Source organism: Haemophilus sp. THUN1692, assembly GCF_059704395.1.
Genome location: NZ_AP046579.1, coordinates 1 through 57,671, shown reverse-complemented (window position 1 = coordinate 57,671; position 57,671 = coordinate 1). Strand labels below are relative to the sequence as shown.

General features: G+C 37.7%; 59 protein-coding genes and 2 pseudogenes (1 of these 61 running past the window's edge). 20 read left to right on the top strand and 41 right to left on the bottom strand.

The genetic code is table 11. From position 1 onward, the window contains the following. From AC6H0A_RS00305 to AC6H0A_RS00275, 7 genes are all read right to left on the bottom strand, one after another. A protein-coding gene (locus tag AC6H0A_RS00305; RefSeq protein WP_005639884.1) for a class I SAM-dependent methyltransferase crosses the window boundary here: on the bottom strand, window positions 1-643 show its 5' portion. Its footprint begins 113 nt before the window's first position; only the first 643 of its 756 coding nucleotides appear in the window; it begins with the start codon at window positions 641-643; its stop codon lies off the left edge, out of view. A gap of 132 nt (window positions 644-775) precedes the next feature. After that, the gene (nagA, locus tag AC6H0A_RS00300; protein ID WP_005639886.1) at window positions 776-1,921 is read right to left on the bottom strand and encodes an N-acetylglucosamine-6-phosphate deacetylase; all 1,146 of its coding nucleotides are present in this window, start codon (window positions 1,919-1,921) and stop codon (window positions 776-778) included. A gap of 57 nt (window positions 1,922-1,978) precedes the next feature. Beyond that, window positions 1,979-2,782: a glucosamine-6-phosphate deaminase gene (gene nagB, locus AC6H0A_RS00295; RefSeq protein WP_005639888.1), complete on the bottom strand. Its 804-nt coding sequence runs from the start codon at window positions 2,780-2,782 to the stop codon at window positions 1,979-1,981. 178 nt (window positions 2,783-2,960) lie between these two features. Beyond that, window positions 2,961-3,839 carry an N-acetylneuraminate lyase gene (gene nanA / locus AC6H0A_RS00290; RefSeq protein WP_005639890.1) on the bottom strand — a complete coding sequence of 293 codons (879 nt, stop codon included), beginning with the start codon at window positions 3,837-3,839 and terminating at the stop codon, window positions 2,961-2,963. 10 nt (window positions 3,840-3,849) lie between these two features. Further along, on the bottom strand, window positions 3,850-4,716 hold the full coding sequence (locus AC6H0A_RS00285; RefSeq protein WP_005625613.1) for a MurR/RpiR family transcriptional regulator: 867 nt from the start codon (window positions 4,714-4,716) through the stop codon (window positions 3,850-3,852). Continuing rightward, window positions 4,709-5,611, bottom strand: coding sequence for an N-acetylmannosamine kinase (locus AC6H0A_RS00280; protein ID WP_005639893.1), 903 nt, complete (start codon window positions 5,609-5,611; stop codon window positions 4,709-4,711). Before AC6H0A_RS00280 ends, AC6H0A_RS00285 begins: the two co-directional genes overlap by 8 nt. Window positions 5,612-5,655: 44 nt before the next feature. After that, window positions 5,656-6,342, bottom strand: coding sequence for a putative N-acetylmannosamine-6-phosphate 2-epimerase (locus AC6H0A_RS00275; protein WP_005639895.1), 687 nt, complete (start codon window positions 6,340-6,342; stop codon window positions 5,656-5,658). 359 nt (window positions 6,343-6,701) lie between these two features. Here AC6H0A_RS00275 and AC6H0A_RS00270 point away from each other — a divergent pair, with 359 nt between their 5' ends. The 5 genes and pseudogenes from AC6H0A_RS00270 to AC6H0A_RS00250 all read left to right on the top strand — a co-directional run bounded on the left by AC6H0A_RS00270 (window position 6,702) and on the right by AC6H0A_RS00250 (window position 12,834). After that, window positions 6,702-7,688, top strand: coding sequence for a sialic acid TRAP transporter substrate-binding protein SiaP (locus tag AC6H0A_RS00270; protein WP_080567374.1), 987 nt, complete (start codon window positions 6,702-6,704; stop codon window positions 7,686-7,688). 69 nt (window positions 7,689-7,757) lie between these two features. Then, window positions 7,758-9,608 (top strand): TRAP transporter large permease subunit, encoded by a 1,851-nt coding sequence (locus AC6H0A_RS00265; RefSeq protein WP_005639899.1) that lies wholly within the window; start codon window positions 7,758-7,760, stop codon window positions 9,606-9,608. A gap of 123 nt (window positions 9,609-9,731) precedes the next feature. Next, window positions 9,732-10,859, top strand: a complete 1,128-nt coding sequence (locus AC6H0A_RS00260) for an N-acetylneuraminate epimerase (protein ID WP_044232141.1) — start codon at window positions 9,732-9,734, stop codon at window positions 10,857-10,859. Window positions 10,860-10,912: 53 nt separating this feature from the next. Then, a pseudogene (gene nagE / locus AC6H0A_RS00255) lies at window positions 10,913-12,336 on the top strand (N-acetylglucosamine-specific PTS transporter subunit IIBC). A gap of 63 nt (window positions 12,337-12,399) precedes the next feature. After that, window positions 12,400-12,834, top strand: a complete 435-nt coding sequence (locus tag AC6H0A_RS00250) for a methyltransferase family protein (RefSeq protein ID WP_005639907.1) — start codon at window positions 12,400-12,402, stop codon at window positions 12,832-12,834. 42 nt (window positions 12,835-12,876) lie between these two features. On the opposite strand, the gene hflC is transcribed toward AC6H0A_RS00250, so the two are convergent. From hflC to yceD, 14 genes are all read right to left on the bottom strand, one after another. Further along, window positions 12,877-13,764: a protease modulator HflC gene (gene hflC / locus AC6H0A_RS00245; protein ID WP_005639909.1), complete on the bottom strand. Its 888-nt coding sequence runs from the start codon at window positions 13,762-13,764 to the stop codon at window positions 12,877-12,879. Beyond that, window positions 13,764-14,999, bottom strand: coding sequence for an FtsH protease activity modulator HflK (gene hflK, locus AC6H0A_RS00240; protein ID WP_044232142.1), 1,236 nt, complete (start codon window positions 14,997-14,999; stop codon window positions 13,764-13,766). The genes hflC and hflK overlap by 1 nt, the downstream gene beginning before the upstream one ends. Before the next feature lie 567 nt (window positions 15,000-15,566). Next, window positions 15,567-16,067, bottom strand: a complete 501-nt coding sequence (locus tag AC6H0A_RS00235) for an SMI1/KNR4 family protein (protein ID WP_005639913.1) — start codon at window positions 16,065-16,067, stop codon at window positions 15,567-15,569. A 409-nt stretch (window positions 16,068-16,476) separates the two neighbouring features. After that, window positions 16,477-16,851 carry a hypothetical protein gene (locus tag AC6H0A_RS00230; RefSeq protein WP_044232145.1) on the bottom strand — a complete coding sequence of 125 codons (375 nt, stop codon included), beginning with the start codon at window positions 16,849-16,851 and terminating at the stop codon, window positions 16,477-16,479. An 88-nt stretch (window positions 16,852-16,939) separates the two neighbouring features. Beyond that, window positions 16,940-17,323 (bottom strand): hypothetical protein, encoded by a 384-nt coding sequence (locus tag AC6H0A_RS00225; protein ID WP_005639915.1) that lies wholly within the window; start codon window positions 17,321-17,323, stop codon window positions 16,940-16,942. 84 nt (window positions 17,324-17,407) lie between these two features. Then, complete coding sequence (locus AC6H0A_RS00220; protein WP_005639917.1) at window positions 17,408-18,115, bottom strand: 4'-phosphopantetheinyl transferase family protein; 708 nt, start codon at window positions 18,113-18,115, stop codon at window positions 17,408-17,410. 60 nt (window positions 18,116-18,175) lie between these two features. After that, complete coding sequence (locus AC6H0A_RS00215; RefSeq protein ID WP_005631480.1) at window positions 18,176-19,507, bottom strand: anaerobic C4-dicarboxylate transporter; 1,332 nt, start codon at window positions 19,505-19,507, stop codon at window positions 18,176-18,178. 203 nt (window positions 19,508-19,710) lie between these two features. Continuing rightward, window positions 19,711-19,941, bottom strand: coding sequence for an acyl carrier protein (gene acpP, locus AC6H0A_RS00210; protein ID WP_005627318.1), 231 nt, complete (start codon window positions 19,939-19,941; stop codon window positions 19,711-19,713). A gap of 272 nt (window positions 19,942-20,213) precedes the next feature. Then, on the bottom strand, window positions 20,214-20,942 hold the full coding sequence (gene fabG, locus AC6H0A_RS00205; RefSeq protein WP_179230809.1) for a 3-oxoacyl-ACP reductase FabG: 729 nt from the start codon (window positions 20,940-20,942) through the stop codon (window positions 20,214-20,216). A gap of 12 nt (window positions 20,943-20,954) precedes the next feature. After that, window positions 20,955-21,893 (bottom strand): ACP S-malonyltransferase, encoded by a 939-nt coding sequence (gene fabD, locus AC6H0A_RS00200; RefSeq protein ID WP_005639922.1) that lies wholly within the window; start codon window positions 21,891-21,893, stop codon window positions 20,955-20,957. A 366-nt stretch (window positions 21,894-22,259) separates the two neighbouring features. After that, the gene (locus tag AC6H0A_RS00195; protein WP_497512206.1) at window positions 22,260-23,210 is read right to left on the bottom strand and encodes a beta-ketoacyl-ACP synthase III; all 951 of its coding nucleotides are present in this window, start codon (window positions 23,208-23,210) and stop codon (window positions 22,260-22,262) included. A 20-nt stretch (window positions 23,211-23,230) separates the two neighbouring features. Further along, window positions 23,231-24,250, bottom strand: coding sequence for a phosphate acyltransferase PlsX (gene plsX / locus AC6H0A_RS00190; RefSeq protein WP_005639926.1), 1,020 nt, complete (start codon window positions 24,248-24,250; stop codon window positions 23,231-23,233). Window positions 24,251-24,271: 21 nt separating this feature from the next. Further along, window positions 24,272-24,442, bottom strand: coding sequence for a 50S ribosomal protein L32 (rpmF, locus tag AC6H0A_RS00185; RefSeq protein ID WP_005544470.1), 171 nt, complete (start codon window positions 24,440-24,442; stop codon window positions 24,272-24,274). Window positions 24,443-24,464: 22 nt separating this feature from the next. Further along, window positions 24,465-24,989: a 23S rRNA accumulation protein YceD gene (gene yceD / locus AC6H0A_RS00180; RefSeq protein WP_005639928.1), complete on the bottom strand. Its 525-nt coding sequence runs from the start codon at window positions 24,987-24,989 to the stop codon at window positions 24,465-24,467. A 159-nt stretch (window positions 24,990-25,148) separates the two neighbouring features. On the opposite strand from yceD, the gene asd reads away from it, so the two are divergent. After that, entirely contained in the window at window positions 25,149-26,018 is an 870-nt protein-coding gene (asd, locus tag AC6H0A_RS00175) for an archaetidylserine decarboxylase (RefSeq protein ID WP_179230811.1), read from the top strand. Between the two features lie 24 nt (window positions 26,019-26,042). Beyond that, on the top strand, window positions 26,043-26,666 hold the full coding sequence (gene bamJ / locus AC6H0A_RS00170; protein WP_005639932.1) for a BamJ family beta-barrel-assembly machinery protein: 624 nt from the start codon (window positions 26,043-26,045) through the stop codon (window positions 26,664-26,666). Between the two features lie 63 nt (window positions 26,667-26,729). Here bamJ and AC6H0A_RS00165 read toward each other — a convergent pair whose 3' ends face one another. The 5 genes from AC6H0A_RS00165 to suhB form a co-directional block, all read right to left on the bottom strand. Further along, entirely contained in the window at window positions 26,730-27,932 is a 1,203-nt protein-coding gene (locus AC6H0A_RS00165; RefSeq protein ID WP_497512203.1) for a BaiN/RdsA family NAD(P)/FAD-dependent oxidoreductase, read from the bottom strand. After that, on the bottom strand, window positions 27,929-29,086 hold the full coding sequence (gene nrfF, locus AC6H0A_RS00160) for a heme lyase NrfEFG subunit NrfF (RefSeq protein ID WP_005639937.1): 1,158 nt from the start codon (window positions 29,084-29,086) through the stop codon (window positions 27,929-27,931). The genes AC6H0A_RS00165 and nrfF overlap by 4 nt, the downstream gene beginning before the upstream one ends. Further along, window positions 29,083-29,613 carry a DsbE family thiol:disulfide interchange protein gene (locus AC6H0A_RS00155; RefSeq protein ID WP_005639938.1) on the bottom strand — a complete coding sequence of 177 codons (531 nt, stop codon included), beginning with the start codon at window positions 29,611-29,613 and terminating at the stop codon, window positions 29,083-29,085. Before AC6H0A_RS00155 ends, nrfF begins: the two co-directional genes overlap by 4 nt. After that, window positions 29,613-31,520, bottom strand: a complete 1,908-nt coding sequence (gene nrfE, locus AC6H0A_RS00150) for a heme lyase NrfEFG subunit NrfE (RefSeq protein ID WP_005639940.1) — start codon at window positions 31,518-31,520, stop codon at window positions 29,613-29,615. The genes AC6H0A_RS00155 and nrfE overlap by 1 nt, the downstream gene beginning before the upstream one ends. Before the next feature lie 243 nt (window positions 31,521-31,763). Then, window positions 31,764-32,567 (bottom strand): inositol-1-monophosphatase, encoded by an 804-nt coding sequence (suhB, locus tag AC6H0A_RS00145; protein ID WP_005633301.1) that lies wholly within the window; start codon window positions 32,565-32,567, stop codon window positions 31,764-31,766. Between the two features lie 199 nt (window positions 32,568-32,766). Between suhB and AC6H0A_RS00140 the strand changes: the two genes are divergently transcribed. The 8 genes from AC6H0A_RS00140 (at window position 32,767) to degS (ending at window position 41,022) form a co-directional block, all read left to right on the top strand. After that, window positions 32,767-33,285: a type II secretion system protein gene (locus AC6H0A_RS00140; RefSeq protein ID WP_005639942.1), complete on the top strand. Its 519-nt coding sequence runs from the start codon at window positions 32,767-32,769 to the stop codon at window positions 33,283-33,285. After that, on the top strand, window positions 33,279-33,995 hold the full coding sequence (locus AC6H0A_RS00135) for a PulJ/GspJ family protein (RefSeq protein WP_044232203.1): 717 nt from the start codon (window positions 33,279-33,281) through the stop codon (window positions 33,993-33,995). The genes AC6H0A_RS00140 and AC6H0A_RS00135 overlap by 7 nt, the downstream gene beginning before the upstream one ends. Continuing rightward, window positions 33,995-34,678: a DUF2572 family protein gene (locus tag AC6H0A_RS00130; RefSeq protein ID WP_005639946.1), complete on the top strand. Its 684-nt coding sequence runs from the start codon at window positions 33,995-33,997 to the stop codon at window positions 34,676-34,678. Before AC6H0A_RS00135 ends, AC6H0A_RS00130 begins: the two co-directional genes overlap by 1 nt. Further along, entirely contained in the window at window positions 34,671-34,958 is a 288-nt protein-coding gene (locus tag AC6H0A_RS00125) for a DUF5374 domain-containing protein (protein ID WP_044232206.1), read from the top strand. Before AC6H0A_RS00130 ends, AC6H0A_RS00125 begins: the two co-directional genes overlap by 8 nt. Before the next feature lie 48 nt (window positions 34,959-35,006). Continuing rightward, on the top strand, window positions 35,007-38,366 hold the full coding sequence (recC, locus tag AC6H0A_RS00120; protein ID WP_005639949.1) for an exodeoxyribonuclease V subunit gamma: 3,360 nt from the start codon (window positions 35,007-35,009) through the stop codon (window positions 38,364-38,366). Between the two features lie 62 nt (window positions 38,367-38,428). Then, window positions 38,429-38,878 (top strand): transcriptional regulator NrdR, encoded by a 450-nt coding sequence (nrdR, locus tag AC6H0A_RS00115; RefSeq protein WP_005639953.1) that lies wholly within the window; start codon window positions 38,429-38,431, stop codon window positions 38,876-38,878. A gap of 2 nt (window positions 38,879-38,880) precedes the next feature. Next, window positions 38,881-39,999, top strand: coding sequence for a bifunctional diaminohydroxyphosphoribosylaminopyrimidine deaminase/5-amino-6-(5-phosphoribosylamino)uracil reductase RibD (ribD, locus tag AC6H0A_RS00110; protein ID WP_005639955.1), 1,119 nt, complete (start codon window positions 38,881-38,883; stop codon window positions 39,997-39,999). Next, on the top strand, window positions 40,000-41,022 hold the full coding sequence (gene degS, locus AC6H0A_RS00105) for an outer membrane-stress sensor serine endopeptidase DegS (protein ID WP_497512199.1): 1,023 nt from the start codon (window positions 40,000-40,002) through the stop codon (window positions 41,020-41,022). A gap of 60 nt (window positions 41,023-41,082) precedes the next feature. Here degS and mutM read toward each other — a convergent pair whose 3' ends face one another. From mutM to radC, 4 genes are all read right to left on the bottom strand, one after another. Beyond that, the gene (gene mutM, locus AC6H0A_RS00100) at window positions 41,083-41,898 is read right to left on the bottom strand and encodes a DNA-formamidopyrimidine glycosylase (protein ID WP_005639959.1); all 816 of its coding nucleotides are present in this window, start codon (window positions 41,896-41,898) and stop codon (window positions 41,083-41,085) included. Window positions 41,899-41,969: 71 nt separating this feature from the next. Continuing rightward, window positions 41,970-42,140: a 50S ribosomal protein L33 gene (gene rpmG, locus AC6H0A_RS00095; RefSeq protein WP_005613503.1), complete on the bottom strand. Its 171-nt coding sequence runs from the start codon at window positions 42,138-42,140 to the stop codon at window positions 41,970-41,972. Between the two features lie 11 nt (window positions 42,141-42,151). After that, window positions 42,152-42,388: a 50S ribosomal protein L28 gene (gene rpmB / locus AC6H0A_RS00090; protein ID WP_005639961.1), complete on the bottom strand. Its 237-nt coding sequence runs from the start codon at window positions 42,386-42,388 to the stop codon at window positions 42,152-42,154. Window positions 42,389-42,601: 213 nt separating this feature from the next. Then, window positions 42,602-43,267 (bottom strand): RadC family protein, encoded by a 666-nt coding sequence (gene radC, locus AC6H0A_RS00085; protein WP_005639963.1) that lies wholly within the window; start codon window positions 43,265-43,267, stop codon window positions 42,602-42,604. 163 nt (window positions 43,268-43,430) lie between these two features. Between radC and coaBC the strand changes: the two genes are divergently transcribed. The 5 genes from coaBC to crp are packed head-to-tail and all read left to right on the top strand — an operon-like array spanning window position 43,431 to window position 46,731. Beyond that, complete coding sequence (coaBC, locus tag AC6H0A_RS00080) at window positions 43,431-44,633, top strand: bifunctional phosphopantothenoylcysteine decarboxylase/phosphopantothenate--cysteine ligase CoaBC (RefSeq protein WP_005639965.1); 1,203 nt, start codon at window positions 43,431-43,433, stop codon at window positions 44,631-44,633. Between the two features lie 47 nt (window positions 44,634-44,680). Continuing rightward, on the top strand, window positions 44,681-45,136 hold the full coding sequence (gene dut, locus AC6H0A_RS00075; RefSeq protein WP_005639967.1) for a dUTP diphosphatase: 456 nt from the start codon (window positions 44,681-44,683) through the stop codon (window positions 45,134-45,136). Window positions 45,137-45,139: 3 nt separating this feature from the next. Continuing rightward, window positions 45,140-45,796, top strand: coding sequence for a nucleoid occlusion factor SlmA (gene slmA / locus AC6H0A_RS00070; protein WP_005639969.1), 657 nt, complete (start codon window positions 45,140-45,142; stop codon window positions 45,794-45,796). 21 nt (window positions 45,797-45,817) lie between these two features. Next, on the top strand, window positions 45,818-46,030 hold the full coding sequence (locus AC6H0A_RS00065) for a YheU family protein (protein ID WP_070046986.1): 213 nt from the start codon (window positions 45,818-45,820) through the stop codon (window positions 46,028-46,030). Between the two features lie 23 nt (window positions 46,031-46,053). Further along, window positions 46,054-46,731 carry a cAMP-activated global transcriptional regulator CRP gene (gene crp, locus AC6H0A_RS00060; protein ID WP_005639971.1) on the top strand — a complete coding sequence of 226 codons (678 nt, stop codon included), beginning with the start codon at window positions 46,054-46,056 and terminating at the stop codon, window positions 46,729-46,731. A gap of 370 nt (window positions 46,732-47,101) precedes the next feature. Here the strand turns inward: crp and rlmC are convergent. From rlmC to AC6H0A_RS00005, 11 genes and pseudogenes are all read right to left on the bottom strand, one after another. Next, window positions 47,102-48,275 (bottom strand): annotated as a pseudogene (rlmC, locus tag AC6H0A_RS00055) (23S rRNA (uracil(747)-C(5))-methyltransferase RlmC). Further along, complete coding sequence (gene nagZ, locus AC6H0A_RS00050; protein WP_005639977.1) at window positions 48,272-49,324, bottom strand: beta-N-acetylhexosaminidase; 1,053 nt, start codon at window positions 49,322-49,324, stop codon at window positions 48,272-48,274. The pseudogene rlmC and the gene nagZ overlap by 4 nt, the downstream one beginning before the upstream one ends. Window positions 49,325-49,327: 3 nt before the next feature. Continuing rightward, on the bottom strand, window positions 49,328-49,678 hold the full coding sequence (locus tag AC6H0A_RS00045; protein WP_005639979.1) for a YcfL family putative periplasmic lipoprotein: 351 nt from the start codon (window positions 49,676-49,678) through the stop codon (window positions 49,328-49,330). Then, window positions 49,678-50,028: a purine nucleoside phosphoramidase gene (gene hinT / locus AC6H0A_RS00040; RefSeq protein WP_005639981.1), complete on the bottom strand. Its 351-nt coding sequence runs from the start codon at window positions 50,026-50,028 to the stop codon at window positions 49,678-49,680. Before hinT ends, AC6H0A_RS00045 begins: the two co-directional genes overlap by 1 nt. Window positions 50,029-50,106: 78 nt before the next feature. Beyond that, entirely contained in the window at window positions 50,107-51,975 is a 1,869-nt protein-coding gene (ppiD, locus tag AC6H0A_RS00035; protein WP_005639983.1) for a peptidylprolyl isomerase, read from the bottom strand. Between the two features lie 191 nt (window positions 51,976-52,166). After that, the gene (mnmE, locus tag AC6H0A_RS00030; protein ID WP_044232155.1) at window positions 52,167-53,525 is read right to left on the bottom strand and encodes a tRNA uridine-5-carboxymethylaminomethyl(34) synthesis GTPase MnmE; all 1,359 of its coding nucleotides are present in this window, start codon (window positions 53,523-53,525) and stop codon (window positions 52,167-52,169) included. 160 nt (window positions 53,526-53,685) lie between these two features. Next, window positions 53,686-55,314 carry a membrane protein insertase YidC gene (yidC, locus tag AC6H0A_RS00025; RefSeq protein WP_005639989.1) on the bottom strand — a complete coding sequence of 543 codons (1,629 nt, stop codon included), beginning with the start codon at window positions 55,312-55,314 and terminating at the stop codon, window positions 53,686-53,688. After that, window positions 55,314-55,574 carry a membrane protein insertion efficiency factor YidD gene (gene yidD / locus AC6H0A_RS00020; protein ID WP_005639992.1) on the bottom strand — a complete coding sequence of 87 codons (261 nt, stop codon included), beginning with the start codon at window positions 55,572-55,574 and terminating at the stop codon, window positions 55,314-55,316. The genes yidC and yidD overlap by 1 nt, the downstream gene beginning before the upstream one ends. Further along, entirely contained in the window at window positions 55,538-55,897 is a 360-nt protein-coding gene (gene rnpA, locus AC6H0A_RS00015) for a ribonuclease P protein component (protein ID WP_044232159.1), read from the bottom strand. The genes yidD and rnpA overlap by 37 nt, the downstream gene beginning before the upstream one ends. A gap of 12 nt (window positions 55,898-55,909) precedes the next feature. Continuing rightward, window positions 55,910-56,044 carry a 50S ribosomal protein L34 gene (gene rpmH / locus AC6H0A_RS00010; protein WP_005539760.1) on the bottom strand — a complete coding sequence of 45 codons (135 nt, stop codon included), beginning with the start codon at window positions 56,042-56,044 and terminating at the stop codon, window positions 55,910-55,912. A gap of 181 nt (window positions 56,045-56,225) precedes the next feature. Then, on the bottom strand, window positions 56,226-57,671 hold a 1,446-nt coding region (locus AC6H0A_RS00005), incomplete at its 5' end, for a surface lipoprotein assembly modifier (RefSeq protein WP_005639998.1).

Below are 57,671 nucleotides of genomic sequence, written 5' to 3'. Positions count from 1 at the left end.
TTTTTAACGTCCCGAGAATGCCCTCATCATAAATCATTCCTTTTGGTGAAAGTAAGGTCATCTCACCAGAGAAAGTATCAACATTTCTAAAGCCACTTTCTTGGAATATGCCTTTCCAGCCATCTTTCGTTAACGGTGTGACCGTCACGTTAATCGCTTTGCGCATATTTTCTAGAATAGTTTGATGATCATTCCTCACCAACATAACATCGTGAGTAAGCAATAAGCCATTCGGTTTTAACACTCGAAAATATTCTGTAATGGCTTTTTTCTTAGCCTCCACGGGTAACATCGTCAGCATCGCTTCATTAATGACAATATCAAAACTTTCATTCTCGAAAGGCAACTTCATCGCATTCGTTCGCTGCACATGAATTTTTTCTTGCAAGCCATTTGCTTCGATATTTGCTTGTGCTTTTTCTAATGCATGTTCGTCTAAATCAACACCTTCAATATGGCAACCAAATTGTTTCGCCAATCCAATTGCTGTCGTTCCCATATTACAGGCAACCTCTAACACTTTTTTATCTTGGCTAAAATCGCCATTGGCTATCAACCAGTCTGTCGCTTTTTTACCGCCTGGACGCAACCGAGTTTTACCTAAACGTGCAAGAAAATTATGCCCTACTTCATCTTTTGCCATATCTATCTCCTAGTAATTAACTTGGTTTTTATATTATAGATGAAAATTATTCTTATTAAAGTGGTAAAGCAAAAAATAACCCAACCGATTGGTTGGGTTATAAAATATCAGGAAAATTTACCGCACTTTAAATCAATTAGGTTTCCATTCACCATTGAGCACGGTTGCTGTCACTTTATAATCTGACGTAAACACGGCTAAATTTGCGATTTTTCCTTTTTCTACCGAACCTAAGCGATCATCCACACCAATTGCTCGTGCAGGATAAAGGTTACTCATTCGAATTGCTTCAGCAAGCGGAATTTCTACAAACTCCACTGCATTCTTAATAGATTCGATCATGGTAATTGATGCGCCAGCGATCGTACCGTTCGCATCAAAACAGCGGCCATCTCGGATATAAATGGTTTTTCCTACGAAAGTGAATGTTTCCAATTCAGGTGGCGCACCTGCTGCAGCAAGAGAGTCAGTCACAATACAAAGTTTGTCACCTTTGATTTTTTTATCAATACGAACATTACCGTAATTGATATGCACACCATCTACGATAATACCCGTATAAACATCTGAATCTAGTACCGCACCTACTACGCCCATTGCACGTCCAGAACTAATTGGCGACATTGCATTATGCAAGTGAGTCGCAAAAGTTGCGCCTTTGTGGAATGCGGCTTTAGCGACTTCATAAGTCGCATTGGAATGACCTACAGAGACAATAATGCCAGCTTTCACAAAATCAGGCGTATAGTTAATGGTTGGGTTTTCTGCGGCAATGGTAATTTTTGTAATGACATCACCATTTTCACAGAGGAAATCCTTCATTTCAGGCGTAATTTCACGAATGTATTCGGGACGGTGCACCCCTTTTTTCTCAACACTGATAAACGGCCCTTCAATATGTAAACCAAGTGCTTGATTTTTATGCTTATTTAAATATTCACGCATAATTTTTACCGCACTTTTTATGTTTTCATCTGGTGCCGTGATAAAAGTCGGAAGAAAACTTGTACAACCTGATTTCAAGTTAGTTTCCTGCATAATTTCCAAGGTTTCAACGCTAGTTTGGTCATTAAACATCACCCCACCACAGCCATTTAATTGAAGATCAATAAAACCAGCGGTTAAATTATTACCTTGTAAATCAATGGTTTTGATACCTGTTTCTAATTCAGCTTGTGGAACTACCGCTTCAATAATTTCACCGTTAATAATTACAGCAAAATCACGTAAAACATCATATTTTGTGTAAATCACACAATTCGTTAGTGCATATTTCATTTTTTGTCCTTAAATAAAATAATCAGAAAAATTACCGCTCTTTTGAGCGGTAGGATCTTATAACACGCTATGAATGGCGCGTTGTTCTAATTCAGTAAAATATTTAACAGTTTTTACTTTCAATTCTTGTTGTGCAGGCTCATCACAAACTAATACAAAATGGCGATGTAGCTGAAGTGCACTCACTGTCCACATATGGTTCACACCACCTTCTACAGCAGCTTGAACTGCAAGCGCCTTATGATGGCCTGTTGCAAGGATCATCACTTCTTCGGCATCTAATAATGTGCCTACACCAATAGTTAAAGCATACTTTGGCACTTTATTCACATCATTATAAAAGAAGCGTGAATTTGCGATCAGCGTGTCTTGAGTTAACGTTTTAATACGAGTACGGGAACTTAATGATGACGCAGGTTCATTAAAGGCAATATGGCCATCATTGCCTACTCCGCCCATAAATAAATTAATTTTGCCGTAAGATTTAATTTTTTCTTCATAACGGCGACATTCCGCATCATGATCATCCGTGTTGCCATTAAGAATATTGATATTTTCTGGCTGAATATCGATATGATTGAAGAAATTGTTATACATAAAACTATGATAACTTTCAGGGTGTTCCTCTGGTAAACCCACATATTCGTCCATATTGAATGTTACCACATGCTTAAAGCTCACCTCCCCTGCTTTACAAAGTGCGATAAGTTCTTGGTAAGTTTTTAATGGCGTGCCACCAGTTGGTAAACCGAGAACGAAAGGACGTTCAGCTGTAGGATTAAAATGATTGATACGATCAACAATATGGCGTGCAGCCCAACGACTCACCTGTTGTTCGTTGTGTAGAGGGATAAGACGCATACTATACTTCCTTTATTTTCAATACCGTGGATAAACAAACCAACGGTTAAACATAATGGTTCCCCACTACGAAATAGAAAAACTGAGAAGCAGGAAACGAGAATTGCTACCCCAATAGGGATAAATTATGAGTGATCTAGGGAAATCACTCCCCTAGGTTCTCACGATATTCCATTAATTATAAAAATTTTGCTTTCAACTCTTTTGCTTTAGCAAGCTGAGCATCTGTTGCTTTTGCTGTCATTGGCTCATGGCAATAACCCGCATCCACACCTTCTAATTTAAGCAATTCTTTGATGGTTAAATATAAACCGTTCGCTAAAATGCCTTCGATTAAATCATTGGTTACGTGTTGAATTTCTAACGCTTCGGCTAATTTACCCGCTTTGGTTAATTCAAAAATTTGACGAGTACGAACGCCGTTTACGTTGAAAGTTGAACCGATTGCACCATCAACACCAAGTGCGGCCGCAGGTAACATCATTTCATCGAAACCAGCCCAAATTAAGTGGTTTGGATAAGCTTTTTTCAAACGTTCTAATAAGTAGAAATCACCTGCTGTGAATTTTACCCCTAATACTTTCGGGTTTTTGTAAAGTTCACCAAATTGTTCAATTCCCATATTCACACCAGTTAAGAACGGAATAGAATACACGATCATATTATTGCCTGTTTCTGCAATAATGGTGTCGTAATAATGTTTGATTTCAGGGAAACTAAATTTATAGTAGAACGGAGTAACTGCAGATAAGCTATCGTAGCCTAATTCTGTTGCATATTTACCTAATTCAACTGCTTCTTTTAAGTTTACGCTACCCACTTGAGCAATTAGCGCGATTTGATCTTTTGCTTCATCTTTTGCAATACGGAAGATTTCTTTTTTCTCTTCAGTTGAAAGCATAAAGTTTTCGCCTGTTGAACCACCTACATATAAACCATCAACTTTCATTTTGTCGATATTATGGCGGATAATTTGACGTAAACCTTTTTCATTAATTGTGCCATCTTCATTAAATGACACTAATAATGCACTGAAAATACCTTTTAAATCACGCATAAGTTTTCTCCTATTTTATACGTTGTTCAAGAATCACATTGAGGGTTTTTTGCTTGGTTTGAGCTGCAAGTTCTTCTTCGCCCTGCACTAACAAAGCATAAATTAAATCTAATACAAAAAGCTGTGCAATTTTGGTACCAATGGAGTCACCTTGTAATTTCCCTTGTTTATTACCATTTACCAAAACATAATCAGCATATTCTGTAACGGGTGAACGCAAACTGTGAGTTAATGCCACTGTCGTTGCACCATTTTGTTTAGCAATTTTGAGTGTGTGCGCTGTTTCTGCGGAATATCCTGAATGACTTAAACCAATTGCCACATCAGAAGACGTAAGTAATGCCGCCTGCATATACATAAAATGATTATTGCCTGTTGCATCCACTTGGAAACCGATACGCATCAACTTATTTTTTGCATCTTCAGCTGTCACACCAGATGATCCCACACCGAATAAAAAGATACGACGTGCTTTTTTAATGGCTTTAACCACTTGCTCAAGCTGTTTTAAATCTAATAAATTAACCGTTTCTTCCATTACATTAGAAACTGCCGCTTGCAACTTTTGTGCAATCGTTAAAGAATCATCGCTCGGCATAATTTCTGTTTCGAGCACAGTTTCATCATTGTTATCTTTCGTGGCAAGCTCAATAGAGAGTTCTAATTTAAAATCGCTGAAACCTTTAAAACCAATGGTTCGACAAAAACGGACGAGCGTAGCTTCTCCAACTTCCAAATGCTTAGCGATTTCTGAAAGAGGGCATTGAGACACCAAATCAGGCGAACGCAAAATCGTATCGGCAATTTTTTTCTCTGATTTGGTTAGACTGTGGTAAAGCGAGCTAATGGTGTTTAACACATTTCCAGATTTAGCCATAAATTGTTCCTTTTGGTTTATCAAGCAGAACATCTTTCATCCAATAAGCTGCGCCGACTAATCCTGCATCTTGACCAAATTTAGCAGATTCAATGTCACAGCTATATACAGCAGGCATATCCTGTAAGAAACGTTTGACTAATGGTAAATAACCTTCAGCCAACCCAACACTACCACCTATAACAACTTTTTGCACATCCAATCCAATCACTAAATCCGCCACTAAATTGGCAATGGCTTGGGCTGAACGTTCTATAAGTGCGGTCGCTTTTTCATCATTTTTTCTAAAACGTTCAAAAACTTCTCTTGGCTCACAAGGATCGTCCCATTGGGAAGACACCGCTTCAATTGCACGACCAGCAGCAACGGCTTCTACACAACCACGACGACCACAACCGCACATTGGACCATTTGGATCCGCTAATGTATGCCCGATATGTCCTGCGATTCCCTTTGGACCAGTTTGTAATTGTTGGTTTAATATGACACCGCCACCCACGCCAGTTGAAACAGTAATAAAAACAAAGTTTGATACTTTTTCTGAATCTTGGAGTTGGTATTCCGCATAGGTTGCGGCTTGCGCATCATTTAATAAGCCAATTGGTTTATCCGTGTGTTTAGCAATACTTTCTTTTAGTGGAAATTGATTCAAACCACCTAAATTTTTAGGATTAAGTGCGGTTAAAACACCATCATTTATAATACCGGTTGAAGCCACCGCCACATAATCAAATTGCCCTGCATAATGAGTAAGAAGTTGTTCTAATGCTTGATGCATTCCTTCTACCACATTTTCACGCGGTGTATGAATTTGTTGGCGTTGTTCAACTTCGCCATTTTTTACGATAGCCGCCGCGATTTTTGTACCGCCAATGTCTAGAGCTAAACAACGCATAACTTATCCTTATAGTATGAAGTATTTTCTCACACGTCTTACGACTATCTTGCAGATTTCACAGAATTAGCAAACCAACTCACGATATGCTCAAGGCGAGTTAAGGCAGAACCAACAGTGACGCAATCTGCGCCAATTTCAATGGCTACTTTTGCCAATTCAGGCGTGTTATAGCGACCTTCTGCCATCACAAAACAACCCGCGGCTTTTAAATCTTTCACTAATTGATAATCAGGTTCTTCGGGAACTGGACCACCTGTATAACCGGACATTGTGCTCCCCACAATATCAAAACCGAGTTTTTGACAATACAAGCCTTCTTCTAAATTAGAGCAATCTGCCATAGCCAAGCAGCCCATTTCATGAATTTTTTTCACCGCACTTTCAATATCAACTGGGCGAGGACGGTTAGTGCCATCTACCGCAATAATATCTGCCCCAGCATTGGCAAGATCTTCAATATCTTGCAGAAATGGCGTAATACGAATCGGACTATCAGGTAAGTCGCGTTTTACAATACCGATAATTGGAATGTTTACAAAAGGACGTGTCACTTTAAGGTTATCTACACCTTCAATACGTAAACCTGATGCGCCACCAGCAACGGAAGCTTGGGCCATAGCAGAAACAATTTCAGGTTTATCCATTGGGCCATCATCAACGGGTTGGCAAGAAGCAATGAGACCGTATTGAATTTGAGAAAGCACATCTTGATGAGATAATTTCGACATAATATCACTCCTAAATATATTGAGGCCGATAATGCTTAAATGCTTTATTACAAGCCATCTAGGCGTTAGCATTATTTAGACTCAATCATCCTCAAAAATATAACTGAGCCCACATTTTCGTCAGTGCTCAGCATTATATAAAAACATAACTCCATTTTAAAAGTTTTTTTGAAGTATTTTTTTGTAAATGTGATCTACCTCTCAATTTTAAAATAAAACTTCAAAGAGCAGTTCAAAAAGTATTTTTTTACTTTAGAATAGCGCCCGAGTAGTTTTTTTGATGTCTAAAACATCAAGCATTCACTTTCAATCCAAGCCAATTATGGCTTATATCAACAGAAGTTCACACAGGAGCGAACATTATGAAATTTACTAAACTTTTCCTTGCAACTGCTATCACATTAGGTGTTTCTTCAGCCGTTTTTGCCGCAGATTATAACTTAAAATTTGGTATGAATGCGGGTACTTCATCTAATGAGTACAAAGCAGCAGAAATGTTTGCGAAAGAAGTAAAAGAAAAATCACATGGTAAAATCGAAGTTTCACTTTATCCAAGTTCACAACTTGGTGATGACCGTGCAATGTTAAAACAATTAAAAGACGGTTCTCTTGACTTCACTTTTGCTGAATCAGCTCGTTTCCAATTATTCTATCCTGAAGCTGCAGTGTTCGCATTACCCTATGTAATCACCGACTACAACGTTGCGCAAAAAGCCTTATTTGACACCGCATTTGGTAAAGATTTAATTAAGAAAATGGATAAAGATCTTGGTGTTACTCTACTTTCTCAAGCCTATAATGGTACTCGCCAAACAACTTCAAATAGAGCAATCAACAGCATTGCAGATATGAAAGGTTTAAAACTTCGTGTACCAAATGCTGCAACTAACTTAGCGTACGCAAAATATGTAGGCGCATCTCCAACACCTATGGCGTTCTCTGAAGTATATCTTGCACTTCAAACTAACTCTGTAGATGGTCAAGAAAACCCATTAGCGACAGTACAAGCACAAAAATTCTATGAAGTGCAAAAATTCTTAGCGATGACTAACCACATTTTGAATGACCAACTTTATTTAGTGAGTAACGAAACTTATAAAGGATTACCTGAAGATCTTCAAAAAGTAGTCAAAGATGCCGCTGAAAATGCAGCAAAATACCATACTAAATTATTCATAGATGGCGAAAAAGATTTAGTGACATTCTTTGAAAAACAAGGGGTGAAAGTAACTCGTCCTGATTTAACGCCATTCAAAGATGCGATGAAACCATTCTATGCTGAGTTTGTAAAACAAACTGGTGAGAAAGGTGAAAAAGCATTAAAAGAAATCCAAGCTATTAAATAATCTCTATCAGGTGTGCCAGCAATTTGGTTGGCGCACCATTTCGTTCTCCACAATCTCTCGGAGTGAAGTATGAAATTTTTTAACAAACTTGAAGAATGGATTGGTGGCGCACTGTTCCTTGTCATCTTCGGTATTCTTGTAGCCCAAATTCTATTCCGTCAAGCTTTCCACTCGCCGTTAATTTGGAGTGAAGAACTCGCTAAACTATTGTTTGTTTATGTAGGAATGCTCGGTATTAGCGTGGCAATTCGCAAACAAGAACACGTTTACATTGATTTCTTAACCAATTTAATGCCACCTTCAGTTAAAAAAGTCGCAAACTCTTTTGTACAGTTAGTGATTTTCCTTGGTATTATTTTCTTTATTCATTTTGGTATCAAAACTTTCCTAGGTTCTAGTTTCCCGATTGATGCATTAGGTGGAATTTCAGAAAAATGGATTTACGCTTCTTTACCGATCATTTCTATTCTAATGTTAGTGCGGTTCTTCCAAGCACAAGCAAACAATTTTAAAGAAGATAAAAGCTATTTACCAGCGACGTTCTTCATTGTAAGTGCGGTCATTTTATTAGGCATTTTATTTACGTTCCCAGAGTGGTACAAAGTATTACGCATTACAGAATATGTGAAATTTGGGTCTAACTCTGTATACGTTGCCCTAATATTCTGGCTAGTTATTATGTTCCTTGGTGTGCCAGTAGGTTGGTCATTATTCATCACCACATTACTCTATTTCTCAATGACCAGATGGAACGTGGTAAACTCTGCAGCTGAAAAACTAACCATGAGTTTAGATAGTTTCTCATTACTTGCTGTGCCGTTCTATATCCTAACGGGTATTTTAATGAATACTGGCGGTATCACAGAACGTATCTTTAATTTCGCGAAAGCCTTACTCGGTCACTACACTGGTGGTATGGGTCATGTAAATATTGGCGCAAGTTTATTGTTCTCAGGTATGTCCGGTTCTGCACTTGCTGATGCAGGTGGCTTAGGTCAGTTAGAAATCAAGGCTATGCGCGATGCTGGTTATGATGATGATATTTGTGGTGGTATCACTGCGGCATCTTGTATCATCGGTCCATTAGTTCCACCAAGTATCGCCATGATTATTTACGGTGTAATCGCCAACGAATCCATTGCGAAACTCTTCGTTGCAGGTTTTGTACCAGGCGTACTCGTTACGATTGCCTTGATGATCATGAACTACTACGTATCCAAAAAACGTGGTTATCCAAGAACACTAAAAGCAACTCGTGAAGAACTTTGCACATCATTCAAAAAAGCATTCTGGGCAATTTTAACCCCATTACTCATCATCGGTGGTATCTTCTCTGGCTTATTTAGCCCAACAGAGTCTGCCGTTGTTGCTGCGACTTATTCCGTAATCATCGGTAAATTCGTTTATAAAGAATTAACCATGAAAATGCTCTTTAATAGCTGCGTTGAAGCAATGGCAATTACTGGTGTGGTTGCATTAATGATTATGACTGTAACTTTCTTCGGAGATATGATCGCGCGTGAACAAGTTGCAATGCGTATTGCAGATGTATTCGTTGCTGTAGCTGATTCTCCACTTATGGTATTAGTCATGATCAATGCGCTCTTACTCTTCTTGAGTATGTTCATTGATGCATTAGCATTGCAATTCTTAGTGTTACCAATGTTAATTCCAATCGCAATGCAATTTAATATCGACTTAGTATTCTTCGGTGTAATGACTACGTTGAATATGATGATCGGTATCTTAACACCGCCAATGGGTATGGCTCTCTTTGTGGTGGCACGTGTGGGTAATATGTCAGTATCCACTGTAACGAAAGGCGTATTGCCGTTCTTAATACCGATATTCTTAACATTAGTATTAATTACGATTTTCCCACAAATCATTACTTTTGTACCAAATCTATTGATGTCTTAACACTAAAGTGCGGTTAAAAAAAGCAAGGCTTTTATAACCGCACTTTTTTTATAAAATAAATCCTATTCAATGCGGTTTTATGAATAGCAAACCATAAACATAACTTAATAAATGAGGTTTATTATGAAATTGACAAAAACAGCATTATGCGCCGCGCTTTTTGCAACTGTTGCATTTTCAGCTAGCGCACAAGCCTATCCAGATTTACCAGTAGGCATCAAAAGCGGAACGGGTGCACTCATCGGCGATACCGTATATGTAGGCTTAGGTTCTGGTGGCAATAAATTCTATTCTTTAGACTTAAAAGATCCTACTGCACAATGGAAAGAAATTGCAGCATTCCCTGGTGGTGAACGTAATCAACCTGTTGCAGCAGCCGTAGATGGAAAACTTTATGTATTCGGTGGGTTGCAAAAAAATGAAAAAGGTGAACTCCAACTTATTAATGACGCTTACAGCTACAATCCAGCTGATAATACGTGGGTGAAACTTCCTACTCGCTCTCCGCGTGGTTTAGTCGGTTCAAGCAGCGCATCTCACGGTGATAAAGTTTATATTTTAGGTGGTTCTAACCTCTCTATATTTAATGGTTTCTTCCAAGACACCGTGGCAGCAGGTGAAGATAAAGCGAAAAAAGATGAAATCGCAGCAGCTTATTTCGATCAACGTCCAGAAGATTATTTCTTCACAACAGAATTATTGAGCTATGAACCATCAACCAATAAATGGCGCAATGAAGGTCGTATTCCATTCTCTGGTCGTGCTGGTGCGGCATTCACTATCCAAGGTAATGACTTAGTGGTTGTCAATGGTGAAGTTAAACCAGGGCTTCGTACCGCAGAAACGCATCAAGGTAAATTCACTACTAAAGGTGTGCAATGGAAAAACTTACCTGACTTACCTGCGCCAAAAGGTAAATCACAAGATGGTTTAGCCGGTGCACTCGCAGGCTATAGCCATGGCCATTATTTAGTCACGGGTGGAGCTAACTTCCCTGGTTCAATTAAACAATTCAAAGAAGGCAAACTTCATGCGCATAAAGGTTTAACCAAAACATGGCATAACGAAGTTTATACTTTAAATAATGGTAAATGGAGTATCGTTGGTGAATTACCAATGAATATTGGCTATGGTTTCTCTGTGTCTTACAACAATAAAGTATTACTCATCGGTGGTGAAACTGACGGTGGTAAAGCGTTAACCAGCGTTAAAGCCATTAGCTACGATGGTAAAAAATTGACCGTTGAATAATTTGGCATAGAATAATGTATAAGGCTTGAGACAAAGAATGGGCTCAAGCCTTAATGGTGCCTGTGGCGGCCTTACCTGCTGCGGCATTATTAATGGGTATTGGCTATTGGATCGACCCAGATGGTTAGGGAGCAAACAGTCAATTAGCGGCATTATTAATTAAATCTGGTGCAGCAATTATTGACAACATGGGCTTACTCTTCGCTGTAGGTGTTGCTTTTGGCCTAGCAAAAGACAAACACGGCTCCGCCGCACTTTCAGGTCTTGTGGGTTTCTACGTAGTAACCACCCTGCTTTCCCCTGCTGGTGTAGCACAATTACAACACATTGATATTAATGAAGTACCTGCAGCATTCAAAAAAATCAATAACCAATTTATCGGGATTTTAATTGGTGTGATTTCAGCTGAACTTTACAACCGTTTCTATCAAGTTGAATTACCAAAAGCACTTTCGTTCTTTAGCGGAAAACGCCTCGTCCCAATTTTGGTTTCTTTCGTGATGATCGCCGTATCATTTGCCTTACTCTATATTTGGCCGCATATTTTTAACGCGCTCGTTTCATTTGGTGAATCCATCAAAGATTTAGATGCAGTCGGTGCGGGGATCTACGGTTTCTTCAATCGCTTATTAATTCCTGTTGGCTTACACCATGCCTTAAACTCTGTATTCTGGTTTGACGTAGCGGGTATCAACGATATTCCAAACTTCTTAGACGGTGCTAAATCCATTGCCGAAGGCACTGCAACTGTGGGGGTAACTGGTATGTATCAAGCTGGTTTCTTCCCTGTCATGATGTTTGGTTTATCAGGTGCTGCTCTTGCGATTTACCACTGTGCAAAACCAAATCAAAAAGTACAAGTGGCCTCAATTATGCTTGCGGGTGCACTGGCTTCTTTCTTTACAGGGATCACTGAACCGCTTGAATTCTCATTCATGTTTGTTGCGCCTGTACTTTATGTATTGCATGCATTATTAAAACGGGTATCTCTGTATTCATTGCAGCCACCATGCACTGGATTGCAGGCTTCGGCTTTAGTGCTGGTTTAGTGGATATGGTACTTTCTAGCCGCAACCCACTTGCCATTAGTTGGTATATGTTACTTGTACAAGGTATTGTATTTTTTGCTATCTATTATTTTGTGTTCCGTTTTGCAATTAATGCCTTTAATCTCAAAACGCTAGGACGTGAAGATAAAGCAGAAACAGCTGCAGTCCCAACACAAAGCAACCAATCTCGCGAAGAAAGAGCGGTGAAATTTATCGCTGCTTTAGGTGGTTCAAAAAACTTCAAAACCGTAGATGCTTGTATCACTCGTTTACGCTTAACTTTAGTTGATCATCACAATATTAATGAAGATCAACTTAAAGCGCTTGGTTCAAAAGGTAATGTAAAATTAGGTAATGATGGATTACAAGTCATTTTAGGGCCTGAAACTGAACTTGTAGCAGAAGCAATTAAAGCAAAATTAAAATAAATTTTGACCGCACTTTACATGCCGTCTATCACTAGGCGGCATTTTTATTAATGAGATTTAGCGATGTTATTTATTCCACCACCACTACTCTGTTTATTAATTGGCACAGCAATGTATTTTTTGCCAAAAGTAGCTAGTTATTCTATCCATTTTGCAGTTATTGCCTTTGTCATTACGCTTTCATTTTTAATTGCTGGGGGCAGTGTGCTTCAATTTTTTATACGCAAAACGACCATCAATCCTCATGACTTTAAACACACAACACAATTAGTTTCTACAGGCATATTTCGATTTAGCCGTAATCCAATGTATTTAAGTTTGCTGTTAATGTTAATTGCGTGGGCTCTTTGGTTGGGTAATAGTTTGGCTTGGTTAGGCGTGATTGTCTTTATACTAGTTATGAACCACTGTCAAATAGCCCGAGAAGAAGCCTATTTGGAAAGTAAATTTGGCAATGAATATCGTCGTTACAAACAAAAAGTAAGATGCTGGCTATAAAAAAACACCTTCACGAGGAAGGTGTTTTTATCAATTTTAAATCTATTTCTTCGGTGCTTGCATAAAGCGGAAGAAATCACTATCTGGTTTCAAAATCATCATATTGTCAGAATTTGCAAAACTTGCTTCATAGGCTTTTAAGCTACGTACAAAAGTAAAGAATTGTGGCTCTTGTGCAAAAGCATCTGAATATAATTTTGCCGCCGCTGCATCGCCTGAACCACGTAATTCTTGTGCAGTTTTATTTGCATTAGCAAGAATCAACGTCACTTTACGATCTACATCTGCTTGGATAAATGCAGCTTTTTCTTTACCTTGAGAACGGTGTTCACGCGCGACTGCATCACGTTCTGCACGCATACGTTGATAAATTGAAGAAGATACTTCGTCCGGTAAATTAATTTGTTTTACACGCACATCAATCACTTCAATACCTAATTCTGCCGTACTATCTTGCCCTGAATTTAAAGCTTTTTTTGCACCTTCCATTAATTCACCACGCGTACCAGAAACGATATCTTTAATGGTTCTTGTACCAATTTCAGAACGCAAACGGTCATTTACTTTACGGCTTAACAAGCTTGAAGCTTGAGTATAATCGCCACCACCAGTAGATGTGTAGAATCGACCAAAATCACTAATCTTCCATTTCACATAAGAATCTACCAGCAAGTCTTTTTTCTCAACAGTAACAAAACGTGTTGCTGATCCATCTAAGGTGCGAATACGTGCATCTAAAACTTTAATGCTATCAATCAAAGGCACTTTAAAATGCAAGCCTGGTTCATATACAACCACTTTGTTATCTGCATCACGTTGTACTTTGTTGAATCGCAACATAATACCGCGAGTACCTTCCGTCACGACCACGACACTGGAATACACCACTGCCGCAATGACAAAAATAGCTGGTAATAAAAATTTACGCATTAGTTAAATCTCCCTTGGCGAATCGGCTCAACAGTGCTTGGTAGTTGGCTTGAAGAATGATTAATACGCTCTGGCTGTGATAAAACAGGCGCAGATTCTACCGCTCTTTCAGTTACGGCTGGCGCTTTAGCTGATAGTTTTTTACCCATAATTTGTTCTAACGGTAACACAGTTAAATTGTTACCATTATTGCCATCAAGCATCACTTTTGGCGTATTTGCCATGACTTTTTCCATGGTTTGAATATATAAACGCTCACGCAGTAAATCTGGTGCAGCTTTAAATTCAGGCAACAAACGCTGCAAACGTTCCACTTCACCTCGTGCATCTAACACGATACGATCTTTATAAGCTGTCGCTTCTTCAATAATACGTTGTGCATCACCACGCGCAATCGGCTCTTTCTCTCGGGCATAGGCTTCCGCTTCACGAATGAAACGTTGTTCATCTTCCTGCGCTTTAATCGCATCATCAAAGGCATCTTTTACTTCTTCAGGTGGGCGTGCAGATTGGAAGTTAACATCAATAACCTCAAGTCCCATATCATAGGATTTGATAATGTCATTTAATGCTTTCCACGTATCTTCACGAACAACCGCACGGCCTGTTGTTAAAATATCATTCATTGACATATGTCCGATCACATAACGCAATGCACTGTCAGTCGCTTGACCTAAACTGTCATCCGCATTCGTCACGCTAAAACGATATTTAGCAGGATCTTGCACACGATATTGCACAGTCATTTCCACACGAACCATATTTTCATCTTTAGTCAGCATGGAACCCTGTGTGCGAAGTTCTTTAACTTGCTCTACATTCACTGGCAATACTTTATCTACAAATGTTGGCTTCCAGTTCAAACCTGGTTGAACAATAGAATGTAATTCACCAAAACGAAGCACTACACCACGCTCAGCCTCTTTAATGGTGTAGAAACCACTTACGCCCCAAATAATCGCACCAATGGCAACAGCAAGCGGCACCACTTTTCCAAAATTAAATGGCGTACTGTTTTGAGAACTACCATTGTTTTGACCGCTCTTTTTATTTCCACCACCTAATTTTTTTAGAAGATTATTAAAAATCTCCTCAATATCTGGCGGAGATTGTTCTTGATTTCCACGATTTTGATTGTTATTCCATCCATTATTATTGGATGAATTTCCCGGCTGTTGGTCGTTGCTTTGCCCTGGTTTACTCCAAGGATCGCGATCTGAACCGTTCTGTGACATTTCATTCTCCATTTGTCAAAAAATTGTTAAGAGTTTAGCTAAATAAATGGGGCGCGTCTATGAAAATGCAAGAGGGGATAACCATTAATTTCGCCTCACTTTCAAGTTATCCCCCTTAGGCGCGGAGATTTTTTCCGTTAGCGTTAGATAGCTTTTGCTGTTTACTATCATAGCAGTTACAGCTTTAACAGGTTTTTAAATTAAGATTGCCTTTAATAGCAATACGCACATTTTCAGAAAAAGAGATGTTAATTCTCATCGCAGCTTAGGTGGCTTGCTCTCTTGTGATATTTCCGTAGAAAAAGTCGGGTTTGCTTACGCGAAGTTGAATGTGAAATTATAAGATTTGCTTAAAGATAAACAGCTCTGAAAATACAAAAGTGCGGTCAGTTTCGAGAAGTTTTAAAACTCTTTGAAAATTGACCGCACTTTCAACTGCGTTAATTAAATCGATGATTAGCGATTTTACATGACTAAATTGCCCGATTTTTAAATCACTTTCTTAATTAGTACAAGCATATACACTTTCGCCATTTATATTTTTTAGAGAAACACTGTTACTCCTTGCTAATCAGGATAGCGCTCATTAAAATCGTAAAGACTATCGAGAAAATCATCAAAATTATTTGCCACAGGTAAAATAAGCCATTTTCCTATTTCATCGTTATATTCATAATGAATAACTAAAGAGATCTTTGGTTCTGATGTTGTGGGGGAATCTCTATCATCAAAGCATAACCAATTTCCTTCAGATGTATGAGCAAATGAATACACATTTTCATATCCATTTTCATCTGAATAAATAAATTGATTATAAATATTCTCATATTGGGAATTAAACCCATCAAATCCAAATGATGCTAAAGATTCTCGTTCATGATAGGGATCATAGAAATCAAAAGTGTCTTGTTCAAACTTAGGATTATTATACCTAGTCATTAATTCTCTATAAGTATTTGGCAGAGTAATGTTGAATATAGATTGAAATTTCAATATGTTATTTATATCGCCTTTTCCATCAAAAGACCAAATATCAATATTTCTAAACTTTTCTTTAACGTCCTTCACTTAATGCTCCAACGATGGCGCACGTTTCCCAACGCGAGCCTAAACATCAATTTCATTTGATTCAGATTTTCACTATTTTTATGAATAATTTCAGTTTGTTTATTTTTTAACTCGATACAAGCACGCGTCAGGAGACGCGCGCTATCTTGGGGAGTAAATAATTATTTAAGTAAATTATCTTGCTACTTTAAATTCCTACCATAGAAAAAAAGAATAAAGTAAAGACTTGATACAAACAATGTCATTTTGATTAAAAATGAAAGTTTTTTATACCAAAAAAATCAATTCTAGCTCAAAAATAGATATTGAATTATCAATATTGTAAATCAATCTACCAACTATCAACGATAATAATGAAAAAGAAACCCCAATAAAAATAGAAAGTAGAATATCCAACATGATTCTTTCATTATTCACTTCCTTTTTGAGACTCATTATAAATATATTGTGCGCTTCTATTTAAACTTTCCCCTCCTAAACTTCCTGAAATACTAGGAACAATACTTATTCTATATGTATAAACATAAGGGAGTTTATCATTCAAAGGCTGAGGATTATATTTAACCCAAGTTAAATCTGGGTATTTTTTATTTAATGGAATATCAATAGCTTTACCTATTCCATAACCTACAACACTACCAATACCACTAGAGATTGCGCCATCGAATACAGGTTGATCAGTGACATAAGAATTAATTACCCTTGCTACTGTATTTCCCCCTACAGTAAGAATAGCTCCTTTTCCTTTTAATAAGTAAGCCGTAGTTAAATTTATTCCTAACATTTTATATCAACAGTGCAAATTGCTTATAGTTAAAATCTTTAGTTATTCTGGACTCTGTTATATTCCACAATACTTGTTTAGGATTTATTTATCCATCTACTGTCTCTTTGCAATAATGATTATCATATGAATACCTTAATAAGGTATTTTTATTCAAATACAATACTTTTATTGAATTACCATCTTTACAAAAAGTTAAATTATCCATTTTTAGATAACCATGCTTAATAATAAAACTCTCATATTTATCTTTTTCTCCAGATAAAGTTATATTAATTTCATAAAACCTAAAATTATCTACATTCAATATATCCCTAGATAAATTTTCTTTATATAAAAAATTTAGTAATCTTTCTCCAGCTTGTGACCTATATGTAACTAACTTCCCCTTATCACTACATGAATAAATAGATGTTATTGTAAAAAATAAAATAAGAAATATCACGACAGCTATACTTTTTACTCTCCCCATCTTTTCATGCCCTCTCCGCCTAAAGAATATCCCCACCTAATCCAAAACCTATCGTTTGGTGAGGTTTTAAATATAATAATCCCTCTAGTTCACACGATAAAAGCTGAATTCTTGTAGTATTTTAAGTTGCAATTGTTCTCCACTCCATTCATAAAAGTGCGGTAATTTTTCTTGATGATTGACAAAAGCAGCTAAATAAACGGGGAGTTCATCAGTAAACCACAACTGCCCCTGCGGACAATAATCTGAAAAAATTTTTTGTTGTTCAGGAAAATGACGAACACTGGATAATTTTACGATCCCAAATCCTTGAGATTTCAATACAGCTTCGCGCAAACACCAACAAAGATAAAAAGCCTTCAAAGAATCCTGCTGATGATGAAACCAATCAATTTCTTCTTTTGGTGCAATATGTTCCATCAACGCCGTAAAATTTCTTATTTTAGGAAATTCAATATCAATTCCCACCGCACTTTTTTCTTCATTTCTAATATCTAATATTACTGCCACCCAATCACCTGAATGGCTGATATTAAAATCTATTCGCTCATCAAGAAAATAGGGTCTGCCACTTTCAGTACGATGAATTTGAGATAAAAGTGCGGTGGATTTTCCAGATATTTTTAGAAGTTGGAAAAGTAATAAATGAGCAAGCCGACGACACTGATGACGCTGAAATACACGCGAGCTATTCATTTCAATTTGATATAGATTTTCTGGAATCAGTTCATCGGGTAAGGATTCCAAAGAAAAAGGTTGATTTATATTGCCGTAGGCGATGTAGGTTGTCATAAAAATAAAAGCACCATTCAAAGGTGCTTTTATATTAAAAGGATTTAGTTTGTGTGTAAATTAGCGAATCACTAATTCCGCCACAGAAACACCAACCAAGCAAGCAACAACAACCCCAATTAAACCTGGCACCATGAAACTGTGGTTAAAATAATATTTACCAATTTTCGTTGTACCCGTTACGTCAAAGTTTACTGTTGCAATGTCTGATGGATAATTTGGAATAAAGAAATAAGCATAAGTTGCTGGCATTAAACCAACCAAGATTGGTGCAGGAATGCCTAAACCAATACCAACAGGTAATAACATGACTGCAGTCGCAGCTTGGCTGTTAATTACGACAGAAACTGCAAATAATGCCAAGGCAAATGTCCAAGGATAAGTTTGAACCATATCAGTAATCGCAGCTTTAAATTCTGGCATTGCATATTGGAAGTAAGTATCGCTCATCCAAGCAATACCATAAATCGCAATCGCTGCCACCATACCGGACTTAAATACCACGCCATTTGGCACGATTTGAGGATTTGTTTTCGTTGCGAGTAAAATCACACCACCGAAACAAAGCATCATCATTTGGATGATTAGCGACATGGAAATCGCTTTTCCGCTACCGATAGTACGAATTTCAGGAATCATCGCAATTGCAACAATCACCACCAATGCTAATAAGAACAAATAAACTGATTTTTTAGCACCTTGTGGAAGGGCTTCATTCAATGTTGTGCTTGTGGTATTTAAAATACGTTCACGCCATACTGGATCTTGTAAGCGACGTTGATATTCAGGATCTTGTTCTAACTCTTTACCACGACGCATACTATATAAAGAAAGCGCTATCGTACCCGCTAAAGTTGCAGGAACTGTTACACAAATAATATCTAACAAACTAATATGCTCAAAACCAGGCATTGCAGTAATTTTACCTAGATAGAAAACAACAGCTGCAGAGAGTGGACTAGATGTGATGGCTAATTGAGACGCTACGGAAGACGCAGCCATTGGGCGCTCTGGACGGATTTTGTTTTTCAATGCAACATCACCGATGATTGGCATAATTGTGTAAACAGAGTGACCTGTACCAAGCATAAACGTTAATAAATACACGACCAATGGGCCTAGTAAAGTTACACGTTTTGGATTTTTACGGAGAATGCGTTCGGCAATTTGTAACATAAATTTCAAACCGCCTGCAGCTTCAAGCACGGATGCACAAGTCACTACTGCAAGAATGATGAGCATTACATCAATCGGTGCTTTCCCCACCGGCATACGGAATACGAAAACTTCGATGGCAAGACCGATACCAGAAACAACACCTAATCCAATACCACCGTAACGGCTTCCCATATAAAGCATTAATAATAAGAATAAGAATTCTAAATAAAGCATAAGTACCTCAAAAATAAAAAAACTGTAAAAATAATACCCTTTTTGAGGAATAAAACTAGATATTTTTTAAATTTTAGAGCAAGAATTGAATTAAAAGGTAATTCAGATCAATTTTACAATGCAGGAATAAGAGAAAAGTGCGGTGATGTTAGAAAGAAATTTTTGAAAAAATTAGGCGACTTAAAAAGTCGCCCAACTTGAAATTATTGATTGTTTTGCACGTAGTCAATCGCAGATTGAACAGTTGTGATTTTTTCAGCTTCTTCATCTGGAATTTCGATATCGAATTCTTCTTCTAAAGCCATTACTAATTCAACTGTGTCTAAAGAGTCCGCACCTAAATCTTCAACGAAAGAAGCTTCAGATTTAACATCTTCTTCTTTAACACCTAATTGTTCAACGATGATTTTTTTCACGCGTTCTTCAATACTCATTTGTTTTTCCTATTTTGTTGGTTTTAACTCATAAAAGAGAGGTTAGTGTATGTATTTTTTATCAACTTGCAACTATTTTATAGGCTGGTCGCACCACAAAATGGGCAATCTGAATACACACATTAAAAATAGTTACGTACCTTTGCATACGCTCAAGGCGTAACCAAGCTACACTGCGAATGGGATTCTAACATTATCTAAAATATTTGGCTATGATTTTGTGTTTAGAACGCCACTCAAGTCCAAATAAAGAAAAATGCTGATTTTCAGCATTAGCTCATATATAAACCACCATTTACATGCAACGTTGTGCCTGTAATGTAAGCCGCATCATCAGAAGCTAAGAAAGTAACGGCTTTAGCAATATCTTTAGCTTCGCCTAAACGACCTGCTGGAACATTAGATAAAATACCCGCTTTTTGTTCATCAGTAAGGACTTCTGTCATATCCGTTGCAATAAAACCAGGTGCAACCACATTTACAGTAATGCCACGTGCAGCCACTTCTTTCGCTAAAGATTTAGAGAAACCAATCACACCCGCTTTTGCCGCACAATAGTTAGTTTGTCCTGGATTACCCATTGAACCAACCACTGAACCAATATTGATAATACGACCAAAACGTTTTTTCATCATTGAACGTAACATAGCTTTAGAAAGATGATACACCGAAGTTAAGTTAGTTTGCATAATATCAAACCACTCATCATCTTTCATACGCATCAATAAATTATCGCGAGTAATACCTGCGTTATTCACGAGAATATCAATATCGCCAAAATCATTTTTTATTTGTTCAAGTAAAGTTTCAATAGATTCTTTATCCGTTACGTTTAAAACTAAACCTTTACCTTTATCTCCTAAATATGCAGAAATTGCCTCTGCACCTTTTTCAGATGTTGCGGTACCAATTACAAACACACCTTTTGAACTAAGTTCTTCTGCAATCGCACGACCGATACCACGAGTAGCCCCTGTCACTAAAGCAATTTTACCTTGCATTTTTTCTTCCTTTTACGCTAAAAATTCTTCTACAGCATTGAATGATACAACATCATTTACTGATATAGCTTGTAAATCACCCACAATGCGTTTAGTTAAACCATTTAATACTTTACCTGGCCCCACTTCAACAAGCGCTAGAACACCATCTTGCGCCATTTTTTCAACTGTTTCAGTCCAACGAACTGGGCTATATAACTGACGAACAAGTGCGGTACGAATTTTTGCACCTTTAGTTTCAGCTTTCACATCAACGTTATTTAATACCGATGTTGTTGGTGAATTAATTTGAATATTCTCAAGTGTTACCGCTAATTGCTCGGCTGCTGGTTTCATCAAGGCACAGTGAGAAGGTACGCTCACGGCTAATGACAATGCGCGCTTAGCGCCTGCTTCTTTACATAATGCCGCCGCACGCTCAACTGCAGCTTTCGTGCCAGAGATAACTACTTGGCCTGGTGAGTTAAAATTCACCGCTGATACAACTTCACCTTCTTCTGCTTGTTTACAAGCATTAATAATCGCTTCATTATCCAAACCAATAATTGCATACATTGTGCCAGTGCCTTCAGGCACAGCTTGTTGCATTAATTTTCCGCGCAATTCCACTAATTTAATCGCATCTTGGAAATCCAACACGCCAGCACAAACTAACGCAGAATACTCACCTAAGCTATGGCCTGCCATTACTTCTGGTTTTAATTGAGGAAATTTTTCTTGCCATACGCGATAAATAGCTACTGAAGCGGCCAAAAGTGCGGGCTGAGTTTGCCATGTTTTATTAAGTTCTTCAGCAGGACCTTGTTGAACAAGATACCATAAATCATAACCAAGCGCATCAGATGCTTGTTTAAATGTTTCAGTAACGATTGGATATTCAGTGGCAAGATCAGCAAGCATACCGACAGTTTGGGAGCCTTGACCTGGGAAGACCATTGCGAATTTTTTCATTATGTTTTGTCCTATTGTTTTTTAATTGAGAATTCTTCTTCGATAATTAAAATCGGGTTTCGCCGATGGCGACTTACTTTTTCTTTGCCTCGCCAAAGAAAAAGTAAGCAAAAAGAAAAGCGCCCCTCCTTTTCCTTATTCCTTTTGTTCCATTGAATTTGCTTAACGGAAATTTTCTGAACTCGCTACGCTCAAACAGACGAAAATTTCCTACAAATTCAATTCTACAAAGGTGGAAAAGAAGGGAACCCAATTTGTTCTTTCTCCGATTTAAAGTGAGGTCAAAACTCAAAATATTTTTTGTTCTTAAAATGAATTCAAAATTAACCGCACTTTTTAAATTACTTACCTATTCTAACAAATTAATTAGAAGCGTACTAACGCTGAACCCCAAGTCCAACCACCGCCAAAGGCTTCTAATAATAGTAACTGCCCACGTTGAATACGGCCATCTCGAACGGCCTCATCTAAAGCAACAGGCACAGTAGCGGCACTGTTGTTAGCATATTTATCTAACGTGACCACCACTTGCGACATATCCATTTCTAATTTTTTAGCTGTCGCTGTAATAATACGTAAATTTGCTTGGTGTGGCACAAGCCAGTCTAAATCTTTTTTATCCAAATTATTTGCTAAAAGTGTCTCTTCCACCACATTTGAAAGTTCACGAACTGCCAATTTGAATGTTTCGTTACCTTGCATTTCAATATAGCCAGATTTTTCTACACCACGTTCTGGCTGAGCTAAAACAAGCGCATTATTTTTATCTGCTGAAGCATGTAAATGGGTGGAGATAATTCCTTCTTGTTCACTCGCTTCAAGAATGACCGCTCCCGCACCATCACCAAATAGCACAACGGTGCTGCGATCAGTTTCATCTAATTTACGAGAATTGAGATCTGAGCCTATCACTAAGGCTTTTTTCACCTTGCTGGCACGAATAAATTGATCTGCCACGCTCAATGCATAGACAAAGCCTGTACAAGCGGCTGCCAAATCAAAAGAAACCGCATCATCGATATTTAATAAACCTTGCACTTGGCAAGCCGCACTTGGATAAGCGTGTGAGTGACTTGTAGTTGCAACAATAATCAGTTCAATATCTTGAGGATTAATTTGAGCAGCTTCTATTGCATTTTTTGCTGCTTCAAATCCCATTGTTGCAACAGTTTCATCTGCCGCTGCGATACGACGCTCACGAATACCGGAACGAGTGACAATCCATTCATCTGATGTATCAACGATTCTTTCCAATTCTGCATTTGTGCGGATGTAGCTTGGTAAATAACTACCAGTAGATAAAATTCTGCTATTCATAATAAATAAAAATTAAGTCATTAATAACGAGCAAGCCCAGCCAATATTTTTTCTGGAAGTTGCTGGCGAGCTTGAAAAGCGGCATCAGCAATAGCATGAGCAAAAGCATTCACATTTGCGCTACCGTGGCTTTTTACCACCACAGCTTTTAAGCCAATAAGTGATGCGCCATTATATTCATCAGGATTAATTCGTTTCAAGCGTTTATAGCTTTGTTTAAATACAAAGCGAAAAAGCCAAGCAAGAATAGGCTTTATAAAACGTGAATTCGCTTTATCTTTAAACAGAGATAACAAATTTCTCACCGCCCCTTCTAAGGTTTTCAACGCTATATTGCCTGCAAATCCATCACTCACAATCACGTCGGCTTTTCCATTCAGTAAAACGTCACCTTCGATAAATCCGACATAATTAAGTGCGGTTGATTTTTGCAGTAAATTAGCGACATCACGAATAGATTGATGGCCTTTAATTTCTTCAATACCAATATTCAATAATCCAATTCTCGGATACACCAAATTAAGTCGAGCTTCAGCAAAAATCGCGCCCATTATAGCAAATTGATAAAGATTTTCCGCACTACACTCAATATTTGCACCAAGATCTAACATCACTGATTTTTCACCATCAATGGTAGGAATCAAAGAAATCAATGCAGGGCGTGCAATGCCTTGTAAAGGCTGTAATAAAATCTTCGATAATCCCATTAATGCAGCTGTATTGCCCGCACTTACACAACCTTGCGCTTCGCCACGTTGTACAGATTCCAATGCTAAACGCATTGATGTACCTTTACTATGACGCAATGCATAAGATATGCCTTGATTATTTTCGATAACACTTGAGCAATGTTGAACTTGTATTCGTTCTAAAATTGATTGAGAACAGTTATTGAGAAGAGGAGAAATTTGTTGACTATCACCAAAGAGGATTAAAGAAAGCTCAGGATCATTTTCCAATGCTAAAATAGAGGCAGGGACAGTAACACGGGGACCAATGTCCCCGCCCATCACATCTAACGCCAAGGTTAGACGAGTCAAGTGAATACCTATAAGTAAAAATTACTTATTGATCACTTTACGACCACGGTAGTAACCGTCTGCAGTTACATGGTGGCGTAAGTGAGTTTCACCGCTTGCTTTATCCACTGATACTGCAGCAGTAGTTAACGCATCGTGTGAACGACGCATGTCACGACGTGAACGAGATTTTTTATTTTGTTGAACAGCCATTGGCCATACTCCTAAATTTAATTTACTTTTGCTTTAAATTAGCTAATACAGCGAACGGGTTCGGTTTTTTTGCCAATTCGTCAGGCAATTCGCCAAAAACCTGTTCCTGCGCGGACACTTCACAGTGTTCAGATGAATGCATTGGTACAGGTGGCAAAGCTAAAATTAGCTCATCTTCCACCGTGCCAATTAAATCTATTTCGCCAAACTCATTGAACTCGATTGGCTCATAAATTTCCGGCAATACATCAGCTTGATCCCAATTAGCCACTGGACTATAAGTAAACTCACATTCCAATGTTTGTTTGTAAGGTTCGTTACAACGCTGACATTCTAATTCAACATCAACTTGCACTTTGCCTTTCATCACCACTAATTTTTGTGGATCAATATAAAACAATAATGTTACCTGTGCATCGCCGAGCACGTTTACCACTGATTCCGCCAAACGCTCAAGCCGATTAGCAGCATAATAGCCAACATAATCAAGCCGTCTTTGAGCATCTTTTACTGGATCAACGGTTAGGGGTAGTTTTACCTTTTGCATAGGGCGTGAATATTACCTGTTGTTGCGAAGATAGTCAAAGGGAAATCACATTTTTTATTGGATAACTCAATAAAGGAAATTATCCAGTAACTAAAAAGGTTGGAACTATAACAAAAATTGCTATAATCACGCCTCTTTTTTTAACAAGGAAAGATAATGATGACTTCAAATTCTTATTGGCAACGCTTAAAAGTGGCATTTCAATATGTCATGCCGCAAATTTATTTAACTCAAATTGCAGGCTGGTTTGCTAAACAAAAATGGGGTGTACTAACCCATGTTGTAATTAAAGCTTTTGCGAAAAAATACAACATTGATATGAGCATAGCGCAAAAAGAACAATTTTCTGATTACACAAGTTTTAATGAATTTTTTATTCGTCCGTTAAAAGAAAACGCGCGTCCAATTAATCAAAATCCTACCGCACTTTGTTTACCTGCTGATGGTCGCATTAGCGAGTGCGGTCATATTGACGATAATCTTTTATTGCAAGCAAAAGGGCATTTTTTCAGCCTAGAAGACTTACTGGCAGAAGATAAAGAATTAGTGGAAACCTTCAAAAATGGTGAATTTGCTACCACTTATCTTTCTCCTCGTGATTATCACCGAGTACATATGCCGTGCGATGGTACGCTACGCAAAATGATTTATGTGCCAGGTGATTTGTTCTCTGTAAACCCATTTTTAGCCCAACATGTACCAAATTTATTTGCGCGTAATGAACGTGTGATTTGTGTATTTGATACTGAATTTGGCACAATGGTACAAATTTTAGTCGGCGCAACAATCACTGCAAGTATTGGCACAACTTGGGCGGGCGTAATTAATCCACCACGCCACAACGAAGTGAAAACTTGGACTTATGAAGGCGAAAGTGCGGTCAAATTATTGAAAGGTCAAGAAATGGGTTGGTTCCAACTTGGCTCGACTGTGGTTAATTTATTCCAAGCAAATCAAGTCCGTTTAGCTGATCATTTAAGCGTCAACGAACCTGTTCACATGGGCGAAATCTTGGCATATAAAAAATAATTTTTAACGAAAGGAAAACATCAAATGAATTTTGAACAAGTAAAATTAGAAAGCATTTCTGAAAAAGGTAGCTACGGTATTGGTTTACAAATTGGACAACAATTAGCCGATAGCCAAATGGAAATCACCGTTGAAGCTGTAACGAAAGGTATTTTTGACGCATTAAATCATAATCAGCCAGCATTAGACATCAATGAGTTAATGCATTCGGTTCAAGCACTTCAACAACAAGCAGCAGAAGCACAACAAACACAATTTAAAGCCATTGAAGAAGAAGGCAAAAAATTCTTAGAAGAAAATGCGAAAAAAGCGGGCGTAAACGTAACCGACAGCGGTTTGCAATACGAAATCATAACTGAAGGCAATGGTGCAAAACCATCCGCAATAGATAAAGTGCGTGTACACTACACAGGTACATTACCAGATGGCACCGTATTCGACAGCTCTGTGGCTCGTGGCACACCAGCTGAATTCCCTGTAAATGGTGTAATCCGTGGTTGGGTTGAAGCATTACAAATGATGCCTGTTGGTTCTAAATGGAAACTCACTATTCCACACGAACTTGCTTACGGTGAACGCGGCGCAGGCGCATCAATTTCGCCATTCTCAACACTCGTATTTGAAGTAGAATTATTAGATATTCTTTAATCTAAAATAAAAAAGGAGGATATTTTTATCCTCCTAAACCAATAATCCGATAAGTCCTCTGTCCTATTCCGCAATCGCCATCGCACAAGCATAAGCTGAACTCCATGCCCATTGGAAATTATAACCACCGAGCCAGCCCGTCACATCCAATACTTCACCAATAAAATACAAGCCGCTGACTTGGTTGCTTTCCATTGTTTTAGAAGAAATTACTTTAGTATCCACCCCGCCCATTGTCACTTCTGCCGTACGATAGCCTTCCGTGCCATTTGGAGTAAATTCCCAGCGATGAATAAAATCCACTAGATTTTTTACCCGCACTTTACTGATGTTAGCGATAACTTCATCTTGCACAATGCCTTGTTCAATCCAAAGCTCGACCAATTTTTTCGGAAGTAATCGAACCAAAATGGTTTTCAACATTTGTTTTGATGAATGTTGTTTTGCTTGATTAATTTCCTCTTCCACATTGTGGTTCGGTAATAAATCGATTTCTACAGACTCAGTTGGCTGCCAATAATTGGAAATTTGCAACACCGCAGGGCCTGAAATACCACGATGAGTAAACAAAAGCTGGTTATGAAAAGATTTTCCGCACTGTGCCGTGATCGTGACTGGCAAACTAATACCTGAAAGTGCGGTTAAAAATTTATCTGTTTCTCGATACGTAAAAGGCACCAAACTGGCGCGTGGAGGAATAACAGGAATACCAAATTGTTCTGCAATTTGATAGCCAAATGGTGTAGCGCCAAGCCCTGGCATAGAAAGCCCACCTGTGGCAACAATCAAATTTTTACATTGCCATTGAGTTGAATTTAACTGTAAAACAAAACGCACTTTTTCATTATTTTGAATCCGTTCAACTTGAGAAACTTCGCTACGCAATAAAATCTTAGCACCATATTTATCGCATTCAGATTTCAGCATTTCAACAATCTGTTCTGCGCCATCATCGCAAAATAATTGCCCTAATTCCTTTTCGTGATAAGCAATCCCCTGCTCCGCTACTAAAGAAATAAAATCCCAGTTGGTATAACGAGCTAGTGCCGATTTGACGAAATGAGGATTTTGCGAAAGATAATGAGCGGGCGTAACCTCTAAATTGGTGAAATTACAAAACCCACCGCCCGACATCAAAATCTTACGTCCGATTTTTTTGCCGTTGTCGAAAACTGTCACCGACTTGCCTAACTTAGCCAACAGTGCGGCACAAAATAATCCTGCTGCCCCTACACCAATAATAATGTTTTCAGAATATTGGCTCACGGATTTTGCCCTTTTTCACCACGTTGTAAAAAATCCAACATCTTCATTCGTTGAATAACAGAACGACGATCCACTGCCGCATTACCAGAATCTAATAATTGCTGTAAATACGCACTGGCTTGTGGATATTGACGATTTTCTAAGGCAATGGTCGCCAACAAAGAAAGGCTAGATACTTCATTTTTATCTTTTGCCAGAGCTTCATTCAAAAGTTGTTCTACTTTTGGGGTCATTTGCTGACCTGCTTGATAATAAAGTGCGGTGGCTGCCAAGCCTAAAATATTAGGTTTACTGCCTGATATTTTTTCCGCGTTAGAATAAGCAATAAGCGCACTATCAAATTCATTATTCTGCACATAGGCCTCCCCAAGTTGAAGCCAAGTTTCCGCATTATTCGGATCAGTTCGCAGCTTATTTTGGATCTTCTCAATCACATTTTCATTTTTGTGTTCATCATTCATTTCAACATTTTGATTATGTTGCTCAATCATCGATTGCTCGCCTTGTTGAACACGACTAAAACGATCTAGGGAAAAATAATAAGCGGTTGGACTAGCAATTAATAAAAAGAAAATCACAAAAGAAAGTTTGTGATTAGTTTTCCCGAAAAAATAAGTCTTTTGTTCATTTAACTTAGGATCCGAATGAGACTCAGCATTAACAGAAAAATATCTCTGTTCTTTTTCCAACGCACTTCCCTGCTCGACTGAAGATAGCGCAGATTTTTTTCTATTTGAGAAATAAAGCAATGCGGCAGCTAAAATTAAAAGAGCGACTGGCAACAGCCACAATAACGCCGTATTCCATTTGAATGGCGGTTTATAGTTCACAAAATCACCAAATCTAGCCGTCATTTGATCGATAATTTGCTGATTGCTTTTGCCCTCATCTACCATTTTGTACACTTCAAGACGCAAGTCATAAGCGATAGGAGAATTAGATTCCACTAAATTTTGGTTTTGACATTGCGGGCATCGCAAAGATTTTGCCAACTCTACGGCGCGAGTACGATCATCTTGATTTTGAAATTGATAGGTATCCACTATTTTCGCTTGGGAGAACAAGGAAAATGCGAATAAAAGTGTGGTCGCAAAAAAGACTGTTTTTTGAACCTGAATAAAACCACGAGTAAAAATATCTAATATGCTTTTCATTTGTTCTTCAATGCTTCAATTTTTGGCAGAAATACTGTTTGCCAAGTTTCTTTATCCAGTAAACCAGAATGACGATAACGAATCACACCATTTTCATCCACAAGATAAGTTTCTGGCGCGCCATCCACGCCTAATTTTAATCCAAATTCACCCTGGCTATCATCAATGGTGAAGACGAAAGGATTGCCCATTCGCTTAAGCATTTCAATGCCATTTTGAGGATTATCGCGATAATCCACGCCCACAATAGGCAACGTTTTTGCAATCTCAATTAACAAAGGATGTTCTTCCTTGCAATAACCACACCAACTGCCCCACACATTTAATAAAAATGGCTGTTTAGGAAACTCTTTCTGGCTTACGATTTGTGAAGATTCGAGTAAGTTAGCCTGATAAAATTCTGGCACAGGTTTATCAATTAAAGCCGACGCAATTTTTTTCGGATCTTGATTTAACCCAGCAATTAATAATACACACACACCTAAAAGTACAAAGAGCGGTGCAAAAAAGATAAGTTTTTTGTTCATTATTTTTCCTGTTTTCTGCGTAATCCGAAGACGCTACAAAGTGCGCCAAACGCCATTAAAATACCGCCAGCCCAAAGCCAACGAATCAGTGGTTTATAGTGTAAGCGGAAAGTAAATTCTCCTTTGCCGAGAGAATCGCCCATCACAATATATAAATCGCCCCAGAAACCGCCATCAAGCCCCACTTCACTCATTGTCATTGTTCGTACATCGTAATAACGGCGCTCTGGGATAATTTCTGCATAAGGCTTGCCATTTTCAGTTACATCAAAAAAGGCGACTTCTGCCGTAAAATTTGGCCCAATTTCATTAGAAAATTGGCGATAATGAAATTCATATTGCCCCAGCGTTTGACTTTGTTGCGGTGCTAAACGCACACCAATTTCACTGCCAAAATAACCGCTCATTACCGCACCAATAGTCACAATCGCCACGCCACAATGCGCTAAAATCATACCAAATTGAGACAAACGAATTTGTCGCCAATTTTGCCATAAAGTGACGAATAAAAGCCAAATCGCAAGAGTTAATAACACAAAAGCGAAAGCGTAAAAATTCAACGCAGAATTATGGCGTAGCTGTTGCCAAATCATCAAGCCGGCAAGAATCAAAGACGGAATAAGCAACCATACGCAACGTATCAATAATCTGCGATCAAATTGCATCCAACGAATGGTCAGGGAAATCACCATTAGGATTAAAATCGCTGTAATAATTGGGAAGAAAATACTATTAAAATAAGGACTTCCCACCGAAATTGAGCCCCAATTCATCGCTTGGAATAACATCGGGTAAAAGGTGCCTAAAAAGGTGGAAACAGTGGCAATGGTCAGCAAAATATTCAGCAATAAAATGCCGCCAGATTTAGAAACGAACTGAAATTTCACCGCACTTTCTGATGAACTGCCCGCTCGTAAAGCGAATAATCCAAAGGCTAACACCGTCAAAACAAAGAAAATTAATAACAACACATAACCGCGCGTGTTATCCAATGCAAAAGCGTGCACAGAAGTGAGTGCACCAGAACGAACAATAAACGTGCCTAATACGCTAAAGGCAAAAGCAAGCAAAGAAAAAAGCGTTGTCCAATAACTAAATACCCCTTGTTTTTCCGTCGCCATTAAACTGTGTAATAACGCCAAGCCAAGCAACCAAGGCATTAAAGACGCATTTTCTACGGGATCCCAGAACCACCAACCGCCCCAGCCGAGTTCGTAATAAGCCCACCACGCACCAAGCACAATGCCAATGGTTAAAAATAACCAAGAAAACAACACCCAGCCACGCATTGAACGTGCAATTTGTCGTGCTGACTGGTTATAAATCAACGCACTCAAACTCATTGCAAAATTCACTGCAAAGCCCACATAGCCAACATATAACAATGGTGGATGGAAAATTAATCCCACATCTTGCAACATTGGATTAAGATCGCGCCCTTCTGCCGGTGCAGGGAAAATGCGTCCAAATGGATTGGAGTAAAATAAAATAAACACCGCAAAGCCAAAGCAAATCAATCCCAATAAAGATAAGGATTGAGAGGAAAAAGTGCGGTCATTTTTTCGATTAAAAAAAGCAAAAGTAGCAAGCCATAAACTCAATGAAAATAACCAAAACAACATTGAACCTTCATGCCCGCCCCAAGTGGCAGCCACTTTAAAAAATGTAGGTAATTGGGAATTAGAATGTGCCGCTACATATTCAAGAGTGAAGTCATCCATCGCAAAAGAATAAGCAAGCAAGCCAATTGAGAATGTCGTCGCAAGGGTAAAAATATAACTAAGCGGCCAAGCGGCATTAATTAAAGTCGAATTTTTTTTGAATAACCCAAATTGAGGTACTAACGCAAGAAAAAATGCGCTAGCTGTTGCGAGCAAAAGAAGGAAAAAGCCAAGTTCTGGGAGCATAATGTCGTCGTTTTCTTCGTTGAGGTTCAGATTCGTCCATTGACGAGTTATTTACTAATTAAAAAACACACGCCAATTTTAAATCCGAATTAAAGTGCATTTTTCTCACCCGAATTCTACCGAAAATCCTAAATTTTGCACGCAGTTTGTGATTCACCTCAATAGGATAAATATGATTTGTACGGTAGATTTTTCACAAAAAAATAGCGCCCTATTATTGGCGCTATTCTAGTTATCAAAGAATTAATTATTAAATTCAGCACCTAAACAAGGGCGGATTTTATTTAACATTTCTTTTATTACGCGTGATGGTGCGGCGATAATATTGCCGCTGCGTAAGTAGCCGTTACCTGCATCAAAATCACAGACTAAACCACCCGCTTCACGCACGATTAAATCGCCAGCAGCACAATCCCATGCTTTTAAGCCCATTTCAAAATAACCATCAATACGGTTTGACGCCACATAGCATAAATCCAATGCTGCAGAACCAGTACGACGGAAATCCGCGGCATCTTCAATTAAGGCATTCATCATTGCAAATTGAGTTGGCATTAATTTTGGTTGTTTGAATGGGAAACCGGTCGCTAAAATTGAACCTTGAATTTCACGTTTACTATCTACACGCAAACGTACTTCGTTTAATTTTGCGCCTTCACCACGCACAGCGGTAAATAATTCATTACGGATTGGATCATAAACAACCCCGACTTCAGTGCGATTTTTTACACGAATTGCGATAGACACGGCAAAATGAGGAAGGCCCGTCATAAAATTACGGGTACCATCTAGTGGATCAATCACCCATTGTACATCACTATCTTTGCCTTCAAGCGCACCCGTTTCTTCGCTGATGATGGTGTGGTCAGGATAAGATTTACGAATAATTTCAATGATTTCTGCTTCTGCCGCTTTATCAACGTTTGTCACATAATCATTAATACCTTTTTGTGTGCTTTCGATAGCATCACGGCGTTCATAATTTTTAGCAATCACATTGCCCGCTTTTCGTGCCGCACGAATTGCGATATTTAACATTGGATTCATATATCCACCAGATTTTAAAGAACAGAAAAATTCCGTGCCATTATAGCGAGATTTGCCAAAATAACCAGTTAAAAATCATAAAACAATGGTTTTTATAGGTTTTCAGGAAAACTTTGCGATACAGATCGCAAAAATAGTATGAAGTGATTTTTCCATTAATTATTTACCATTAAAGTGCGGTAGAAAATTGGAGTGTTTTATGCAGAAAGGTGTGACATTAGTGGAATTATTGATTGGACTAGCAATTATCAGCATTGCGCTGAGTTTTGCCGTGCCATTATGGCAAACGGATTCACCTAAAACGATTTTAGCCAAAGAGCAACATCGCCTATATTTATTTCTACGCCAAATTCAGGCTCGGGCAGAAAATTCATCGGAAGTGTGGTTTTTACTTATCAATCGTAACCTTGCGACACAGCAATGGTGCTTAACGGCACAAGTAAAAAACGATCAAACTTGTGATTGTTTCAACCCAACAAACTGCCCGAAAGAGGCCTATGGTCATTTTTACTATCCTTATTTTCCTAAAAAAACGATGATTCAAAGCCATTATATTTATCCCAAAGAAATAACGCGGTTTTATGGTGCTCGTAATACCAGTGTTACTCGTTGCTTTATTCTACAAGCAGAAAATGAACATACATTATTTTCATTTTTCAATGTTGGCAGTATTCGTTTGAAAACCAATCAAGCGACTAGTGCATGCAATCAATCATGAAAACATTATTAAAAGGACAAACCCTATTAGCACTGATGATTTCTCTGGCATTATCATCTTTATTATTGCTAAGCATTTCACATTTTTATGTGCAAATACAAACGCAAAATCAGCACATGTTATTGCATTTAAAACTACAAGCAGAATTACAACGAACATTACAGCTAATCGGTAAAGATCTTCGAAGATTAGGATTTCGAGCATTAAATACAAAAGGAACAGAAAGCAATTTATCTTTATTTGAATTAGATGAACAAGGCTCAGCCATTTTCATTAGTCAAGAAGATAACGCCCCACTTAATAGCTGCGTGTTGTTCTTTTATGATTTAAATAAAAATGGCTGTATTGGAAAAGATTCACCGAAAACCTGTATGAAAAATGGGAAAAATACATCCAAAAACAGTACAGAAGAATTATTCGGTTATAAAGTGAGTAACAAAATGATAAAAACCAAACTGACTTATCAAAGTGTTATTCCTACTAATTGTACAGCAGAAACTTGTAAACGAGCTTTTCAACAAACCGCTTGTAACGCTGGGGGCGGTTGGACAGATTTATTAGATAACAATGAATACGAAGTCACTACCCTACAATTTAATTGGTTAATTGAAGGCAAAGGATTAGAAATCAAGCTAAAAGGAAATTTAAAACAAACTCCAAACATCAGTTATGAAACATCCCTTATCGTTGCGCTCTGGAATCAAAAATAATGGCTACACACAAAGGCATTATCACGCTGACTATTCTGATTTTTATTTCAGGTTTATTAACCGTAATCTTATTGTTGGATGACAGCCATTTAAGTTTTTTTCGTGCACAACAAAATCAACGAAAATACTATGTAGAAAGAACATTACAACTGCAAAAAATAACAGAGGAGAAAAAACAAACCGCCTGCCTTGATTTACCGTTAAATAATAATGAAAGTGTAAAGCAAATCAGCATCACGCTTGATGGCGCCACCGATGCAATTCAATATTTTCTTTGGTGTGAAAGAATGAGTCTATTTAAAAAATCGCCCACAAGAGGCGATAATCAGGGTGCATTGAAAGATTTTATTCACACAGAAAAACTCACCGATTTTAGACCGCTCTTTTCTTCCCCGCCCCAAATTTTAAACGCGAATAAAACACCCAAACTTTATTGGTTTTCAGATTCACAAGCGGAAATTGAAATTAATGGCACTGTGTCTGCTGTATTAATTGCAGAGGGAGATTTAAAACTAACAGGCAAAGGACGGATTAGTGGCGCAGTACTCACCAATGGGCATTTAACTTTAGATGGGGTGACTTTAGCCTATGGAAAATCTGTCGTCACAGCCTTAGTGCAACAATATAGTCAATGGCAGCTGGCAGAAAAAAGTTGGAGTGATTTTAATGTTCCAGATGAATAAAGGCATGTCGCTCACTACCCTATTATTTTCTTTAGCTTTATTTAGCGTTTTATTTATTGCGTTCAATCAATGGACGGCAAGCCAAAGAAAAAGTGCGATGAAAACTTATCAAGATTTTCAGGCGATACAGATTGCAGAGAATCAAGCTCAACACCAATTTTTAGGATTAGCTTGTGAACAATTAATACAACAAAATAGTTTAACTTTTCATGTTCAATGTCAAAACGAACGCATCATTGTGCGTTATCCTATGGGTGAAATTTCGATAAAAACTCAGTAGAATGGCATTGTCTTTTTCTAGATTAAATCATCACAAAAGGTTGCCATTGTGTTCATTGTTTATTATTCCAATCAGCTTGAAAAACAAAAAGAAATTCTTTCTTCTTTATTCAAATCTTTACCGCCTGAAGATCCTTTTCAGCAAGATATTATCTTGGTGCAAAGCCCGGGGATGGCACAATGGCTGCAAATTGAATTAGCGAAAGAAATAGGCATTTCAGCAAACCTAAAATTTCCTATGCCGGCAAGTTTTATTTGGCAACTTTATGCTCAAAATTTACCCGCAACGGCATTGGAAAACCCTTTTGATAAAGATTCAATGACATGGCGTTTAATGCGCTTAATCCCGACTTTTCTCGAGAAAGAAAGTTTTTCACCTTTACGCAATTATTTAGCATCGTCACCTCATTCTGAACAATACAAACTTTATCAACTTAGCAGCAAAATTGCCGATTTATTTGACCAATATTTAGTTTATCGACCAGAATGGATTTTTGCTTGGGAAAAAGGCGAAGATGAACAAATCACTGCTCAAATACAAAAACAACAACCGAACCTAAACAATACTTTGTTTAAGCAAATTCAAGGCAATACAAAATGGCAAGGTGAGTTATGGCGTGCATTGGTCGTCGATGTTAAATCAGAGGTTGGTGATACCACACATCGAGCGGCTTTGCATAATCAATTCTTAGCCTTGCTTGCCGATAAAAAAGCACCGAAAAAATTACCTTCACGCATATTTATTTTTGGTATTCCAGCGCTTCCGACTGCTTATCTCAATATTTTGCAAGCCATGTCCTCTGAAGTGGATATTCATTTATTTTTTAATAATCCATGCCAAGAGTATTGGGGAGATATTAGCGATTTACGCCTTGATTATTTGCGTTCTCGCAAGCGTTATCAATTCAATAAACAAGATGAAAATCAACCGCTCTTTTCCGAGAATCAACTTTCTCAACTAGAAAACGCTCAGTTTGATGTCACTTATCAAAAAGAAAACCTTCAAGTAGGCAATCCATTACTGGCAGCTTGGGGAAAAATGGGGCGAGATTTCCTTTACACCTTGGTGCGAGATGAAGAACATATTCCAACTTATCCCGTCAATGCTTATCAAGAAATTGAATCGAATAGTTTACTTGGACAATTACAGTCTCAAATTCTGCATTTAGAAAATAAACCGTTAAATATCACAAAAAATGACTGCACTTTAACCCTACATTCTTGCCACAGTGCTATGCGGGAAGTAGAAGTATTGCACGATTATTTACTAGATTTATTTAATCAAGATCCTAACCTTACGCCAAAAGATGTGGTTGTTATGGTGGCAGATATAAACCAATACACACCTTATATTCCGGCTGTTTTTGGGCAAAAAAATGGGTATGCAGCACAAATTCCATTTTCACTTTCGGATAATAAACTTTCAGAAAGCGATGTGTTGGTCTCAAGTTACTTAACTTTATTACGCTTAAAAGAAAGCAATTTTAGTGCAGAGGACGTCTTAGCACTGTTGGATATTCCTGCGATGCGAGAACGATTTAATATTTCTCTTGCTGATTTACCATTAGTGCGAGAATGGGTGGAGGATTCGGGGATTCGTTTCGGTTTGCAAAAAAATCAAGATGGCATCAATTTCAATTCTTGGCAAGCTGGATTAGAACGAATGATTTTAGGCTATGCAATGCGTGAAGAACACGGCATTTGGCAAGATAGCATAGGGTTAAACAGCAGCTATAGCTTAAAGGGTGAACTTGCTGGAAATTTATCTCACTTTTTCACCGCACTTTCAGCGTTGCATGAAACGCTGCAACAAGCACATTCCATCAAAAAATGGCAAGAAATTTTAACCGCACTTTTATCAGATTTCTTCGTGCAAAATGAAGACACAAGCGACACGATTTTCTATATTCAAGAGAAAATTAATGAATTCGCTGAGAATCTAAAAATGCTCCATTTTACTGAAGAATTACAAGCAGATGTGATTGCCGATGTCATCACAATAAAATTAGAAGATTCACCAAATAGCCTCAAATTCCTTGCAGGAAAAGTAAACTTCTGCACCTTATTACCAATGCGTTCTGTGCCATTCAAAGTGGTTTGTTTACTTGGAATGAATGATGCGGATTACCCAAGAACACAGACACCAAACAGTTTTGATTTAATGCAATATCACTATCAAAAAGGCGACCGTGTGCGCCGTGATGATGATCGCTATTTGTTCTTAGAAGCCTTATTGGCAGCACGTAATTATTGCTATATCAGCTATGTTGGCCGTTCCATCACTGATAATCAACCGAAAGAACCTTCTGTATTGGTAAGCCAACTCTTAGATTATATTAATCAAGGGCAAAGCGAAAATCCCCTTACGGTGATTGAGCATCCCATGACGGCATTTAGCCCAGATAATTTCAAATATAACGAGAAATTTACCCGCTCTTTTGCAACAAAATGGTTGCCAATAGCACAATTTGACGCAACAGCTAGCAATTCAGAATTTGCCGTCACTATGACAGAAAACCCAGAAAAAATAGAAGAAATTGAACTGGATCGTTTAGTCAGCTTTGTTGAAAACCCTGTGAAATTTTTCTTTGAAAAACAACTCGGTGTCTATTTCCGTGATGAAGATGATCGTATTGCCGACAGTGAAAATTTCACCTTAAGTGGGTTAGATAATTACTCGCTCAATAATGACTTAATCTATCTTGATGAACAAAATTTTGCTGATTATTTTAGACAAGCAGAAGTAAAAGGCGTGTTACCTCTAGCCGAATTTGGAAAAGTTTATGCTGAAAATATTCGAGACAATGTTTTGGAATTTAAAAAGAAAATAGCAGATCTTGGCGAAACCAAACATGCTTCCGTCGATTTCAATCTATCCGTAAATTGGCACAATGAAAATCAAGAAATTCGTCTATTTGGTTATATGGAGCCTTTATTTGGCGATGATTCACAGGTGATTCAATGGCATTTTGCGAAATACAAAGATCGCTATTGTATCCGTCCTTGGATTTATTATTTGATTCAATGTGTCACACAAGAAAATGCGGTGCCACCCAAATTAATTACGCAAGATCAAGTTATCGAATTACCGCCTATTGAGCGTGAAACTGCTCTCTCTCAATTAAAAACTTACATAAAAGATTATTTACAAAGCCAAATAGAAATTCAATTGGTGCCAACAGTAAGAAATATAAGTGATTTTATTGTGAGTGATGAAAATTCTGTTTCTGAAAAACTTCAGGAATTAACTGAAAGTAATGGTTTCGGGGCAAAAGCCGATCCATATTGGTCACGCGTATTAGCGCAGACCTCAAGATTTAAACAACCTGAAAATATTGAAAAATTATTAAAACAAACAAAAGATTGGTTTGGCTTATTATTCGTACAAAAGAAGACAAGAAAAGCATAAAGCTAATCGTCAAAGAACCGATTTTTTGCTAAGATAACCGCCCTTTTTACGGAGAATTGTCTATGCGCTGTCCATTTTGTTTTACAGAAGAAACCAAGGTAATTGATAGCCGTTTGGTATCGGATGGCTATCAAGTTCGTCGCCGTCGTGAGTGCGGTCATTGTCATGAGCGTTTTACTACCTTTGAAACAGCCGAATTAATCGTACCAAAAATTATTAAAACTGACGGCACTCGAGAGCCGTTCAATGAAGATAAATTACGCAGTGGTATTCAGCACGCATTAGAAAAACGCCCTGTAAGTGCGGATGACGTTGAACAAGCAATTAACCATATAATTTTTCAATTACGTGCGACGGGTGAACGTGAAGTACTAAGTAAACTGGTTGGAAAACTCGCGATGAATGAGTTAAAAAAACTCGATAAAGTGGCTTATATTCGTTTTGCATCGGTCTATTTGAGTTTTGATAATATTAATCAATTCACCAAAGAAATTGAAAGCTTAAAGGATTAACAATGAGCGAATTTTCCGCACAAGATCGAAAATTTATGCAACGCGCCTTGGATTTAGCCGCCAAAGGACAATATACCACCACACCGAATCCATCGGTGGGATGCGTATTGGTAAAAAATGGTAAAATGGTGGGAGAAGGCTTTCATTTTAAAGCGGGGCAACCTCATGCTGAACGTGTTGCCTTAGCTCAAGCTGGCGAAAATGCCAAAGGTGCAACAGCTTACGTCACCTTAGAGCCCTGCTCTCATTATGGTCGCACACCGCCTTGTGCATTAGGATTAATCGAGGCTGGTGTAATAAAAGTCATTGCCGCGATGCAAGATCCGAATCCCCAAGTCGCAGGAAAAGGCTTGAAAATGTTGTCTGATGCAGGCATCGAAAGTGCGGTGAATTTATTGAACGATCGAGCAGAAAAAATAAATAAAGGCTTTTTAAAACGAATGCGTCAAGGTATGCCTTTTGTTCAACTCAAACTTGCAATGAGTTTAGATGGACGAACAGCAATGGCAAGTGGAGAAAGTAAATGGATTACGGGCCCTGATGCTCGTTCGGACGTACAAAAAATGCGAGCAAAATCATCCGCACTTTTATCTACTTCTGCGACAGTACTTGCAGATGATCCAAGCCTTAATGTACGCTGGGACGAATTTCCTGAAAATCTTAAAACAGAATATAAAAAAGAAGATCTTCGCCAGCCTGTGCGAGTCATTTTAGATTCACAACATCGCATCCAGCCGACTCATAAACTTTTTTTAACGCATTCTCCCGTTTGGTTAGTTTCTAATAAATCGCGAGATTTAACAGGCTTTCCTGATTTCTGCGAACAAATTATTCTTCCAAAAGAAAATTTACTAAAAGAATTAATGCGAGAACTGGGAAAACGACAAATAAATACCATTTGGGTAGAAACTGGGGCAAATTTAGCGGGTAGTTTAATTGATGCGAAATTAGTAGATGAATTGATTATTTACGTTGCGCCCAAATTACTTGGCGACAATGCTCGTGGTCTATGCCAATTACCGAATTTAACTCAACTTGCCGATGCACCATTATGGCAACTCAATGAATTAGAACAAATCGGTGACGATATAAAATTAACTTACACACCGAAAGGAATCTAAATGCTTAAAAAACTTTTCCATTCCGCACTTTGGGGCTTGGCTGCTGCGGGCGTGATTTTGTTTGCGGTTCCAAGACTGAATAACAGCAATATCTTCACTTCAGACGATATTGTGTCGTTCAAAAATGCGGTACGTATTGCCTCACCTGCGGTAGTGAATGTTTATAACCGCTCATTTTCTTTCGCCAGCATTAATGATAATGATCAGCTACAAGTGAATAACTTAGGTTCTGGCGTGATTATGAGTAAAGATGGCTATATTCTGACGAATAAACACGTTATCCAAAATGCCGATCAAATTGTAGTAGCGTTGCAAAACGGAAATATTTTTGAAGCTAGTCTTGTTGGTTCAGATAATCTCACCGATCTCGCTGTTCTCAAAATTCGTGCAAATAATCTTTCAACTATTCCACAAAATTCAAATCGTCAAGCTCATGTCGGCGATGTGGTATTAGCAATCGGTAATCCCTACAACTTAGGACAAAGCGTGTCTCAAGGTATTATTAGCGCAGTGGGACGTAATGCTGTAGGTGATTCTGTTGGCAGACAAAACTTCATTCAAACAGACGCCTCAATTAACCGTGGCAACTCAGGTGGCGCATTAATTAATTCTGCAGGGGAATTGGTTGGAATCAGCACCCTTAGTATTGGTAAAACCGCCAATGAAATCGCAGAAGGACTAAATTTTGCGATTCCAATGGATATTGCAAATGATGTTTTACAAAAAATTATACGAAATGGACGTGTTATCCGAGGATATTTTGGTGTGCAAAGCGACATTAGTTCAAGTAGTGAAGAAGGCATAGTCATCACTGATGTAAGCCCGAATAGCCCAGCAGCAAAAGCAGGCATTCAATTAGGTGATGTCATTTTGAAATTAAATAATCAAGAAGGCATTTCAGCCCAAGAAATGATGCAAATTATCGCAAATACAAAACCTAATTCAAAAGTTCTCGTCACCATTCTACGATTAGGCAAAATCTTACAACTTCCTGTTGTCATTGAAGAATTTCCAGTAAATTAAAAATAGCGGTCGTTTATGACCGCTATTTTCATCTTTTTTTCTATCGAAAACCAACTCACCCTAGCCCATTTTCTGACATTTCGGGCAAAAGAAACTATTACGCTGCCCTATCACTAAACTTTCAATTTTTCCACCGCACTTTGGGCAAGGTTTATCTTTATTGCCATATACCAATAATTCTTGTGCAAAATAACCTGGGCGACCATCGGGCTGTAAAAAATCTTTAAGTGTCGTTCCACCTTGAATAATGGCTTTTCTCAATACATCTTTAATCGTATTCGCTAAGGAAATACATTGATTACGGGTCAAATTTTTAGCGAGTTTTAATGGATGAATCCCACAAATAAACAAACTTTCATTCGCATAAATATTACCAACGCCCACCACCACAGCGTTATCCATCAAGAAGGTTTTAAGTACGGTTGATTTTTGACGAGATTTTTTGAATAAATATTCTGCATTAAATTCATCAGAAAGCGGTTCAGGCCCTAGCTTTAAGAAAAGATGAAAGTCATCTAAATTCTCCGTCCACAACCATGCACCGAAACGACGAGGATCGTTATAACGTAATAATTTGCCATTATTCATCACAATATCAATATGATCATGTTTATCTATTGCGCTATCCTGTGGCACAATTCGCACCGAACCTGACATGCCGAGATGCCCGATGATATAACCTTTTTCCGTGTGAATAATCAAATATTTTGCTCGACGAGTGAGATCTACAATTTTTACATGTTTAAGGGTTATCAATTCCTCTGATACGATCCAGCGCAATTTAGGCTGGCGCACGACAACTTTCTCAATCGTAAAATTCTTAAGATAAGGGCTAATACCACGTAGTGCAGTTTCAACTTCGGGAAGTTCCGGCATGATTTGTTCCTTAATAAATTTGTGATACAAAAAAACCCGAACAATGTCGGGCTTTTTCTAAATAAGCAAAATTATTTGATTTTTGCTTCTTTATAGATAACGTGTTTACGCACTACTGGATCAAATTTTTTGATTTCCATTTTTTCAGGCATATTACGTTTGTTTTTATCAGTTGTGTAGAAGTGACCGGTCTCTGCAGTAGAAACTAAACGGATTTTCTCACGAGCGCCTTTAGCTGCCATTTTTTAGCTCCTTAGATTTTTTCGCCACGAGCACGGATTTCAGCTAATACTGCATCAATGCCTTTTTTATCAATAATACGCATACCTTTCGCAGTTAAACGTAAGGTTACGAAACAGTTTTCACTTTCAACCCAGAAACGGTGAGTGTGAAGGTTTGGAAGAAAACGACGACGTGTCGCATTCATCGCGTGTGAGCGGTTATTACCCACAGCTGGACGCTTGCCTGTTACTTGACAAACTCTAGACATAATAATCTCCAATAATTAAATATAAGCTCGAGCTTACGGTTCGGATTGTTTAAAGCAGGTTAAACCTAGCTTGCTACCTCGTCAGGTCGCGCTAATCCGACCCGCTTACTATATTAAAGGTCGCAAATTATACTGACTTTGTTTTCATTTCTCAAGTATAAATGCGGTTATCTTGAATGTAATCGGTAAAAAAATGGTCAATATTATAAAAATTTATAATAAACAATTCTCCGCGAAAGAATAACAATCGCTTTTTCCTACAATTAAATGATCAAGCACTCTGATTTCCATTAGTTCTGCAGATTCCTGAATTTTTTTAGTAATAAGCTGATCCGAATAACTCGGCTCCGTTATCCCCGAAGGATGATTATGCGCCAGAATTAAAGCCGCCGCATTACAATAAAGTGCTTCTTTAATTATTTCCCGAGGATAAACCGCTGATACATTAATTGTACCTAAAAATAACCGCTCTTTTTTAATCAGACGATATTGATTATCCAAAAATAAAACCATAAACACTTCTCTTTCCTCATATTGCAATTCAGTGAGTAAAAACAGTTTTACCGTTTCAGGATCATTAATAATCGGCGTACTCAACATCTCTTGCTTTAAATAACGCTTGGTCATTTCCGTAATTGCTTGCAGTTGAATAAATTGCGTAATGCCTAAGCCTTTTACGGAACAGAAGGCTTTTTCATCTGCAGAAAGTAACGTATGTAAGGAACCAAAATGTGATAAGACATTTTTCGAAAGCTGAATTACTGGGCAGCCTTTTATGCCAGTTCGTAAAAAGATTGCCAGCAATTCATAATCAACGAGCGTTTCTACGCCAAATTTAAGCAATTTTTCCCGTGGCATTAAATCATCATTGTTTTCCATAAAATATTAAACGCAAAATAGAAAAAATTTTGACCGCTCTTTTCTTGTTTTACGAGTATCTTATGTAAAGTCTGCGATATGTATCGCAAAAATAACATTGGGCATTCAATAAAATTAAAGTAAAATAACGGAATTGTGGCTAAGCACTAACAAAGGTTGAAACATGAAATTAAACGGAAAGCATATTGTAGTTGGCATAACTGGCGGCATTGCGGCCTATAAAACAATAGAGTTGATTCGTTTATTACGCAAAGCAGAAACCGAAGTACGTGTAGTATTAACCCCAGCTGCGGCAGAATTTGTTACGCCTTTAACACTTCAAGCCATTTCTGGCAATGCTGTCGCACAATCTTTACTTGATCCACAAGCAGAACTGGCAATGGGCCATATTGAGCTTGCCAAATGGGCCGATGCCATTATTATTGCGCCAGCTAGTGCAGACTTTATTGCCCGTCTTACTGTAGGCATGGCGAATGATTTACTTTCAACAATTTGTCTTGCGACTGATGCGCCAATTTTTCTTGCTCCAGCAATGAATCAGCAGATGTATCGCCAATCCATTACTCAACAAAATTTAATGGATCTTCAAACTCGAGGGATTACGCTTATCGGCCCGAATAGTGGTTTTCAGGCTTGCGGCGATATGGGGAAAGGGCGTATGTCAGAACCAGCAGAAATTTTTACCGCACTTTCTGACTTTTTCTCTCAAAAACAAGATCTACAAGGATTAAATATCGCCATTACAGCAGGCCCAACGCGTGAGGCAATCGATCCTGTTCGTTATATTTCTAACCATAGTTCAGGAAAAATGGGATTTGCAATTGCTGAAGCATTTGCCAAACGTGGAGCGAACGTCACGCTGATTTCAGGGCCAGTGAATTTAATAACACCAAAAAATGTAAATCGAATTAATGTCATATCCGCACAAGATATGTGGCAAGCTTCTCTTGAAAGTGCGGTAAAAAATCAAATTTTTATTGGCTGTGCGGCAGTTGCTGATTACAGAGTAGCTGAAGTTACTGACCAAAAAATCAAAAAATCTGGCGATGAAATATCTATCAAGTTAATTAAAAATCCCGATATTATCTCAGATGTAGGACATTTAAAAACACATCGACCTTTTACTGTTGGATTTGCGGCTGAAACCCAAAATGTTGATGATTATGCAAAAGATAAACTTGAACGCAAAAATCTTGATATGATTTGTGCCAACGATGTATCTGGCGGACAAGTTTTTAATGCTGATGAAAATGCCTTGCAGCTTTTCTGGAAAAATGGTCATAAAAAATTATCGCTAAAATCAAAAGTGGAACTTGCAGCTGATTTAGTTAATGAAATTATCGAACGCTATCAAAAAACCTTATAATTTCAACCGCACTTTTACCTAAAAATGAGTTTCAAACGGAGTATTACATGAAAAAAATTGACGTAAAAATTTTAGATTCTCGCATTGGAAATGAATTTCCTCTGCCAACTTACGCAACTGAAGGGGCGGCAGGTCTTGATTTACGTGCATTAATCGATGAAAGCTTTGAAATTCAACCAGGTGAAACCAAATTAATTCCAACGGGCCTATCAATTTATATTGCGGATCCCAATTTAGCTGCAGTGATTTTGCCTCGCTCGGGTCTTGGCCATAAACACGGCATTGTGCTAGGAAACCTTGTAGGATTAATTGACTCCGATTATCAAGGGCCATTAATGGTATCAATGTGGAACCGTGGAAATGAGCCATTCAAAATTGAAGTCGGCGATCGCATTGCTCAACTTGTTTTCGTGCCAGTAGTACAAGCTGAATTTAATATTGTAGAAGATTTTCAACAAACCGAACGTGGTGAAGGCGGTTTCGGTCATTCAGGTAAACAATAATTTATGGTAGAAGAACAATTATCTTTATCGGGCGTGGAAGAGATTGCGCCTAAAATTGAAACACCAAAAATTGAAAAAAGAACGGTAAAAGAACGTCGTCAACAAGTGCTGACTGTGTTGATACATATGCTTCATTCCGAACGCGGTATGGAGCGTATGACAACAGCTCGTCTAGCAAAAGAAGTTGGGGTATCAGAAGCTGCGTTATATCGTTACTTTCCAAGCAAAACAAAAATGTTTGAAGCCTTAATCGAGCACATCGAAAATACCTTATTAAGCCGTATTACCGCTTCTATGCGTAACGAAACCCAAACAATGAATCGCATTCATGATATTTTACAAACGATCTTAGATTTTGCCCGTAAAAATCCTGGGTTAACCCGAATTCTAACGGGCCATGCATTAATGTTTGAAGATGCGCAATTACAAGTTCGAGTCGCGCAATTTTTTAATCGTCTTGAAATGCAGTTTGTCAATATTTTACAGATGCGAAAATTGCGTGAAGGACGCGGCTTTAATGTAGATGAACGCATAATTGCCTCGCATTTAGTGACACTATGTGAAGGACAATTTATGCGCTATGTTCGTACTAATTTCCGTCTGAATGCAAGCCAGTCTTTCGAACAACAATGGCGTTTTATCGAGCCACTTTTTACCTAATTGACTTTACCGAGTAAATATATGATTATTCCTTGGCAAGAACTGGAAGCAGAAACATTAGATAATATCGTAGAAAGCGTAATTTTACGCGAAGGAACCGATTACGGTATAGAAGAACTTTCACTCAACCAAAAAAAACAACTTTTACTGACTCAAATTCGCAATGGAATTGCGGTGATTGTATGGTCTGAATTGCATGAATCCATTGACATCAAAAATAAAACGGAATTTTAGAAACAGGAATGTAAGGAGCACGAATGTCAAATGAATTAACCGAAATTGATGAAGTTGTAACCTCCCCTCAAGAAGAAGAGATAACTCAACGAGATCCAGTTTTAGATTGGTTTCTTACTCACTGCCACTTGCATAAATATCCTGCAAAATCAACTTTAATTCATGCAGGTGAAGATGCCACAACGCTTTATTACGTCATTAAAGGATCTGTAATGGTGTCTTCAAAAGATGATGAAGGAAAAGAAATGATCCTTACTTATTTAGGCGCAGGAGAATTCTTTGGTGAAGCAGGATTATTTGATGAAGGATCAAAACGCTCTGCCTGGGTAAAAACAAAAACAACATGTGAAATTGCTGAAATTTCTTATAAAAAATATTGTCAATTAATTCAAGCCAACCCGGAAATCTTAATGTTTTTAACCGCACAATTGGCAAGGCGTTTACAAAATACTTCACGCCAAGTCAGTAATTTAGCATTCTTAGATGTGGCTGGTCGTATTGCTCAAACACTAATGAACTTGGCTAAACAGCCTGAAGCAATGACACATCCAGATGGGATGCAAATCAAAATTACACGTCAAGAAATAGGGCAAATGGTTGGTTGTTCACGAGAAACTGTAGGACGTATTATTAAAATGTTAGAGGATCAGAATCTTATCCACGCTCATGGAAAAACCATCGTTGTATATGGCACAAGATAATTTTTCATCATAAATCATTCAAAATGAAGCCATCCAAAATCAATTTGGATGGTTTTTGTTTAATTGGAAATAATATTCAAAACATTAATTGACAATTAATATAAAGGATTCTATCATTATTCAACTTCTTACAAGTATAGTGGGAAGACAGGATTGGTCTCCCGATATAGTGGCTTTTAAAGGTTTATAACCTTATTGCATAGTTTTATGCCGCAAAAGCTAGAACGCCAAGATGCATTTTCTAATCTATGGTGGGCTAGGTAGAAATCCCGCAGGGATGCGTGCAGTAAGCCACTTGCTGTTAAGACCAATTCTGCTTAGTTCCACCACCCTTCTTTCAAATTCCCTAGTTTTTTCTATCTCACCTTAATTAATCTTCTTTTCTTTCTAGTAAAACTAATACTTCATAGTGAGATGTTTGCGGAAACATATCAAAAAGTTGAATTTTCAATGGGTTATAAAAAGTGAGATGCTGTAAATCTTTACCCATTGTCACGGCATTACAGCTGAAATACAAGATAAAGTGCGGTTGAATTTGGTTAAGAAATTCACTTAATTCTTTTCCAATTCCACGACGTGGTGGATTTACAATCACAAGATCTGGCTTATTCTCATCCTGATTTTTCATCACACTCGCCGCATCGAGGGATCGGAAATTTACATGTTCTAAACCTAATATTTTAGCGGAATAACTCGCTGCCAAAATAACTGATGAGGAAATTTCAATTCCAGTCAACTCAATATTTTTTCCCCATTTTTCCTGTAAAGCTTTAGCGCAATGTAAGCCAAATCTACCCACACCACAAAATAAATCCCAGACTTTATAAATTGGTAATTCGCTCACCCATTGCTTAGCGGTTGCATATAATCCCGCCGCCACTTTAGGATTGGTCTGAAAGAAACCTTGTGGGCGAATAAAGAGCGGAATACCGTTGAAATTCTCAGGTAAAAATTGTTGTTCTGTCAGAAAAATTTCTTGTCACCTTCTAAGATGGCTGCGTGTTGTGGTTGTAAATGAATGCTAACCACTTCTAAGTGCTGTAATTTTTCCAATAATTTGGGTAATTCTCGACGAATTAATGGCAATTTATTTTCTGTGCGCAACACAAAACGCAACATTAATTTTCCCGTCGCGATACTTTCTGTGAGCAGAATATATTTAAGCTCACCTTTTTGTTTAGTAATGTTATAAGGTACTAAACCAGCACGGCCAATAAAATCCTTCAAAACCGGAAAAATCAATGAAAAATGAGTTGAATAAAGGGGGCAATCACACAAATCAATCGCGCTTTGTGGACATTAGGATTTTTTAAAATGCCCAGTATCGGGCGTTCAACACTACCACTAACAACCATCTTAGCTTTATTACGAAAGCCTTGTTCATCAGATTCAAAAGGAGCCAACCATTGAGCTCCATCGCAATTAATAGGAATCAATTGCTGCTTTAAATGATGTTGTTTTTCAGTTAGCTGCTGACTATAAGGTATTTCAAGCCATTGACAAGAACGACATTCATTTTGTTGATAATATCGACAATCAATCATTTTCTTGCAGCCTGAATATCTAGCCAACGGCCTTGAATATCTGCGAGATTTCGATGATTCAGTTTCCAACGTTGATCTAAAACCAAGTCATTCCACTTGATCACTCTACGTTTAAATAAATTTTGTAAGCGAGCTTGACGAGCCATAAAGTGCGGTTCATTTTCATCAAGTTTTAGATTATCTAATACTTGAATGACACCTTCACGCTCATTGCACAGTAACAAAAGATCACAACCTGCATTGAGCGCTTTTTTGCTACGCTCCACAAAATCGCCCATTACACCTGCGCCTTTCATACCGAGATCATCGGAAAAAATTGCACCTTGGAAATTTAATTGTTTTCGTAAGATTTCTTTCAACCAATATTCTGAACCACTTGCTGGTTGACTATCACATTGTCTATAAATGACATGCGCAGGCATAATGGCATCAAGTTTATTTTGTGAAATCAACAGCTGGAAAGGTTGGAGATCGCCACTAAAAATTTCGTCTTTTGTGCGATCATCATAAGGCGTTTCTAAATGAGAATCGGCTAATACATGACCATGACCAGGGAAGTGTTTACCTGTAGAGGTCATACCTGCTTGATGCATACCATCAATAAAAGCGGTTGCTAAATTTACCGCACTTTTTACATCAGATGAAAAACTACGATCACCAATCGCTCGACATTCATGCCCCAAATCCAACACCGGCGCAAAACTCAAGTCAATATCTAAGGCAATCATTTCTGCCGCCATTTGCCAACCTGCTTCTTTAGCAAAACTCACTTGTTCAGTTGCTGACAATGTTTCTTGAAAAGCCTGCATTGAAGGTAACATTGTGAATCCATCGCGGAAACGTTGAACTCGTCCACCTTCTTGATCCACCGTAATCAATAAAGGCTTTTTCACTCGTTGACGAATAGAACGAATCAATTCTTGAATTTGTTCTCTGTCTTCAAAATTTCGAGTAAATAAAATCAATCCCGCAACAAGAGGGTGAGAAAGTAGCTCAACTTCCTCTTGTTCCAACTCTTTTCCTTTTAAATCAATTAACAACGTGCTCATAAATTATTTTAAATAAAGGCGATAATTTTTACTTTCTACAGTAGGTTTAATTAAATCGATCGATTTCTCTTCTTGTGGTTTTAGCAAAAATTGAGCGGAATAGCTCTCTTGCTGATTTTCCCAAGTCTGGGTTACCCCTAAATGATCGTACCAGTACAAGTAGTAACTTATATTCAAACGTTGCTGACTTTTATTTTTTATAAGCGCTGATTTTTGATTCGTTTCAACTTGAATTAAAGGTGAAAGATTAGATGTGATATTCAAAATCGGCTTCGTTGAATAAGTTAAGTTTTCTACTGAACTTGAACAAGCAGCGAGCACAAGGCTCGCCAAAATTAAAAAATATTTTTTCATTATTTAACTAACATTCTACCCAAAGGTTCACCACCGACTAAATGCATATGTAAATGGAATACTTCTTGCCCACCATGTTTATTACAATTCACAATTAGGCGGTAACCGTCTTCTGCAATGCCTTCTTCTTTAGCGAGCTTAGCCGCTACGCTAAATAATCGACCTAGCGCTACTTCATCTTGCTCCATCACATCATTTACTGTTGGGATTACTTTATTTGGAATGATCAAAATATGTGTTTTAGCTTGTGGTGAAATATCACGAAACGCTGTGACTAATTCATCTTGATAGACGATATTTGCAGGAATTTCTTTACGGATGATTTTACTAAAAATTGTTTCTTCTGCCATTGTTTGCTCCCTATAAAAAAGTGCGGTGAATTTACCGCACTTTTTATCAAAATTTATCTGAGATTGCAATTTAATCAATTATTGCTGAGCTTCATCATCTTGATTGATGAAAGAATCATTTACTTCAATTTTTGCTCTCTCACGCAATCCTTGCATTAATTGCGCTTGAACTTCTGCCTGACTTGTACGTAATAATTGAGCACTAAATTGGCTTAATTCTTTATCGTTAAACATGCCGTCTTCTACTTTATTTAAAGCAATAATAACCACATCGCCTTTATGATTGCGAGCAACTTGGTAAACCGTTTTACCTGATTCTGGTTTAGCAATTGAGAATACACCATTTGTTAAAATTGGATCTTTATTTTCACTTAAAGTAAAAGTTTGCTCACTTGAGAAATTAATTCCATCCACTTTCGATTCAGCATTTTCGCTTAATGCTTTCACCGCTTGTTGTGCTTTTTCATTCAGGACATTTTCAGCCTTCTGGCGTTTTAAGAACATTTCAATATCCGCTTTCGCATCTTCCAATGTTCTCACACCTTCAGGTTTGTGATCTAACACACGTACAACAATAGAGTGATAATCACCGACATTCAAAGGCTCTGAATTAGCGCCACCATTGACAATATCAGACTCAAAAACAGCAGAAACTACATTTGGGAAATTTAATTCTGCAGGCACATTTTGACGAGAAAAATAATCGCTCTCTTGAACTTTAACACCTGCAACTTGTGCAGCGGTACTCAGCGATTTGCTATCTTCAAAAGCCTTATCACGCACTTGCTTTTCAATTGCGTAATAACGATTTTCTAATAAGGATTTACGCACTAAATCAGCAACCTGTGCTTTCACTTCATCTAAAGTTTGAGCTTTACGTTCTTGCACTAAAACAATATGGTAATTGCCATCCACATTGATTGGCTGGCTATATTGCCCTGCCTGCAATGCAGCTGCGGCATCTTCAAAGGCTTTTGGTAATTCATTTGCATTTACCCAACCCAAATCACCACCATTCTCACCAGAAACTTTATCTAAAGATTTAGCTTTAGCTACATCAGCGAAATTTGCACCTTTTTGTAATTCATCGTAAGTAGCCTTAGCGTCTTGCTCATTTGCAAATTGAATATGCGATAAACGCTGAGTCATAAATTGGGCTTTATTATCTTGATAATATTGCGCAATTTCGACATCTTTAACTTCGATACCTTTTTCGATTTGGCTACCTGAGAGATCAATATATTGAACCTTCACTTGTTCTGGCTGAACAAAAGATTTTTGATTAGCTTCGTAATAAGCTTTAATTTCATCATCAGATACCGATTGCTTTGCCATTTCATCAGTAAGAGATAACGTCGCTAAGCGCGCTGAACGTTTTTGGAAGAAAACTTTTGCGGTATTTTTTGCTTGAGCAGGCACGATAAATTCACTATTAGCAACACCACTTTGCATTTGTTCAAGAGTTAATGCACCACGTAAAATAGCCGCATAACCATCTGAACTTAAACGATTTTGTTGTAATACTTGCTGATAAACACCATTATCAAATTTGCCATTAACTTGAAAATTAGGATCTGTCACGATTGCTCGTTTAATCATTTCATCACTGACGCCTAATTTTAATTCTTTCGCATATTGACGAAGCAATTCTTGATCAATCATTCGATTGATGGTGCTTTGACGAAGTGCGGTAACAAATTCTGGAGAATCTGATTGAGCCATAAATGCTTCGCCTTCGCGTTGTGCACGAGCCTCAAATTCTTGGTTGTAGCGATTTAAAAAACCTTGTTGCGAAATCACTTCACCATTAACTTTTGCAGCGTAAGTATCATTTGAACTAAAAAGATAGCCAGACATACCTCCGACTAAAAAAGATAAAGTAATCAAACCCAAAATAAACTTAGAAACTTTTGAATTTGCTAAGTGATGCATTTTTTCAATTAACATTCAATAACCCTTGTTATAAATATAAAATTTTCCCCGATTATAATCTAAACGTAGAAAATTAGCATCTTAAAAAGTAAAAACACCGCGCTCATAAAGCAAGCTAATACCAATTGCAATCAGCACTATGCCACCAAAAATCGCCGCTTTTATCCTAAATTTTTGCCCAAGAAAATGACCGCGCTTTACTCTTTCTATTTTCCAATACAGAAAGAACTAAAAATATTACCTAGCAAGTCATCAGATGTGAATTCTCCTGTAATTTCACTCAAGTAAGTTTGTACTAAACGTAATTCTTCCGCTAAAAGTTCTCCCGCGTGAAATTCTGTAAGTTGAACCAAACCGATTTGCAAATGCTCTGAAGCTTTCTCAAGTGCATCTAAATGACGACGGCGAGCTAAAAAGCCCCCTTCCATGCCAGTTTGGAAACCCATTGCTTGTTTCAAATGCTCACGTAAAAGTTGTATACCATCATGCGTTTGAGCGGAAAGACTAATAATTTGATAACCGTCCTGTTCGCTTTCGCTTGCTTGTGCGCTATTTAAATCAATTTTGTTTCGAACAATAGTGACAGGCAACGTTGTGGGTAATTTTGCTAAAAATTCTGACCGCACTTTTCTTAAATCTGCACTTTCAGGATCGCTACTATCTAACATCAAAATTATACGATCGGCTTGTTCAATCTCCGTCCATGCGCGAGAAATGCCAATGCGCTCGACTTCATCGGTTGCATCTCGAAGACCCGCGGTATCAATAATATGCAATGGCATACCATCGATATGAATATGCTCTCGCAATACATCGCGTGTTGTACCCGCAATATCCGTTACGATAGCCGCTTCGCGACCAGCAAGCGCATTAAGCAAACTCGATTTGCCCGCATTCGGACGACCGGCAATCACCACTTTCATGCCCTCACGTAAAATAGAACCTTGTTTGGCTTCAGAGCTAACATCTTCCAACTGATTAATAATACCGCGTAAGTTTGTTTCAATTTTTCCATCCGCCAAGAAATCAATTTCTTCATCAGGAAAATCAATGCTCGCTTCTACATAGGTGCGCAAATAAATCACAGAATCAACTAGTTCATTTACTTTCTTTGAAAATTCACCTTGCAAAGATTTTAATGCAGAGCGTGCTGCCTGTTCTGATGTTGCATCAATTAAATCAGCAATGGCTTCAGCTTGAGCAAGATCCAATTTATCATTCAAAAAAGCTTGTTCAGAAAACTCACCCGGTCTCGCCAAACGGATTCCATCAATTTGTAAAATACGTTTGAGTAATAAATCTAATACAACCTGCCCACCGTGGCCTTGCAATTCCAATACATCCTCACCTGTAAATGAATTTGGTGATTTGAAGTAAAGGGCAATCCCTTGATCTAAAACAGTGCCATCAGCATCCTTAAAAGGGAGATAATCAGCCATTCTTGGCTTAGGACATTTTCCCAACACCGCTTGTGCAACTTCCGTTGCTAAAGGCCCAGAGACTCTTAAAATCCCAATACCACCACGACCTGGCGCAGTAGCTTGAGCAACGATTGTTTCTTTCATAAAAAACTCTTTAAAATCTAGCCGCACTTTTAATTTAGAGGGATAACGCTTATCCCTGTTTCTACTAAAAAGAAACTCTATCTCTACAAAATGCGGAATATATTAAGATCAAATAATAAAGAAAGGCACTATTCGTGCCTTTCTTTTTGCCAGTTAGTGATTATTTCTTACGAGAATGTAACCCTTTTTTCTCTAACCCTCGATAAATTAATTGCTGTTGTGTAATTGTAATTAAGTTAGAAACTAACCAGTACAACACTAAACCAGCAGGGAACCATAAGAAGAAGAACATAAAGACTAATGGCATAAAGTTCATCACTTTTTGCTGCATTGGATCAGTCACTGGTGTTGGCGACATTTTTTGCAACAAGAACATTGAGATACCCATTAAAATAGGGAAAATATAATAAGGATCTTGTGCTGATAAATCTTGAATCCAACCAAAGAACGGAGCGTGACGTAATTCAACTGCTTCCATAAATGTCCAATACAACGCGATGAAGATTGGCATTTGAAGAAGAATTGGCAAACAACCACCAAGTGGATTTACTTTTTCTTCTTTATAAAGTTTCATCATTTCTTGGCTCATACGTTGACGATCATCACCGAAACGTTCACGCATTTCTTGCATTTTAGGTTGCAACATACGCATTTTAGCCATTGATGTATATTGTGCTTTCGTAAGTGGATACAAAATTGCTTTCACAACGATTGTTACACAGATAATCGCTAAACCCCAGTTAGATACAATCCCTTGAATAAAGGTTAATAACCAGAATAACGGTTTAGCAATAAACCAAGCCCAACCGTAATCAACTGTTAAATCTAAGTGATTTGCTACAGTAGCCATTTGGTTTTGAAGTTTAGGGCCAGTCCATAATGAACTTGTAATCGTCTCTTGGCCACCAGCAGGAATTGTCACAACTGGACCACGATAACCGATTGAAGCGACATTATTTTTAGTATCTGTAATTGTGTAAAGTTGATTATTTACATCTTGATTAGGAATCCAAGCCGATACGAAATAATGTTGTAATACTGCAACCCAACCAGCTTTAGTATCAATAGAAAGATTATTATCCTTCATATCGCCAAAACTATATTTTTTATAGTTAGTTTCTGAAGAAGAATATGCGCCACCAGTATAAGTTGGCATTGCTACATTACCAGAGCTTTCAACAATAGAATGTTTTAATTGACCATAAGGCTCGACTTCAATAGCTTGAGCACTTTGGTTATCAATCCTGTAATCTACGCCTAAATCATAGCTACCACGTTTTAATACGAAGATTTTTTGATAGGTCACACCATCTTTTTCAAAAAGAAGAGGCACAGAAAGAGATTCTTGACCATCTGCTAATTTAAAATTATCACCTTCAATTTGATATTGCGCACGACCAGAACGAGTATCGATACCATTTTTACCAATTAAACCACTTTGTGCAATATACACATGTTCTTTAGTGTCTTTTAATAACTCAAACGGTGTTTTTGAATCCAATTCAGCATCATATTTTAGTAATTCAGAACTAATTACATCACCGCCTAAAGTATCAACTTTCAAACGGAATACATCGTTTTCAAGGGTAATAATACGACCATGAGTTTGAGAATTTGCTACAACTTGTGAATTAGAAGAAGGAGAACTTGCCGGAACATCAGAATTGGCAGTCATTGAAGTTGTTTGCTCAGTTGGCACCTGTGGATTTTTATCCAACTGCCATTGCTGATAAACAAGGAAAGAAATAAAAATTAGCGCTAACACTAATAGGCTACGTCTTGAGTCCATTATTTTTTCTCATCGTTATTATTGATTTTAGGTGGAACAGGATCGAATCCACCAGCGTTCAAGGGGTGACATTTTAATACACGTTTTAGAGTAAGCCAACTACCTTTTAACAATCCATGTGTTTTTAACGCTTCAATGCCATAGCAAGAACAAGTGGGCACAAACCGACAACGCGGTCCGATAAGAGGACTAATAGCAACTTGATAGAAACGAATAAATCCAATTAAGATTTTTGCACCAAACGAACGTGTCGTTGCCATAATTTTTCTAAGATTTGCACAAAAGAGCTATTATCAAGCTTACCAATACCACCTTTTGCAACAAAAACAAAATCACATGCTGGTAAACGATGTTGCGATAAACGAAAACTTTCTCGTACTAAGCGTTTAATACGATTACGATCATGGGCTCGTTTTAAGTGTTTTTTAGCCACAGTCAAACCTAAGCGAGGATGCTCAAGATTATTTTTTCTGGCAAGGATGGTTATTTCTGGAGTGCTAGCTCTGAACGGTTGTTCGAAGACATTTTTGAATTCAACGGGAGTTAACAAACGTAACTCCCTTGAAAAGTTCAGCTTAACCACTAAGAACGGTGATTATGCAGATAAACTTTTACGACCTTTAGCACGACGACGCGCTAAAACTTGACGACCATTTTTAGTTGCCATACGAGCACGGAAACCGTGAGTACGACTACGTTTTAATACAGAAGGTTGAAATGTACGTTTCATTGTAATCTACCTAAATCCAGATTATGAGTTAATAAAAATAGAGCGTAATTTTAATCATAAAATACGCGTTCGTCAAATAAGAAACAGAAATTTTTAAAAAAACTTCAAACGAATATTAAAAAATATATGCACTTTGCTAAAGTTAGAGATACCTCAAAGGTTAGGTTACAACTTTTCAACCTTAAAATGTTTTTCCAACTTCGAGATAAATTCTATTTTTATCATAACGATAAAAAGCATGGTTACTGGTGGATTTTTGATAATCCCACGATAATTTGGGTGTTAGCCCCATAAAACGTATATTTCGATGCCATAAAGTAATTGTGGTTGTGTATTCGCGATTTTTTTGCTGTATACCAATAAAATCTTTCTCTCTGTACACTCGATTAGCATAACTAAAAGTAAAACGTGATGAAATACCATGAGGCCAATCCTGCCCCCAACCAAGTCTCAATGTCTTTTGTTGATAAGCATTATCTAATGCTTGTGTATTTTCTCTATGAAAATCCATGCCAACAAACCAAAATTGGGTGCTTTTAGGTAAATAAAATAATGTTGATGAAACGAAATAATAATTACCATCTAAATGTTTTCGGATTTTATAACGAGATTTTCCATACTCAAGTGCGGTAGAAATTTGCCAAGTTTTACTTAGCCAATCTACCATTTCTAAACGAATACCTAATTTATCCACATATTGCTTCATTGTATTCGTTCCAGAGCTACCGCCTGCATACCAACGTTTTTCTTTAAAAGGAATCAACGAGACTTCAACTGAGGCAGTTTGATAGCCTAAACCACCACCTATAAGCAAAGTAGCCTCATTGTATTTTTTATTATCCCAATAATATTTTCCATTTCCATTAAACATAGTTTTACTAAAAAAATGATCTGCCCACTGCCATTTTTTTTCTACCGATAAAGAATACCCTACACCCTGCCCACTTTCTTTTTTCCAAGCGGTCCAATTACCAATTTTTGTGCCACTTTTTGGAGCATTATTCAAATTATCATCATTTAAAAAATTTAATCCTACTTGCCATATCCATTGATTCCGCTGATTTAGTGTTAAAAGATACTGATCAATAACACCTAAAAATTTTTCATCATCTACCTCTGTACGTAATTTTTCAAAGTGAATTTTGGCAGATTCATTTTCATAGTTAAAAAATAGAGCTTGAGCTAATTGATAACGTAAAGGTAGTAAAGATGCGTCTCGAGCGAATAATTCACGATAATAAGCAATAGATTGAGTTAAATCACCTTGTTCACGAGCTTCAATAGCCTTTGCCCAAGTGAGTAAGAAATTATCTTGCTGAGGAAATTGTTTATATAGTGGTAATAACAGTTGAACTGCCTGAGTGTTATTTTGATATAAAGCAAGAATTAACCCACGCAAAACAAGTCTTGGATGTTGTGCTAATTGGCTTTTGGAAAGAGAAATAATATGCCTATTTGGTATTTCTTTCTTAGGCATAGAAGAAAAAGAGGAGGTTTTTAATTCCGCACTTTGAATTGTATTTGTCAATATATCATTTTTAGGACGTGCAACTTCTGCCCAAGCTACATTCGTTAATGTTAAGCCTATTAATGATAAGAGAGAAAGTTGTTTTACGCCATTTTTCAT

What these genes read in the sequence shown, in the direction of transcription:
- nagA (WP_005639886.1), bottom strand. Translation starts at nt 1,921, where the DNA reads ATGAAATATGCACTAACGAATTGTGTGATTTACACAAAATATGATGTT.
- nagB (WP_005639888.1), bottom strand. Translation starts at nt 2,782, where the DNA reads ATGCGTCTTATCCCTCTACACAACGAACAACAGGTGAGTCGTTGGGCT.
- nanA (WP_005639890.1), bottom strand. Translation starts at nt 3,839, where the DNA reads ATGCGTGATTTAAAAGGTATTTTCAGTGCATTATTAGTGTCATTTAAT.
- AC6H0A_RS00285 (WP_005625613.1), bottom strand. Translation starts at nt 4,716, where the DNA reads ATGGCTAAATCTGGAAATGTGTTAAACACCATTAGCTCGCTTTACCAC.
- AC6H0A_RS00280 (WP_005639893.1), bottom strand. Translation starts at nt 5,611, where the DNA reads ATGCGTTGTTTAGCTCTAGACATTGGCGGTACAAAAATCGCGGCGGCT.
- AC6H0A_RS00275 (WP_005639895.1), bottom strand. Translation starts at nt 6,342, where the DNA reads ATGTCGAAATTATCTCATCAAGATGTGCTTTCTCAAATTCAATACGGT.
- AC6H0A_RS00265 (WP_005639899.1), top strand. Translation starts at nt 7,758, where the DNA reads ATGAAATTTTTTAACAAACTTGAAGAATGGATTGGTGGCGCACTGTTC.
- AC6H0A_RS00260 (WP_044232141.1), top strand. Translation starts at nt 9,732, where the DNA reads ATGAAATTGACAAAAACAGCATTATGCGCCGCGCTTTTTGCAACTGTT.
- AC6H0A_RS00250 (WP_005639907.1), top strand. Translation starts at nt 12,400, where the DNA reads ATGTTATTTATTCCACCACCACTACTCTGTTTATTAATTGGCACAGCA.
- hflC (WP_005639909.1), bottom strand. Translation starts at nt 13,764, where the DNA reads ATGCGTAAATTTTTATTACCAGCTATTTTTGTCATTGCGGCAGTGGTG.
- hflK (WP_044232142.1), bottom strand. Translation starts at nt 14,999, where the DNA reads ATGTCACAGAACGGTTCAGATCGCGATCCTTGGAGTAAACCAGGGCAA.
- AC6H0A_RS00230 (WP_044232145.1), bottom strand. Translation starts at nt 16,851, where the DNA reads ATGTTAGGAATAAATTTAACTACGGCTTACTTATTAAAAGGAAAAGGA.
- AC6H0A_RS00225 (WP_005639915.1), bottom strand. Translation starts at nt 17,323, where the DNA reads ATGGGGAGAGTAAAAAGTATAGCTGTCGTGATATTTCTTATTTTATTT.
- AC6H0A_RS00220 (WP_005639917.1), bottom strand. Translation starts at nt 18,115, where the DNA reads ATGACAACCTACATCGCCTACGGCAATATAAATCAACCTTTTTCTTTG.
- AC6H0A_RS00215 (WP_005631480.1), bottom strand. Translation starts at nt 19,507, where the DNA reads ATGCTTTATTTAGAATTCTTATTCTTATTATTAATGCTTTATATGGGA.
- acpP (WP_005627318.1), bottom strand. Translation starts at nt 19,941, where the DNA reads ATGAGTATTGAAGAACGCGTGAAAAAAATCATCGTTGAACAATTAGGT.
- fabG (WP_179230809.1), bottom strand. Translation starts at nt 20,942, where the DNA reads ATGCAAGGTAAAATTGCTTTAGTGACAGGGGCTACTCGTGGTATCGGT.
- fabD (WP_005639922.1), bottom strand. Translation starts at nt 21,893, where the DNA reads ATGAAAAAATTCGCAATGGTCTTCCCAGGTCAAGGCTCCCAAACTGTC.
- AC6H0A_RS00195 (WP_497512206.1), bottom strand. Translation starts at nt 23,210, where the DNA reads ATGAATAGCAGAATTTTATCTACTGGTAGTTATTTACCAAGCTACATC.
- rpmF (WP_005544470.1), bottom strand. Translation starts at nt 24,442, where the DNA reads ATGGCTGTTCAACAAAATAAAAAATCTCGTTCACGTCGTGACATGCGT.
- yceD (WP_005639928.1), bottom strand. Translation starts at nt 24,989, where the DNA reads ATGCAAAAGGTAAAACTACCCCTAACCGTTGATCCAGTAAAAGATGCT.
- asd (WP_179230811.1), top strand. Translation starts at nt 25,149, where the DNA reads ATGACTTCAAATTCTTATTGGCAACGCTTAAAAGTGGCATTTCAATAT.
- bamJ (WP_005639932.1), top strand. Translation starts at nt 26,043, where the DNA reads ATGAATTTTGAACAAGTAAAATTAGAAAGCATTTCTGAAAAAGGTAGC.
- nrfF (WP_005639937.1), bottom strand. Translation starts at nt 29,086, where the DNA reads ATGAAAAGCATATTAGATATTTTTACTCGTGGTTTTATTCAGGTTCAA.
- AC6H0A_RS00155 (WP_005639938.1), bottom strand. Translation starts at nt 29,613, where the DNA reads ATGAACAAAAAACTTATCTTTTTTGCACCGCTCTTTGTACTTTTAGGT.
- nrfE (WP_005639940.1), bottom strand. Translation starts at nt 31,520, where the DNA reads ATGCTCCCAGAACTTGGCTTTTTCCTTCTTTTGCTCGCAACAGCTAGC.
- suhB (WP_005633301.1), bottom strand. Translation starts at nt 32,567, where the DNA reads ATGAATCCAATGTTAAATATCGCAATTCGTGCGGCACGAAAAGCGGGC.
- AC6H0A_RS00140 (WP_005639942.1), top strand. Translation starts at nt 32,767, where the DNA reads ATGCAGAAAGGTGTGACATTAGTGGAATTATTGATTGGACTAGCAATT.
- AC6H0A_RS00130 (WP_005639946.1), top strand. Translation starts at nt 33,995, where the DNA reads ATGGCTACACACAAAGGCATTATCACGCTGACTATTCTGATTTTTATT.
- AC6H0A_RS00125 (WP_044232206.1), top strand. Translation starts at nt 34,671, where the DNA reads ATGAATAAAGGCATGTCGCTCACTACCCTATTATTTTCTTTAGCTTTA.
- nrdR (WP_005639953.1), top strand. Translation starts at nt 38,429, where the DNA reads ATGCGCTGTCCATTTTGTTTTACAGAAGAAACCAAGGTAATTGATAGC.
- ribD (WP_005639955.1), top strand. Translation starts at nt 38,881, where the DNA reads ATGAGCGAATTTTCCGCACAAGATCGAAAATTTATGCAACGCGCCTTG.
- degS (WP_497512199.1), top strand. Translation starts at nt 40,000, where the DNA reads ATGCTTAAAAAACTTTTCCATTCCGCACTTTGGGGCTTGGCTGCTGCG.
- mutM (WP_005639959.1), bottom strand. Translation starts at nt 41,898, where the DNA reads ATGCCGGAACTTCCCGAAGTTGAAACTGCACTACGTGGTATTAGCCCT.
- rpmG (WP_005613503.1), bottom strand. Translation starts at nt 42,140, where the DNA reads ATGGCAGCTAAAGGCGCTCGTGAGAAAATCCGTTTAGTTTCTACTGCA.
- rpmB (WP_005639961.1), bottom strand. Translation starts at nt 42,388, where the DNA reads ATGTCTAGAGTTTGTCAAGTAACAGGCAAGCGTCCAGCTGTGGGTAAT.
- radC (WP_005639963.1), bottom strand. Translation starts at nt 43,267, where the DNA reads ATGGAAAACAATGATGATTTAATGCCACGGGAAAAATTGCTTAAATTT.
- coaBC (WP_005639965.1), top strand. Translation starts at nt 43,431, where the DNA reads ATGAAATTAAACGGAAAGCATATTGTAGTTGGCATAACTGGCGGCATT.
- dut (WP_005639967.1), top strand. Translation starts at nt 44,681, where the DNA reads ATGAAAAAAATTGACGTAAAAATTTTAGATTCTCGCATTGGAAATGAA.
- slmA (WP_005639969.1), top strand. Translation starts at nt 45,140, where the DNA reads ATGGTAGAAGAACAATTATCTTTATCGGGCGTGGAAGAGATTGCGCCT.
- AC6H0A_RS00065 (WP_070046986.1), top strand. Translation starts at nt 45,818, where the DNA reads ATGATTATTCCTTGGCAAGAACTGGAAGCAGAAACATTAGATAATATC.
- crp (WP_005639971.1), top strand. Translation starts at nt 46,054, where the DNA reads ATGTCAAATGAATTAACCGAAATTGATGAAGTTGTAACCTCCCCTCAA.
- nagZ (WP_005639977.1), bottom strand. Translation starts at nt 49,324, where the DNA reads ATGAGCACGTTGTTAATTGATTTAAAAGGAAAAGAGTTGGAACAAGAG.
- AC6H0A_RS00045 (WP_005639979.1), bottom strand. Translation starts at nt 49,678, where the DNA reads ATGAAAAAATATTTTTTAATTTTGGCGAGCCTTGTGCTCGCTGCTTGT.
- hinT (WP_005639981.1), bottom strand. Translation starts at nt 50,028, where the DNA reads ATGGCAGAAGAAACAATTTTTAGTAAAATCATCCGTAAAGAAATTCCT.
- ppiD (WP_005639983.1), bottom strand. Translation starts at nt 51,975, where the DNA reads ATGTTAATTGAAAAAATGCATCACTTAGCAAATTCAAAAGTTTCTAAG.
- mnmE (WP_044232155.1), bottom strand. Translation starts at nt 53,525, where the DNA reads ATGAAAGAAACAATCGTTGCTCAAGCTACTGCGCCAGGTCGTGGTGGT.
- yidC (WP_005639989.1), bottom strand. Translation starts at nt 55,314, where the DNA reads ATGGACTCAAGACGTAGCCTATTAGTGTTAGCGCTAATTTTTATTTCT.
- yidD (WP_005639992.1), bottom strand. Translation starts at nt 55,574, where the DNA reads ATGGCAACGACACGTTCGTTTGGTGCAAAAATCTTAATTGGATTTATT.
- rpmH (WP_005539760.1), bottom strand. Translation starts at nt 56,044, where the DNA reads ATGAAACGTACATTTCAACCTTCTGTATTAAAACGTAGTCGTACTCAC.